This window comes from Clostridium senegalense (assembly GCF_018916625.1).
GTDB classification, from domain to species: Bacteria; Bacillota; Clostridia; order Clostridiales; family Clostridiaceae; genus Clostridium_J; species Clostridium_J senegalense.
Map to the genome: position 1 here is coordinate 57,672 of NZ_JAHLNC010000001.1, position 57,671 is coordinate 115,342.

Consider the following 57,671-nt stretch of genomic DNA (forward strand, 5'->3'; position numbering starts at 1 on the left):
AAACTTTCAAATTCTTCAAAATGAATTACCTAAGGGTAAGTATTACGGACAATGGGGGCTTGACCATACATTTCAAAGTAAAGAAAAAGATATAATGTGGTTTGCTGCCTATTTAAATTCTGATGACTCAATATTTAAAGATAAGATTTTAACAGTAATTTATAACTATGATAATTGCGATATGATGGGCATAACTGATACTATGGAATACACTACTAATGAACTTAACATTATGTACCCTCAAATTAAGGAAACTAACGATTTATTAGATAGTAATTTGAACATTTATAAATTAACGAGTGAGAATTCACCTTTTTCTGAAACACCAATGTATTATACTTTTAATGGAGAAGAAATAGAAGCAAATATGTTAGATTTTTTTCAATATATAGTTTGTATAAGAGATTCTAAAGCAACAGAGCCACTTAATGATGACTATAATTAGTTAGCTTAGGATATAGATACTATATTTTGATGAAGGTTTCTTACTTTATTATTTTAGATTAGAAAATATAGTAGCGTGTTATCATGAAAATGTATTATGTATCTAATCTAGTATTGATACTAGATTAGATAATTTAAAGTTACATTCAAACCAAGATAATGATTGTATACAAAAATCACTAAAAATAAATAATTTCGAAGTAAACATCTCTTTCATACAAGTTTTACACTTTATTTTATTCATTTTTTATCTTTTCAAGTATATATATCTTTTATGATATGTTACCATTATAAATAAATTATTACACATATTACAAATGCATCATTATTCAATTTTTAAATAGCATATTTCACTTTTAGTTCGTGTTGTTTTTGAATTGAGACATAAAAATACCATAAAATTCATTTCTGAATAATACGGTATTTAGAACAATTATTTGATTTTATATTTTAGTCGTTAAATAAGAATCTTGTGAAATATGTTTAAATATAGATTATGTTTATAAGGAAAATTCCAATTGAAAATCTCTTCTGTCACTTTCGTATAGTTCTTTGTTTATTTCTTCCGCCTCTTTACATCCTAATGCAAAGTAAAATGCAATTGTTTCCTCAGCTGAACCAGCACAAATATAAATTTTATCTGCATTCCATTCTCTTGTTACATTTGCAGAAAGCATAAATAGTTTTTTACCTATTCCTTTATTTCTACATTCTAATGTTATAAACAATTGGTCTAACAAAACATAATTATATCTTTCACCAAAAAACTGGCGATTAATTGTTGCAAAGCCTAACAATTTATTATTACTATTAAAAGCACCAATTGCACTTCCCTTATTTAAAATAGTTTCTTTTAAATGGCTGATGTGATATTCATAACCATTCGGCCAGTCACAATCTTGATAATTTATTTCTATCAACTGGCGTTTTCCATCTACTTCTCTCCACGCTTTTCCTATATATTGAGATGGGTTCATTTCATTTATACACTGACACTCTTCCAATGTTAATTTTCTATATATAACACTACTCATAAAGTTACCTCCACATATACCTAATATCCATAATCCTCGTCTTATAATACAATTATAACGTATTTTGTAAATACTGTATCACTTTTGAATAACACAGTATTTATAATTGAATCTTCTATTCTTATATAATAAAAAAATTCATACCTTTATGATACGAATTTTTTAATATAATATTTAAATTGCATTAGTTAAGATTATATTGTAACTTAACTAATATATCTTACATTTGATATAACCAAACCATAATTGGCATTGTTACAATACATACAATAGTCGTAACTACATTTATAACACTAGCATATTCTCCGTTTTTATCATATATTTGAGCCATTTGTGCAACTGATGATGCAGATGGTGTGATTGTTGCAAGAAGGCTAATAAGTAAAATTATCTTACCATTAGGTACTAAACTTCCCATTCCACTATATTTAAGTAAAAGTAAACTTATAAATGGACATACTATCATCTTAAGAAAAGTAATTATGTAAATTCGTTTATAAGCAAATATCTTTCTAAAACTCATATTTGCAATCAGCATTCCCACTACAATCATACAAATAGGGCCAATCATAACACTTACTGACTCCATAGTGTCTGTAATAAAATCTGGAAGTTGCAGCCTAGTAACAAATAATAAAACTCCAAAGAAAATAGTAACCATATTAATATTTAAAAAGATTTTTTTCAAATCTATTTTTTTATCTTCACAAATCACCATTTTTCCATGAGTCCATAAAAGAACTAACTGTACACACATAAATGCACTAGAGTAAATAACCCATTCTTTTCCTAAAACAGCAGTTACAATTGGAATAATCAGATTTCCAGCATTTGAATATATTATAGATACCTTTTCAACTGAATCCAAATGAAATATCTTTTCAAGTATTTTTACTAAAATTAATAATTCAATATGAATCAATACAGCTGCTACAAAAGCAAGAATCAATCCGTTCCGTATACTTTCTGTATATTTAACTTGAAATGCATTAATAATCACACAAGGCATTACCAAATAAAGTGCAACTTTTGAAAGACTTTTACTTTCTTCTGCTTTCAATAAATTTGTTTTCACTAATATAAATCCCATGGCCATAACTAAAAAAAGTTCAGCAATCTGCTTCATTAATAACAAACTAATCAAAATTTCACCTCCACAATTTAACTCTGAACTATTTACTAATCACTTGTTGATTTTCCTATATTTCTTACCAAGTTTCATAATGTATTATTTCTTCAATTGTCTTCCTTGGACGAGCTTTTGGTGTCTCATTCGCATAGCCAAGAGTAATAATTCCAACTACATATTTATCATTAGGTATGTTTAAAATTGGTCTAATTTCATCTTGAGTAAACCATGCAACCCAACAACTTCCTAATCCTAAACTTTCAGCTTCAAGTAGTATGTGCTCTACAGAAATAGACGTATCCCTTATTATTTGCTTAAGTTCTTCTTGTGGACTATTTTCATTTAATACTACATCTATATTTTCTTTTATTCTACAACGTATATCAGCTACACATACAATAAAAACTGGAGCAGATAACATCCATTTTTGTTTGTGAGACACCTGTGCCAATTTTTGCTTAATTAATTCTGATTTTACTATAATGAAATTCCAAGGTTGTGTGTTGCTACCTGATGGAGCAAATCTCGCACTCTCAATTAATTGAATTATCTTCTCATCTTCAACTAATTTATTACTATAATTTCTTATACTTCTACGAGTTTTAATTTCCTTAATCATATTTATACATTCCTCCACTTAAATCCTTGTGTAGTTTGTACACAATTTACATACAATCTTTTTATACTTTACATTTTAATCAATTAATTATAACATATTTTGTAAATGTCATATCATTCAAACTTCAAAGATTATTTAATTCAAAATTTATTTGTATTGCGAACTAAAAAATACCGTATTATTCAAAAGTGAATATACGGTATTTTAATACGTTATCTATTTTTTGCTTAATAATTCCTAATTGATAAAGTGAAATTTGAAAAGCACTTACATTCCAACTAACTTCCTGATGGTGTTTGCCGTTCTTATTGTCAACTTGTTGCTGATGTTTACACTTGCCGTCTTTGACCACCAGTTTGTTTTTTGATAATCTTTTCGACTGAAAGACCAGAATACCACTTTTTTGTAGTCCTTTATCTTTTCTAATTCTTCCTTAGGTTCTCCAATCTCGTTGAATACTTCAGCAAATGTAGCTGGAGGCATAATAAAAATTAGATTATCATAGATGTCTTTATTTTCATTGCCCCACCAGTCAGGTGAATTACGCAAAATGTCCTCAAGTTCTTCTTTTAATATGACAAAAACAGGAATATCCAAACCAAACTGATTTTTTATAACTGTTTCAATCTGGTTTGTAAAGCTCCCTATGTCATCTCCATCACTTGAAAAAATCACATTGCCACTGTTCAGATATGTCTTAACTTCTCTAAACCCAAGTTCCTCAAAGCCATTCTTTAATTTTGCCATTGGAACCTTGTTTTTACCACTTATATTGATACCACGCAAAAATGCAATATATCTTTTCATATTCACTACTTCCCCCACACAAATTATAATTTACTTTTTAAGCTCATTTTAACATTGGAATTTATCTTTTGCTTAAACTTCTTCCCAGACAATAAACACCAACCAGCATTTCTCCCACAGATAACCCCAAAAGTAATCCAGCAAAAAAATCTTTTACATCAGAACCACCAATACTATGAGAAACAGCAAAGAAAGCAATCCCCATTACAATTAGTAAAATCCCATACATAGTATTTTTTTGTTTCTCTAAATCTTGCGTCCTTTTTAACAGATCCATAATCTGCTTCTCATCGTATATGCGTACACTGCTTTCCTCAATTTCTTCTCCGTCCATTAGTTCTGCAACTGTTATTTCAAGTTCTTTGCATAGTTCTTGCACCACACTGTAATCAGGCATACATTTTCCTGTTTCCCATTTTGAAATAGACTTATTTGATACACCTATTTTTTCTCCAAGTTGCTCCTGTGTCATATTGTGTTCTTTTCTCTTTTGTGCAATAAATTTGCCTATAGATAATTGATTCATATTAACACCCCTTTGTTTTTGATACTAAAATCCTACTTACAAAGTATCAAAATGTCTATCCCTTATTATGCGAATATAGGTGGAATCCTTATAACTTCTGATTTTCTAACATCCAATACTCGAAAAAATCTTCAGTTTTTCCTTGTTGATGATGTGCGTCAAATTACTATTTATCTATATGTTTTATACAAATAATTTTTACTTAAGTTTAATATTACAAATTAATTGTATCATACTCTGTAAATGCCATATTATTCAATTTTCAAATAACATATTTAACTTTCAGTTCGTATTGTATTTGTATTGCAATATAAAAATACCGTGAAATTCTCTTTGGAATAATACGGTATTTTAATATATTGCTCATATTACTTTTTAAATTTCTTAACAAATTGGAATTCGTTAGTCAATATGTTTTCGTAACCAATACTTGAATACATTCAATTGCTCTTCTGTATGAAAGTAATGTTCTGCTTCATCTACGACCTCTAATTCACAATGATATTTTTTTGTAAAATAATTAATAGTTTCAAATTCACACAGCTCATCTTTTGCCCCATACATAATATTTGTATCTACATTCCATGTATTAATAGGATGTTGTTTTACATAACAAAAGTAGTCCCAATACAACTTTTGACCAATAGGTGTTTCTATAATCATTTCTTTTTGCAAATGTTCTGGTGTTATATTAAACCATCTCATCATATTTTCTATGATTCTTTCCATATTAACTACTGGTGATAAAAATAATGCCTTTCTTAATATATCATTTTTATATGCTAAAAGACTAAAATAAGCCCCCATACTACATGCAAACAAATTCACTTCTTTCCAATGTTCCTTTGCATAATTCATAATTATAGATAAATCACTAACGCAAAACTGTACTTTGCAAGGAGTGCTCTCATTTTTTCTTTCTCCATGCTCTGGTAAATCAAAGCTCAATACTTGATAACCTTTTTTAAGTGCTTCTTCAGCTAAAATTTGAATCGCAACATCTTCCTTATTTGACATATTTCCATGTACTGCAATAAAAAGTTTCTCACTGTTTTTTCCCCACAAAATTGCAGGAATATTACTAATATTAAATTTATCTTTAAACATATTTCCTCCATAATTTATAGAGGCAAAACCCTCCATAAAAGTTCTTTATTTTTCTTGTTTATCATAATAAACTCCTCCTTTCTCAGTTAATTGTATATAAAGTATGCTAACTGCAAATTCCTATTTATCTGTATCTCTCATACAAATAATTCTCATTTAAAATCTTCCTATTATCATCAATAAATTATAACATATTTTGTAAACACCGTATCATTCAAACTTAAAAAATTATTTAATTCGTAATTTTTTTGAATTGCGAAACAAAAATACCGCAAATTTATTTCTAAATAATGCGATATTTATATCTATTGTTAATTTTTAGGATAATATTATAAACTTATATCTTCATCATTAAATTGAAATTTATCATCTTAATCTTACTTATTCATAGCCCATTTTTTACATTGCTCAATCTTAAGAGATGGATCAAATCCTTTTTCAACTCCCATATTCGAAAGTATATCACAAGGAAAATCAGGGCATTCACCGCAGTGATTATAATTCTTCTCCTCACAGCAATATTTAACCCCACATTCTCCACCCCAAAATGGCTTCTTCATATCTATACATCCACTGCAATTTACATTTTCTTTCCTCTCACAATTATTACAACAAACACCACATCTTGATTCAAACATAATTATGCTCCTTTACTATTTATTTTTATACCAATTATAAAAATCTTTTAGTTCTGCTTTGCGTTCCTGTGATAGCTCCGTTTTCTTAATACCTTGAATTGCACCTTCCATTGCTAACAATCTATTAATACATGCTGAAGCGTCAATTTCTTGTATTTTCAGCCATGCTTGCTCTGAACCAATATTTTTTAATTCATCATAAGTAAATATGCCTACTTTATTCAACTGCCTTTCAACTTCTTTTCCGATATTAGGCAGTTCTGATAATTGTCCCATAATAAAACTTCCTTTCAAATTGTTATTTACTTTTTAATAATTACAGGGTATTCAATGAATACCACATTATTTAATCTTCGAAGAGCTTATTTTATTATCTAATTGGCAATTTAATTATATAGTATTTTATCATCATCTATAGCCAACCATGAAACAAATGTACCATCATCAAAATGCTTTTCATAATACTCATTCAATGTAGGTAATAAATCAAATAACGGTTCAGCATCTTCTTCTTGTAATTGATTTAATCGCATTTCTATGAACTTATAAATATCCTTTTTATCCAATTTTTTATACTTTATTTTACTAATCCCCACTCAAGTATATCTATTTTTTACCACCACTTACCATTATAAATAAACTATTATACATATTGCAAATGCATCATTATTCAATTTTTAAATAGTATATTTCACTTTCAGTTCGTATTGTTTTTGAATTGCGTACTAAAAAATACCGCATATTCACTTTTAAATAATACGGTATTTTAATAAACTTAATATTTAATTTTATCTTCGTAATAATTTAATATTCCGAATTAACTCAACAATAAATTGAAATTTATAGTGCATCAATATATTTCTTTGCCTGTACTAAATCCATAGAAGTAACTTCTCTTAACTTTTTAACAGCTTCAACTTCTTTACCACTGTTTTTCAGATGAACTATATATTCTTTTTCTTCATCAGAAATAAAATATGTAGCTAATTGCTGATTTCCAGTTTCTTTACACAAGTTATCAATCTGTATCTGTTGAGATTTAACTTGTTTCTTTAATTCAGTTATTTTTATATAAAGTAAGATTACACTAATAAACATTAAAGTTAATATCCCATATTCCACAAGTTTTCCCCCCTTAACAATATAATTATGAATTAATTATAACATATTTTGTAAATACCGCATTATTCAATTTTCAAAGAACATATTTAATTCATCTTATAATCAAAATAAGACATAAAAAATACCATAAATTCATCTCTGAATAGTACGGTATATTTATAAATTGTTTAATTGTATATCGGTTTTATCATTTAAGAATATTCAGTACCAAATTTCACTTAACAACTCTAACCCATACCTATTTTTGCTTAAAATTTATTTTTACTATATCTACTTCTAAAAATAATAAAAGCACCAGTAAGTATCAATATAATATTTACCCATTTAAAATTTAATGGAAAGAAGGTAAACAAATAATAATCATCCACATTAAACAATAATTTACATGGTAAATCAGTGTACATAAAGCCATAATATAAAATTGCTAATGAAAACACTATAATACCTGATTTAATATATCTTTTTTTACGCTTTTCAGATAAAATAATAGTTCCTTTTTTAATTTTAATAACTAATACTGCAACTAAGGATAATAGAATCATAGCCAATGTTACTATTGTGTTGAAAACCACTTTGACAATTTGCTTCATTTGAGTATCAATAACCTTTTCTCCAATAACTCTTTCACCCCATTTTTCCATTAAACCGTATGTCAAATAATAGGATTTATCTGAATTTGTAAGTATAACCATTCCATTTCTGCTAACAGGTTCAAAAGCCATTTGTGCGTTCCATCCTGTGAATGTTCCATTATGTTCATAAACAGTTTTGCCATTTTTAAGTTTTCTTGGAATGATTCCTAAAGCATATACTCCTCCTATACTTTGTGTATTTTTCTGTGGCTTAAACATTTCTTTGTTTCCATTATTATAGTAATTCATCAGTTCAACTACAAATTTTGATAAATCTACTGCTGTAGTTGAAACACCGCCTCCTCCGTTCATAACAATAGGTGTTATCTCAATTGGCTTACCTATTCCTGCATAAGGAGTTGCAAACTTTCCATTTGAATTTTCATTTTTATAGCTTGTATTTTTCATATCTAATGGTTTGAATATATTTCTTTCCATATATTCTTCAAAGCTAGAATTTGTGACTTCTTCAATAATAAGCTGACAGATACCAAATCCTACAAACTCTGAATATTCAAATGTTTCACCTGGCTCTCTTTTCAATTTAACATCTCTATTTTTTAAAGCCTGCTCAATTGTGGGTAATGGCTTTTTATAACCACATTCATCACTTCCAGTTACGCCACTTGTATGAGACATAAGTGTTCTCAAAGTTAATTTACTTTCATCAAACTCAGTTTCAGGAAGATGCCATTTAGTTAAATATGTATTTATGGGAACATCTAAATCCAATTTACCCTCATCAACTAATTTCATTATAGCATATGCGGTTATTGTCTTCGAAATAGATGCAATTTTAAACTGAGTTTCATCTGTAACCACAACTTTTCTTTCAATATTTGCATATCCATAATTTCTTACATTGGTAATAACACCGTTTTCTATAATCACAGCAGTTGCACCTTGTGGATTGTACTGATTAATCAATTTATCAATATAATCCTTGTCCTTATTTAATTTTGTTATTATCCCTATAATGCTTAATAACAATAAAATAATCACTATTGCTATTGCTATTGTCTTATTTTTCACTTGTAACATTTTATACATATTTCTGCCTCCAAATTTCTCTTAATTATACTGAATATACCCTTTAATAATATGTTAATTCTTTTTTAATTTATTTTCCCATTATTAACATTACTTTTTTCTTAGCAATATTACTTTTTTGTAACATTAGGGTAATGTGACATTTGTGGCAAAATTATTTGTTATAAATATTCCACTATCATGATCCAATCTTTAAATTTTTTCTCGTTTTATTTGAAATATAACAAAAACACCGCATATTCATTTCTTAAAAATACGGTGTTACAAATAAATTATATGTTTATAAACTGCCTTTTTTATTTTTAATATCTTTTGCTAAAGAATGACCTATAAGTGCTGACATGCATCCCATTATGCCACCACCTAATATTCCTATTATAATCATAAAATTGGACTTACTTGAAAAGTATATTCCAAGAATAAACATAAGAAAACCAATTAAAAATAATATTTTAAATTTCAAAACGTACCTCCATGTTATTATGTATAATATTTCAATTCTAATTAAATAAAATTATAGTATTATAAATTATTAATTAAATTTTAACCTTGTATACCATGTTATTGATATAATATATCCTATTATAGGCGAAATTCCATATCCCATTAAAGGAACTGGAAAATTACCAAAAAATGTAGAAATTATAATGATAATAAAGTATAAACCAATGCATACTGATGGTAATTTTAACTTTTCAGGTGGAAATAATATAAAAGGGGTTGGTAATATTACTAATGACACAATTCCTAATAAAAACCACACTTGTCCCATATTAGCTACTAAATTTAAAATTTCTTCAACATATGATACTGGCGAAAGACTATCTAAATGTATCCATGATAAAACAACTAATATAAAAAGCCCCAATGAAATTATTGTAGAAAAAATTCTTTTATCACCATTCTTATATAGCATAAAAATCATAGGAATAGCAAAACCAGATAACTGTGAAGCATCAGGTTGAATAAAAAGTACTATAGATATAAAAATTGTTATAATTGCTACTTTCCACCAACTATTATTTTTTAATAATTTCCATAATGACAATATTATTATAGGCATCACTATCATAGCTATATTTAATCTTATTGGCCCTATAGATATCCACCTATGAACTCCCATCATACCTTCTCCTATAAAAGTTAAAAGTAAAAGTATTAATGGAATTAACTTAAAAATATCTTTAATATTTTTATTTCTACATATATTAATGTTCCTTGACAATAGATAATATGAAATTAGCCCCATTATAACCAATCCTATAATATTTTGTATTATAACAAAATTTGAAATTCTATTATAATACATTGCTATTGTCCCAATAACAATAGCAGGTGCTGTTATTATTATTGGAATAAAATTAAATAATTTCAACTTTTTCATTTTAATCTCCTTAAGATATAATAGTTTAATCATAAAAAATTATATCATGAGATTAATCTTGAATCACTAACATATTTGAACTACTAGTTTTCGCTTTGATAATCATTTTTTAATTCTAAATTAATCATAATATTGATAATTTAATCTTTTAATTACTTTTTTAACTTTGACCATTCATATGCTTTTCTGTCTATATCTTTTATAAATTGATTTTTTCCATTACAATAACTATCAATATCATGCTTAAATTTAATCGCTAACTCTTTTTTTAATTCTCCATACATTTTTGCTTCTTCTGGATGAGCTATCATATAATCTCTAAAATTCAAATGTTTTTCTATTTCTAAATTACCTGTCTCAAAAACATGTATATGATGTGTTCTATGATATACACCTTTCAAGAAAAATCTACGTTCACTTATTCCATATTCCCCTTTTGATACGTACCCTAACTTACTCAACTCATTATTATACTTATCTATATTGTTAATATCTTTTACTTCAAGTAAAACATCTATTACTGGCTTTGCAAAAATACCAGGAATTGAAGTACTTCCAATATGATGAATTTTTATTATTTCTTCCTTCATAATATCCTCTATTAATTTTGACTCTTTCATAAATTCCTTTTTCCAACTAGAATTATATTTAACAACTTCTATTTCCCTAACCTGATTCTGTTCATCCATATTAAATCCCCCATTTTTTAATATTCTTTCTGTCACTTAATTAAACTTGTTTTTTCTCTCAAATTATTTATATACAACTTCAAACTCTTCAAATACAACTATCCTGTCTTCTGTAAATTCCATTTCTAAATTTTTTAATTCTCTTGTAAAAAAATCTATATGCACTTTTCTCCAATAGTTTAAAGATTTATCACCTTCCCCTTCTATTGCAGCAAGTTCTTTACCTACATCTTTAAAAGGAAGAATTGTAACCTTTTTATTTCTTATTAAACATTTAGCAACTCCATCCCAATCTGTTATAATACTATACTCTCCCACTTCAGGAAGTTCCTCATTTTCCAGCTTATATAAATCATATAGAGAAGTTGTCCCTCTTTTAATTCCTTCTCTAGTTAAAGCCGCTAAGTTATTGGCACTTTCTTCATTATCACAAAAATACCATGCCGTATATTCTTTATTAGTATTTATAAAATTTTCACCTATAGATATTAAATATTTTTCCCACATATCTTTAACAGATTTATCTTTTACCATGTTTCATTACTCTCCTTAAATTTTTTAATTATTAATTCATGTCCTATAATTTAAATGGAATTTAATTAAAGTATTCAGACTTTAAAATACTATAATATAATGTAGTGACTTCTTTATTATCTAATAATTTTAACTTCTCATCTTTTTGAAATCTATATGTAAATCCACATTTTTCATTAACTCTTTTAGAATTATAGTTAAAACTAAAATGTCCGCACCAAATTATATCTAGTTTCAATTCGTTAAAACCATAATCAATTAAGGAATTCACCGCCTCTGGAACAATTCCTTTTCCCCAATATTTAGGATTAAGAACATACCCTATTTCCCTTTGTTTTAAATGAATAGATTTATCATCAGGTTTTGTATTATGAAGTCCTATCCCACCAATAACCTTATTTTCTGATTTTAAAACTATAGCATATGTTTCATTATCTTCCATGAACATTTTTATTATCTTTTTGCTCTCTTCCTCATTTTTATGTGGTGGCCAACCAGCATTAGGGCCTACAAGTTCACTTTGGGCATATTCATATAAGTCTATACTGTCACTTTCTTTCCATTTCCTTAACATTAATCTATCTGTAACTAATATTTTCATAACAAATTCCTCCAAAATTATTTATATTGATAAAATTATCATAAATGTCTTAAATATTACCATAAAATAAAAATCAGTTTTAACTTTAATACTGCAATACTCAATTTTTAATATGCATTATTTTTTCTTTCTATAAAATCAAGAATGGGTTTAAGATTTTCTTTTTCAGTCCAATCATGTTCAGAGCCAATCGCTTGCATTAATGCCTCTTCCCATGGTTCATAATCTTTAGGATCCTTTTTTGAAACAACTTTTTTTAACATATTGCATAAAAGCTTGTCCTTAAAAGACATTCTTTCTTCGTTCCAAGCACCTCTGCAATAGACTATTTGAATGCTCTCCATATCATCTTTAAAATTATGTTCCTTCAAAAGTTTCACAGAATCATCGTTATATGGAGATGCTCCAACTGCAAATACAATAATTTTTTTATTCCTTAGCTTTTCATAATTCTTTTTTAGAAAAGCTATTCCAGATATCCCCATTCCGTAAATGCCACCACCTAAAATTATTGTATCGTATTCTTTAATCTTATCTATGTTAGCCTTTTTAGTTTCTATTAAATCACATGCTAATTCCTCACTTAACCACTGTGCATATCTTTTAGTAGCACCATATTTTGATTGATACATTACTATTATATTAGGCATCTATTCCATCTCCTCATAATTTATATAAATAATGCATTCTTAATTTTTAAACTATATATCAATTTTACATATCTTCATATACTGGTTCTCCTTCAATAAAAGAAGAAACTAAATTAAACTTTTCAAAATAAATACACATCTTCTCACATGCAAATTTTTCAGTAGAATAATGAGTTCCACCTAAAACATTAATACCATTTTCTTGCTCAAGCCTGTGAACTTCCGAGTGTTTTTCGTTCTTTACTGAAATACCTGTGATAAGAACTTTAACATCATTTTCAATCATTTCATAAACAGTATCTTTATTATTACCACCACCTGCTACAATAGCTACCTTGCCATCTTTTATATTATTATCTCCATACATATAGAGACTTGTATTATGTCCTAGTGCTTTTGAAAACTTAGCATGCAATTCTTCCATACTTTTACACTTAGTTTTGCCAATTACACCACTTAAAGCTCCACAATAAACTTTAAATGGTTTTTCAACTTCTATATCTAAAACATCTGCTAAAGTCTTGCTTGTTGAATATTCACTGAAATTATCTAAGGGTACATGTAAATTATATATAGATATTCTATTTTTCCTAAACTTTTCTAATAATTCTTTATTCATCTGATAAAATGGTTTTACCCTTTTTATATCCCAAATAGATGGATGGTGTAAAAACAACATAGCGTCCGTTGTGCCGTCATCAATAATTTTCTGCATAACTTCTTTAGTTGGAAATACTGCAGTATAAACTTTATTGATTTCATCTGCAAAATCACACACTAATCCCATACTTCTTTCTTTAAAATTTGTTGAAAGATAATCTTTAACCTCGTCCATATATTTTCCCCAATCATCTTTTAACTCTTTAAATATAAAATCTTTCTCTAAATGATTATATATTTCAATAGCCTTCATAAAATCCACTCCTTAACTTTAATACTTAAAAACACCGTAAAATTCAAATTTTAAAATCCAAAAGTAGTTTCCTTTACATTTGGTAAAACACTATAAATAGACTTTCCTATTCTTTCTTCAAAATATTTTTGTATATCAAATGTTACTTTCCATTTTTCAAGTGTAAATTCATTAAATCCATATCTCATAACAACATCCATCATCCTTTTTTCTAATAAACAAAATCCTGATGGTAATGCTAAAGCATCACATAATTGAATTAATTTATCATATGCTGTAAATTCAATATTTTCTAAATACTCTTTAATAAATTCACGTTCTTTAGCAGTGCAATCTTTCTTTCCACATATACCATCAATGTTTTTACATAAATACCCATGTGTCATACATACTCTTGCTAATAAATCATATCCTTTTTCCATAGCAAATTTATAACCATCTAAACTATGCTTCTCATTAGTTACACCATATCTTCTACCTATATCATGCAACATTCCAAGTATCAATGCTACATTAGAATCTAATTCATTATCTTCTTTTGCAATTAATTCTGCAGCTCTACCTACATATAAAGAATGTTCTACCCATGGTCCAGGATTTAATTTACTCCCTTCTTCTAATATTATTTTTGCTTCTTCTAAAGTTGGAACGCCCTCTACAATGTAACTTTGCAAATTACTCATCCCCTTAATAATAATTTTTTATAATCATATATAATTTATATTCTCATTTACTCTAATAATCTTACTTTTATTACATTATACGTCTAAAATTTAGACTTTTTTGCAGAATATTGTATGTTATTTGTAACACTTATATAAATATTTTAGAATTTGTTCATACTCCATTAATTTTTTGTGTTTTTTCCATAGAGTTCCAAGTTGACTCTTAAAGTTATCCATTCCAAAACTTGGATACCTAAAATAGTGAGACATGCTCCGAATCAATTAAAATTCAACACTGCATCTTGTATAAAAATGTTTTAAAGTTATTCAATAAATTTAAATTGGAGCTTGTTTCGCTATATAACCCCTTATATTACACTTAAATTACCTATATCTTTTTAAATATATAAAAAAAGATAACTTTCCTTTATAAAAATTATCTAATAAATAATATTTTATTACTTGTTCCATATCTGAACTTAATTTAAATAATAGTTTTATCTTGAAGCTATTTTATATTATGTTTGAAATATTCTATAAATTTTCTTCTGAATAGTGCCATATTTCATTTTTTATTTTTTCAATAATATATAATCATAATAAGCCGATGTATATTTTTCACCATCTACTGCTCTTTGAATTACTCGCATCTCTTTATAGATAATCTCAAATTTGCTAAAGTATTTTTCGATTTCATTATCCTTGTAATGGCAATACAGCGTTATATCATCATTTTCACTATGTATAAACTGCCCTTCACCTACTTGTTCACCCTTACCAAATGAATCGCATTCTTCACTTAAAAAATTCACATAACACAATCCTCCATTTTTTAATACTCGATAAAATTCAGATAATGCAACTAGAAATTCTTCTTTTCTTATATGAACAGATGTATTATATGAAAATAAGAAACTAAAAAATTCATTGTTAAATGGGAGTTTTTTCATATCGCCCTGTATAATATTTAAGTCTATATCATGATTAGTAGAGAATATATATGCCTTTTCTAATTGTTCTTCAGATATTTCAATTCCATAAGTTTTATATCCAAACTCATGAAATAGAGAAAGTGGCGGATTACTTCCACCAGCACCACAATCAAGAATAATTTTTTCATTAGGATTGTTGTTACAATATTTCAAAAAATTATATAATGGAAGAGCATTTATAAGATTATTCATATTTCATTTTCTCCTTTTTTGGATATCGTTGCTCTGTTAATAAAATAATACCTTCACTTTTCATATTATTTATATTGTCCTATCTTTAGGTTAGATAATATCCTGTTCTTTACTTAAATAATCCTGTTTTGTTAATTCAACAATATCATTTGAAACCCTTTTAAACCCAACTTTCTTAAACACTTTTTCTGCAGTTATCCTGGAACTTGGAAAATCATCAAAGACCTTGTCTGCTCCTAATTTATTAAATGCAACCTTAATTAATAATCTTAATGCTTGTTCACTAAATCCTTTTCCTCTATGCTGCGCTTCAATTATTATATTAATACAATAAGAATTTTTTTTACTAACATATCGTAGGGCAACCTCACCAACAGGTATATTTTCATCACTACTGATTATATACGCATAATATTTTTCTGGTATATTATTTACCCATCGAGAAAACCAATCTTCCCAATGATTTTCTTTAAATTCTATACATCCTGTTTCATCATTCTCTCTGTATCCTATATTGTAAGACATGGTTTCTTTATCTGCTAAAAGTTTTCTTCTATAATCTAATTCTTCAAATTTAGGTGTTTTTAACTGTACTTTATTACTTTCCATCTTTATTCCCCCATATTAATTATGCTCATTGCTAGACATACCTAAATCATATCTATAAATAATTCCCTTTTCCCCATCTGGATGTTTATATTTTAAAAAGCCTAATTTTTCAAATACATTTCTTGACTTTAAATTATTTATATAGACTTCTGCAATCAATGAATTTGCATTAATTTTATTTCTAGAGTAATTTATAAACCCAAAAGTAATTTCCTTGGCATATCCTTTATCCCAATGTACTCTGCGTAATCTGAATCCAATTTCAAATTCTTCATGTTTATCTTTTTCAACTATAAATGCCATACCTACTTTTGATATTTCATTTTTACTCTCTACACAAAACGCTCCTGTTAAAGCGAACCTTGAATATTCTTCTATCCAATTTCTAAGTACATCTTGACAATCTTCATAAGACATAGAATACCAACCATTAAACTTTATACATTCTGGATCATTATTAATGTTATAAATTAAATCAATATCTTCATTATTAAACTTCTTACAACAAGCCTTTCAGTTTCAAATACCATTTAATTCCTCGTTAAAATTGGTATGAAAATTTATTCATATAATGGTTTTACTAATTCATTATATGATGAACTCCCATCAAGTATATTCTTATATGTGCTTATCCAATAAGGTATTAATCCTGCTCTATGAGCTACTGCTTGTGATGCAATATTAGATGATGAAGCACAGTATATCGGTAAAACGTTTTTGCTTAATATTTTATGCATTAAATGATTTACAAGTACAGTTGCTAAACCATCTGTTCTGTAATTGCTCTTAACATCTATGCCCATTTCCCACATATTACTATATTCATTCGATGCCCCAGCAAGCCCTATAATTTCTCCATCTTTCATAGCAAAAAACACAATTGCAGTAGATGTACTTCCATCTTCGTCAAATTCTAATGAATTAGTAAATCCTTTAATTTCTCTTAACTTATTTATCTCATTTCCTTCTAAATAGAAATATTCATATTGTGGTAGTAAATCACATAATTTCAGCTTTTTAATATCGGGAATATAATAAATTGATTGCCCATATATTAAAGGACATTCAAATATCTCATCTCTTGATTTTCCAACCAATAAAGTTTTCACATTATCCATAATTTCATAAGAAGCTGAAACAATAATTGCTTTTTCAATGTTTGTAATTTCTAAAAAAGGATTTTGTTGAAATTCATTTAATCTAATTGGTTTATGAAAAACTACTCCATCATGCTCAAAGATTTCTTGTTCGCAATTTAAGTATTTTCCAAGATTCTCTTTTACGATTTTTTTAATTTGCATCTTATTCATTTATCTCATCTCCAATTTCTATTTACAGGATATACTTTTCCTGTATTAAATTTATCTCTTACCTGATTTAATAAATGCTATTAATTTATCCGCATCATCAAAATCATCATAATCTCCATTTATACCTTGCCTATGATATACAATACCATTCTTTTCGTTTCGTTCTAAGCAATCAAGAAGTTCTTCTACTCCATATCTTTGTATAAATATAGTGAATCCATATGGTTTTATCTTATTTAATAATCCTTTATGACATTTTTCTTTACATAAATAACAAGCCTCTAACCCTTTTTCTATAGAGCACTTACGATTTTCACACCATTCTTTATCTGGGCATTTCCCCGAACTGCAACCAGAGCATTTCGAATTTTCTGAACACAAGCAACAAGCAAGCCCACACCGTGCAATTCCTAATTCTCTTTTCATTTTTTATCCCCTCTTTCGAATTGTTATTTGTCTTTTTAAAGAGTATAACATATTTTGTAAATAAAATATTATTCAATTCTCAAAAATATATTCTATTTTTACTTCATTTTATTTTTTAAGACAACAAAAATACCGCAAATTCATTTCTGAATACTGCGATATTTATATATAATATTTTATACTTTTAAGTTCATTAACAAATTAGAATTTGTCCGGAAGTCTTATATCAAGAAAATTCCCATTCAATAATACACCCCTCTCAGCGAAGAGTCATTCACATTATCAGCATATTTACATAAACATAATATTTGCCTAATACGCACAAATTACTAATTAAGCATTGCTTTATCAATAAATTCACCAACACTATTTGTCATATTAAATGGTTCATATTCTTTCCACATCTCTAAGTTAGATAATAATACAACCTGTTTCTCTTTTCCATCTAATTTATAATTCAATAAATCATCTATCATATCAACTTCTTTAGAATCATCTGATCCATATACCACGGATCCTACAGAATTAAAATTCTTAACTAATATATAATACATTTCTTCAACTCCTCCTTAAAATCATCTTCATTTTGAATTATCCCTTTATCGTATAAATCCTTTAACTTAATCCCTATCATATTGTCTTTATATTTATAAACATATTTATGTAACCACATATTAAAGATATAATCTCTTTCTGTAAAAAACTGTACTTCAATTGGATAATGAAAATTACTCTTCTTATAGTAAATATGATATCCTCTATATCCATCATCATTTTTCTTGCCATTTGACATATCTACATGTCTTATATTTTCATCTCTTAAATCAATATCGTAATTGAGACATATAATTCTAATGCCTAATATATCATTAAAGCATGTTCCAATTTCCTTAGTAGGATAATATCTATCATACTTCAATTTTATAGACTGTAGTGATTTTATTCGGTAAGTATATTGGTCTAGTAACCTTCTTCTTTTCTTTAAAAACAATCTATAGTCATTAAGTTCGTCCATTAAGAGATCTTTATCTACTTTCCTAAGCGTGTTCTTTAAGTTTTTTCCTAGTTTAGTTTCATAACTTATTGCATCTAAAGTCCTAATTAACTTTTTAGTATCCACGTTATTTCCCCTCTACAAATAAATAATACAAATTGATATCATTTCTATACTTCATTATAACATAAGGCAATAATACTTTTAATATTATTGCCTTAATTTTTTGATATTAATAAACAACTCACCGATAACTTATTATTTATCTGCATGTCTCATATAAATAATTTTTACTTTATCTTATTATTATGAATCAATTATAACATATATTGTAAACACCGTATCATTCAATTTTCAAAGAACATTATTCATATTTCTAACTTTAGTAATTACGTCACAATATAATTAAATTGTGACATAAAAAATACCGCATATTCACCTTAGAATAGTACGGTATTTTATAGAATAACCCTAAATTAATTTAATCTACTCTACAAATTGAAATTTATATGGTAGTTTAATTAATATTCTATAATTTTTGTATTTATGTTTTATTATCTTATACTAACTCCTTCATTTTTTCTTTGTATATTTCAACAGTTTCATGATAATCCATTAAAATACCATCTTCTTTGACAAAATTTTTAAAACCAATTGTTTCTCCTTTTAATCGTGGAAATAGGGAGAAGTGCAAGTGATTTCTTTTACCGTCACACAGTGTACACATATATACTTTTTCTGCCCCTATAATTTCTTTATGCAACTTTATAATTGCATTTGATATTTTTAATATATGAGTACCCAATTCAAGTGGCATTTCTGAAATATCCTCATAGTGTTCCTTCGCTACTATAGTTGTTTGACCAGTTGCTCGTGGAAATTTTTCGAATTGACATCTCACCTTATCATCTTCGTAAATAATCAACCCTTCTCCTGGGAATATCTCGTCTGTTTCAAAATTATAGCACCCAAAACATATGCCTTGCTCTTGTAATTCTTTTATTCTGTTAGACCTTTGTTTTAATTGCATTTTTTCGCTTTCTGATAATGCTTTAATATACAAATAAATCCCTCCATTGCCCTTTATTATTGTAATATAATAAGTCATGAAATATTTAATTAACTTGCTTTCAAATTCTATTTTATATATTTATCATATAGATAATTTTTACATACTATTATTTAAATTTTTTTCATTATTACTTTTTAACATTATAATTTTGGAGTTTTTAAACCTAACTTTACGCCTATGTTTAAAACCTTATATAAAATGAAAGAAAAAATTAGTTAGTTATTAAGGTAATGCTATACTTGTTCATATCTTCATTTTCCTCTTCATCAAAAATAGTTCCTAAAAATTTTCCATTATTCTTTTCTATAATTTTCTTTGAAGCTATATTGTCTATATTACAAGTTAAAATTACTTCTTCTAGCCCTATCTTTATAGACCTCTCCAATGCTAGTTTTAAAATTTGAAAACCATAACCTTTATTTCTATAATTTGGTGATATATCATAACCTATATGCCCAGCACATTCCACCTCTTCATGTCTAATTCTCACTACTCCTACAACTTCTTTTTTATCAATTAACCAAAATGTTGAAGTTATAACCTCTCCTTCAGATAGATTATTTCCTTTGGAATAATCGTCCAAGTCATTTAAATAATCTTGGAAATTTTCTAATGCTTTTTTATATTTATTAAAATAATGTTCATCATTTATCTTTCTATAAGCTAAAGCATAATTTTCAAAACTCTTTTGATAATTTTTATTAGGCTGAACTAAAAATAAATCTTTCATAGACCGTCCTCCATTTTATGTTGTATTTATATTTAATTATAATTTACATTCATAACATCTATATTTGTCAATAATTTTAAATCCTAATTCTTTTGCTGAATCTAATTCAATTTCACTATCCTCATCAATGAAATAAACAATATCATTGATATCAGTATATTTTTTATAAATGTTTTTAATCATTACGTTAATCAGATCACTTTCAATTCTTTTTTCTTTAACTCTTGCATCAATAAATAAACCAATTACCTCTGCCTCAATTTTAAGATCTCTAACAAAAATACTTCCCATAATAGTCCCATTTTCCATATATACAAAAATATTAAAGTCGTCAAAGCTTTCCTTAATATGCTCACTATTCCAATACATATCTTTTGCATACTTATCATGAAATTTAGCATATTCTTCAAATTGATTACTTTGTAATAAATTTATTGTTTTTTCAATATTGCAAATTTTATAATTTTCTTTGTATAATCTTGTATCAATACTAGATTCAATACATTTAAAATTTCTACTTTCTAAATATTTGATTGCCTCTTTATTATCAAATGTGATACCTATAAGTAAATTATATCCTTTAAACTCATTCTTAAGATAATTTATTATTTCATCAGCAGTAATATTATAATTATCTTTTATTAAAAACATATTGGTTTGTACATACATCTCTTCTTCTATCCAAAAAAAACTACAAACCCCCATAAGCATATTCTCTTTATAACAAGCGATTATTTTTCGTGTATCTGAATTAATTGCCTTTTCAATGCCACTTTGTAAATCCTCTTTACTTTTACGTCTTGGATAACTATTTTTTTTATTATCCTGACACAAACTCCATGCAAAATCTAGAATTTCACTAAAATCATTAACCGTTCTTATCATTTTTATTTCTACCCCCTACATCTTTTTAATGTACAACAAATTATTTCATTATTCGAATGTAACAATATGTTCAATAGTATCACCAATATTTAATAATTTTTCTGCAAAAAAACCTGGGTAAGCTACATAGTCTTTTAGATTTTTAATAGGTAACCAATGCATATACTCTCGAACTCCTTGTGTATAACTATTACTGTTTAATTCTTGCGTTCCTCTAGGCTTCATAAGAAAATAAAATGCAATTTCATGACACCTTACCCCATCTAACGTTCCAGTTCCATCAAAAAAGTTTTCATGTATAAATACTAATTTCTCAACCTCATATGCTACACCAGTTTCTTCAAGTACTTCTCGTTTAACGGCATCTTCTGCTTTTTCTCCTAAATGAACTCCTCCACCAATGGAATAATAATAATTTTCTAATTGGTTTTTAGCAAAAAGAACACATCCATTTTCCACAATAATTGCTGCTGCTCTATATCTAAACCACCCATTTTCTCCCGTAAATCCACAATCCATATTAAACCTCCACCTATTGAAATATATTTATAATATATAATTTTTTAGAACTGCAATTTAATTAACATGAAAATTATACCATATATTCTATATATTTTTACATAATTAGAAAAAACAGAATAAATTTAAAACACCATAAAATTTATTTCTAAATAATACGGTGTTTTATCCTTAATTAAACTTATACTATATGATTATTTTCTTTCAATACTATTAATAATATTTAAAATATCACTTGTAGAGTAAGCCACAAAATCTGGCTTAACATCCCAATTTTTTGTACTATGTCCACTATATCTTGCCGCAATACATATTACCTTAACATCCTCTTTATTTAACTTATAATAATTCTCAGCATTTTTCCCAAATATAGTATCTTCTTGATGATCTCCTATGTAGACTATTACACTTTTATTTGATGATAGATTAAGATTATCTAGACATTTTAAAAAACCACTTGGATTAGGTTTTTGCTCATTATATGAAATATCATCATACCCTATAATTGATTGAAAATATTCTCCAACACCAAATTCCCTTAAAGTATTGTAAATATTTTTAGAGCAATTTTGTGAACAAATTCCATGTTTAATATGCCCCAATGTTTTTATTACATCACTTAATCCTTCAAACATATTAGGTAATGTAGTATCTTTCAATTGATAGGGACTCCATAGCTTCCCTGCTTCATTTACTTGCTCATCGTTTAGTCCATAACAATTTTTATATAATTCTTTCCAATTTTTATATTTATAATTTGCTTTTTGATAATTTTCAATAGAAACTAATGCCTCTGGGATATTATCATATACATCTGGAATAAAATTTTTTAGAACCTCCATTGTTACTGCCATATTTTTTCTAGTTGTATCTACTAAGGTTCCATCATAATCCCATAAAACTGCCGAAATTTTCATTATAAATTCTCCTAACACTTATTATTTTCCCAACACTAAAATTCACTACAATTACATACCAATATATATTCTTTCAATTTACATTTTTTATAAACTGTCCATTTTTTCATTTGTAGTATTGATTTTTAATTGCATATTTGCATTTTAATACACTAATTTAGGTATCAAACTCTACATAATATAATACATTTTTATCTATATCATAAATAGCTATTGTTATATTAAACAATACAAAACTATTATAACATATTTTACAAACACCATATTACTATATTTATAACCCTTCACTTATTTAAATTGTCAAAATAAAAATACCGCATATTCATTTTCAAATACTACGGTATTTTTTATATTTTCATTGCAATATATAATATATTTTACTAATCATTAGATTCACGAAAAGCCTTGGTTGTAAAATTAAAACTATGTTGTCTTAGTTTATTATCAAACATTAAATTTTTCTTTTCTGTTTCCTCATAAGGACTTCTAAATGGACTCCTATAATGTATATAATTAAGTATATTTTTTCCAGCCCATACCCTATCTCTCATATTTAACCTGTAAAAAACATACCCTCTTTGATTATCAGAACCAAAAGGATAATTTACAGCGCCAGCAATTGCTTTAAACTGATTTTCATTTCCAAACCAATCACTTTCTGAAATTATCTCGTTCTTTAATCTAGGTATAGTTGCTGAATAGTTTGTCCCATTTTTTTCGTATAATAATTTTCCATTTATAAGTTCCAATTTTTCTGTTCCAGTAATTTTAAATCCATCATGCCAATATGCATTTCCACCTACCCATTGAAAATATTCAATGCCATACATGCTATCATCTTTTAACTCAACATAAATAATTGTTGACTTCAAATTAATTTTCCCTGGTTCTTGAATAGTTTTGTAAACGTTACGTTTTTCCTTAACAGTTTTCTCTTTTGAATCAAACATCAACATCTTACTATAAACATCTACATATGTAACATCCTTTAACATGTCAACTTCACTATCTGATATGTCTTTAATAATCTCCTCTGGAAATCCCATATTTACAAGCATATCACGTGTTTGTGAAGTCTTTGGAAAAGTAAATTCTTCCGAATTTAATCTAATATGATTAGAAACTAAACTACACAATATAAATATAAAAATACACCCTATTATATACTTTAAAACATGATTTTTACTCTTAAGTCTTACATCATTATCTAAATTTTCAAACTTAACTTTTTCTAATTCCTTACATACCTTATAAAGTAAAATAAAGTTGTAAAAATAAAATAAGATTACTGGAATAGATATAAACCTCAACTTTCCCAACTCTGTAATGGCAAAAACTAAAATAGAAACTCTCCAAATAATCATACGTAATATAGGATCTTTACGTGGTCTTATGTGTCCTTTTTCAAAAACTTTTTTTAATCCTTCTCGAAATACAATAAGAAAACTTACGTGAAAAACAGTTAAAGCAATTATCATAATAGTATTATTTCTAAAATTAACACTTAATGGTGTATTTCCATATATTAAACTTAAGATATTAGCTAACATATTTATTATAGAAAAGATCCATGCGTTATTAAGTTCTCTATTTTCCTTACGCAAGTCATAAAATCCAATATACAAAAGCCCTGCTCCAATTATAGGTAAAATATACTGTAACCCTCTAAAATTCAAAGTCATCATAGTAAATATAAATCCCCATGTAATATCCTTTATTGGATTATGCCAAGGATTACTAGGTTCTTTTAGTTGAAAATTAGCATTACCCATTTATATTCACCTCCTTTTTAAGTTTATTTAATCCCTTATAATTTTTTAAAGGGAAGATAAGCTTTAAAATACAAATGCCACTTTATCGTTATGTCTTATAAATGAGATTAAGTTAAATATTTCAACCATATTGTAACATGTTTTCAAATAACATACTATTAAGTTTTAATAACTACATTTCCTATTATTTTTTATAATCGAAAATTATAGATAGGTCTAATAGTAAATTTATTTTTTTTAAAACTACCAGATTCTATTCTTATATTTTTAAAATATCATATAAAAAAATATCGCAAATTCATTTCTTTTGAATGATGCGATATATATTATTAATTTTCATGATTATATTAAAACATTTAAAGTATAAATCTTTATCATTATCTATAAATAGTATTCTCGTATATCTTTTATATATCTAATTGTTCATTTCTAAAAAGAATTTTATATAACTAACACATTCTATAAAAGCAAACAACTTGTTGTTTAACCTTGAAGTCCATTGGCTTGACGTTCCATGTTTTCTACAACAACATCATGAATATCACCTAATGATGCACAATACTCAAGTACCTTCCATGGCGTATTAGTGTGAAAATGAATTTTAATCAGCTCATCATCTCCAACAGCAATCAAACAATCACCATTAATATTGCTTGTAATATATTTGCTAATTGTATCCTCGGAAAGATTGTGCCCTTCTATTAATAATTGAGTATCAAATTTGTATTCAATCATACTACACTCTCCCTTATCATACCTAATTTATAAAACTAATTTTGCTACCATTTCTCCATCTTCTATTTTGCCTGTTTCTACAAAACCTAAGGATGCATAAAGCGTCCTTGCTACCACATTCTCTGGTTCATAAGAAAGGTAAACTGCTGAAGCTTTTCCATAAGGGAAAGTCCTAATAAGTTCAAGGGCTTTTATCATAGTTTTCTTACCATAACCTTTACTCTGATGATCTTTATCAATCATTAATCTACACACCCAATATGTATTTTTATCATCATTTTCATCTTTTTCATTATATGATAACATTATAAAGCCTACCATTATATCATTGTCATAAATAGCATATGGCATAGGAATACACTCATTATTGGTTAAAACAACATAAGCCTCAGCAAGACTATATATATTACTTGCAACATAATTTTTTTATTCTTCCTTTACCTTTAATTTAATACACTCATCAAAATTATGCTCTGTAATTTTTCTTAACTCTATCATAATTATCCCCCTTAAAACAAAGTATAATATTATTATCCTTATATTATACTTTTAAATTTTCAATTTTTTTGAAGAATAATGTACGCTATTTGCAAAATTTATATAAATATTTTTAATAATGTTCACAGTATATTAATTTAAATTTATTTTTTCTGTACTATAACATATTAAATTAAATAATATAAAAAAGGATGAATTTTATTTGTTTTTTATCAACCTTCCCTTATATTGCATAATTCTTTTAGTGTTATATCTTCCCCATATTTTCAAATAATACAGTATTTAATTTTCAAATGTCATATTATATATATTTCACCTCTTATATGGATTACAACATAAGAATGCCATAAAACTCATTTTTGAATTGCTTATATGATAATCCTCCAATTTTGATTTTCAATCTTATTCAACACTTTTTAATGCTCCAAGCATATCTATTTTTCTCATCATTCTTCCTATTATCGCATTAACTATATAAGCAAATGTAACTGTTAGCAAAATAGCAATTATATATGAACTTATAGAAGTTGCTAGTTGTAAATTTGCTAATGTCATCTTTCTCGTAATAACATTTATTAGTGCATTCCCTAGTGGTATTCCTATAATAATACCGAATACGGTAAATATAATATTTTCCGTTAGTTGTAATTTTTTAATTTCCTTTTCATAAAATCCAAGTACCTTTAATGTTGCAAGACTTCTTATTTGCTCATAAAAACTCATTATACCTAGATTATATAAAACAACCATTGCTAAGATTCCACCTACAATAATAAGGTTGTACACTACTAACGATGTTAGAGATACTTTACTTATAATTCCATCTGTTATGTTCTCTTTTAATTCATATTCAGTAATAAAATCAATATTTTCTATATCTGTTTCTAAATCCTCTATATTACTTGTTTTAACATATACATAATCTGGGGTAAATATTTCTCCATTTTTCTCAAAATAAGTTTTGCCAATATATACTCCATTAATATTACTGTTTATATCTGAAATTTTTACTTTTCTAGTATCTTCTTTTCCATAAAATTTAATGTCTACATAATCTCCTATTTGTAAATTGTAATCTTTAGCTAACGTATCGTTAATTATTATTCCTTCCTTCGGTAAGTTAATATTTTCATCATAAGTGTCTATTAACTTTAAATCGGTAGTATCCTCTGAAACTATCATATTTATAATATCTTGCTTGCCATTTTTCATTATTATAGCTCTTGTATTCATATTATATTGAGCAGTTTCTATTTCTTCTAATTCGTTTACTTTCTCTATATTATACTCTTTCATTTTTGTGTTTAAAGTCATATACATATCATACCTATGCTGATTTTTAATAATATTATTTGTAAAGTTATTAATTGAATCTTTAAGTCCTAAACAAGTTAATACTAGTGCCATACATACTGCAATTCCAACAATACAAGTAAACACTCTTCCTTTGTTTCTGAAAGTATTTTTTATTATATATTTTTTATTAAATCCTAATCTACCCCATATAAATTTAATTCTTTCCATTAATAGCTTTCTTTGTTTTTTAGGTAATTTAGGTCTCATACATCGAGCGGGATTTTCCTTTAATGCCTTTCTTGTAATTATTATAGAGGTACCCATACAAGATATAGCTGTTAGTATAAATGCCTTCATTAAGGCTACCTTATTATAAGTTATTGTGTAATACGGCAAATCATTTAAACCAAATAGAATTTTAAATAAAGGTTTTGTTATTATAATCTTTGATAAAACTCCGCCTATCATAAATCCAAATACAACTACTATAAATGCATACATAAAATAATATAAAAGTATTTTCAAATCCGTATATCCTAAGGCCTTTAGTGTTCCAATTGCTAACCTTGAATTTTCTATTAGTCTACTCATTGTACTAACCATTAGTAAAGCTGCAATAACAAAAAAGATTAATGGTAAACCTTTAGTAATAGGCTTTATTCCATTTATAAATTCTTGCAAATTATTAGTATTAACATTATCTTTAAGACTTACTATATTTATAATTTTGCTATCAAAATTTTCAATTATGTCATTCTTTATTTTTTCATTATCTGCATCACTGTCTAATGTTATAACTATTTGGTTATATTTACTCTTTCCTAATACATTAGAAATTGCTTCTTTATTAATATATGCAAACCCATACTTACTATAGTCTGGTGAAGGCATTATTGGACTTATGTTATGCATACGTTCAGGATTTTTAATCAATGCAGATATTTTAAACTTTATCTCATTTTTCGTCCCTAATATTTTTATACTATATTCATCACCTAGCTTTAAGCCTTGCTTCTTAGCAAATTCTGAGCTTATCATCATTTCTTCATTATTCTCTGGTAATCTTCCTTCTATTATATAAGGCTTGTTTATACTACTATCATTATCTACACCATATAATGATAGCTTTATATTCTCATTATTATTTTCACTAGCTTCAAATACTAATCTACTTTCAACCTCATTTATTCCATCTATACCTTTTAGATACCTACAATCATTTTCATCAAAACCATTACCTGTTATCCAATAATCGGCAACATTTTGTTCGTTAAAATAATTATCAACAATTAAACTTCCATTATAAGTTATCCCATCTAAACCTACATAAACCATAACTGCTATAATAATAATTATAATTACAGAAATAAGCCTTGAGGTTACATCAATTAAATCTTTTAAAAAATTTTTCCAAATCATTTCTACCACTCCACTTCTTCCACTGCAAGTGGATTATGATTTACTTCATATTTTTCAACTTTTCCATTTTTCATTCGTATTACTACATCCGCAGTTGATGCTAATGCACTATTGTGGGTAACAACTATCACTGTCTTCTTACTTTTTTTACATATATCATATAATAAACCTAATACTGATTTACCTGTTTTATAATCTAATGCTCCTGTAGGTTCATCACAAAGTAAAATATCTGGATTTTTAGCTAATGCTCTAGCTATGGCAACACGCTGTTGTTCTCCACCTGATAATTGAGATGGATAATTATATAATCTATCCTTTAAACCAACTAACTCAAGGACTTCAACTGCATCTAATGGATTTTTACATATTTGACTTGCAAGCTGAACATTTTCAAGTACATTTAAATTAGGCATTAAATTATAAAATTGAAATACAAATCCAATTTTTTCTCTTCTATACTTTGTAAGCTTTAAGTTATTGAATTTAGATATGTCCATCCCATGAACTATAACCTCACCGCTAGATGGTGTATCCATACCACCTAAAATATTTAGAACTGTTGATTTTCCTGCACCACTTGACCCTAAAATAATAGTGTACTTTCCATTTTCTATTTGAAAGTTTATTTCATCTATAGCCCTAATATTTGTTTCTCCCATCTCATACTCTTTAATCACATCTTTAACACTTATAGCAATATCCTTATTCATTAAACATCATCTCCTCACTAGTTTATAGCTAGAGTTTATCATTACAATTTAAATACAACTAGAACACATTATGAACATAAGTGGGTTAACCAACATTATTTATAATAGTGTTGGTTAAAATAATATTTACCTTGTTTTTTTTACTCAAAATGCTTTATTATTTATTTAGTAATTCATAATTTAAATTAGTAGAAAGGAGAAGCTATCTTTTATGTGTAGCTTTTATATATGAAAAATAATAATGTAGATAAACGATCAGTAAAAACTAAAAAACGATTAGAAGATATTCTCTTTAATTTATTAAAAGTAAAGGATATTAACAAAATAACAGTAAAAGAAATAACAACATTAGCTGATATTAATAGAAGTACTTTTTACGATCACTATTCTGATATTTATGATTTGTTAGAAAGTGTACAAAATAAAATCCTTTATGATATCAATGCAATTAATAAAAATATTACTATTAATAGCTTTAATAATAGTGATTTAAATCAACTTTCTATACTTCTAAAATACATAAAAGATAATAAGGAAGTTTTTAAAATATTATTAAATGGACATGGTAATATGCAATTTATGGCAAGCTTTAGAAGAATTATAACTGAAAAATTTTTAAAAGATGTTATAGGAAAAAGCACTCATATAAATAAGGAGCACTATAACTTAATATCTTCATTTTACATTTCTGGTTGCATAGGCTTAATCCAAAATTGGGTTAAAAATGATACAAAAATTCCAATTGAGAAATTAAAAGAAATAATGAATGTTTTAATTGTGAATTCTATTTCATCATTACAAATAAATTAAAATATGTATTTTTTTTATGTTTTAAAGTAAATAGCTGTAATACTTTTTTATAAAATATTACAGCTATCTCATTATTTGTTTTGTATTCGTACTTATTCTAACGTATAAATTCCTCTATAAACTTTTATCACTCTATATCTCTCATTTACTTCACTTTACCTTATTGTTATAAATTACTTATAACATATTTTGTAAATATTTTGATTGTCCAATTTTCAAGCAACATTATTCTTATATATCTAAATATTTACATCTCAATATCACAAAATTTTTCTAAGCAATTTGTTAAATATGAAATCATTCCTCGAACTTCATCAATATTATAATAATTTTTCTCTAGTAACTGATATGCTCCGCAAATATTTCCTAGATAGTGCCATAACAAATAAAATCTCATTTTTTCCTGATTTAGATCATCCCTCTGTAAATAGCAGTAGTTTTCACCAAATCTCATTTGTAGAAAACTGTATTCTATTTCAGCATCAAAAAACTTCGCACCCTCAATATCAATTAAATAAGTATCATTCTTTATAAGGAAAATTAAATTCTTTCATTAACTTAGTTCCTATATTTCTTTATTTATATTGACCTCTTATTTAAATTGCCACGTAAAATACCGCAAAATTCAATTCATGAATAATGCGGTGTTTATATAAATTATTTTTTAGTAATTTTTATTAAAATTTCTTTTTAACATATATTCTACAGTAACGAATACAGCAACTAATATTAAACATTCAGCTTCTAGTAAAGTAACACTTGTATTATAAATATTAGATTTATTTAATATTAGCGATATCATAGTAAATAGTAATGTACCTACTCCTGAAATACTCCATATTAAACCATACTTTCTATTAACTGAATCTAATTTGTTTGTATTCTTACACAAATGTTCTTTCTCTCTGTCTAAAAATCCATTAAAAACCATTGCTATAGGTATAATTAAATGTAATGTTTTATCTATTTTTTTATATGAATTACATTTAAATAAAATTCCTATGAAAATCATTAATACAGGAATAATTATATTGCAAATTAACATCAATATATTCATACTAAAACCTCCACGTATCTTATAATAATATAACTGTTGTTAGTTCCACTTTTTATGCAGGTATTATTCATAAGTAATAAAATAAAGTTATTTCATAATATCTATATTTTACCATATTATTGTAAGTTTTGTAGTGTATTATAGAAATTTATTTATATCAATCAATTCATTATGAATAATAACTACATATTTACCAAAAATCGTATCATTTATAACCAATTAATTTCTGGATAAACCATATATGAAAGAAGATTTTCAAACAATTTTTTTCACCGCATTATTCAATTTTTTTTAAAACATTATTCGTATTTTTAGATTTAAAAATTAATTCGTAATATAACAAAAGGATGTAAAAATACCGCATATTCATTTGAATAATACGGTATTCTAAGTAATTTAATATTTAATTTATTCTTCGTAATATTTTTAAAATTAGTTCCTTAAAGTTGCCTTAATCTATCTTACAAATTGAAATTTCTTAATCAAATAATGTTTTCCACTCATCTGTATGATATGCATCAAAACACATTTTAATTTGTTCCTCATTATTCTTCTCTGTTGCAAGTTCTGGTAAATTATCCACTTCGAAATAACCATATTCTGTTGTTTCAATATTCTCTTCAAACTGTCCACCAATTACAGAACATTGTACAAATACTTTGCAAATACCGTATGCATAGACAGGAAGATTGTGCTTTGCTCTATCCTGAATTGCAATAATTCTGTCTGCAACCACATCCAAGCCTGATTCTTCTTTTACCTCTTTTACTGTATTTTCGCCAACTGACACATTTACATCACACCAACCACCTGGAAGTGACCATTTTCCATCATTCTCTCGAACAAGAAGAATCTTTCCATTTTCAAAAATAGATGCACGAGTTTCAAGTTTCGGTGTCTGGTATCCACTTTCATTACAAAAAATGCTTTTCACCATTCCTAAAGAAATATCCGACATATTAGATACAATTTCTGCTGATATTTCTCTAATACGTTCATATCGTTCCTTATCATAAACATCTTTACCATATGCAAGACCTGCTTGTGCAAGACTTTGTAATTCTATCGCCCACTGTAACCATTGCTCATTTTTATCCATAATTCTCCCCTTCAAAACTCCTATTTATTGAACACAATATTATAATTATTATAAACAAATTATAACATATTTTGTAAACAGTATATTATTTACTCTTTAAATATTTCATTTCCTTTTCCCCTCTTAAATACAATTTCATAGTATTTACCTTACAGAAAAATACTTATTAAGCTCTCCTAAAATACCATGCTATTTAATTTCAAAAATCATAGTTCATTAATTAGTTGGTCAAATTTTTGAATTACGAAACAAAAAATACCGCATATTCATTTTTAAATAATACGGTATCTGCTTTATACTTTATTTTCATAATATATTAATATTATCTATTACTAAACTGAATTTCATATAATTTTATTTGCTTTCTAATGATACTAAAGAGCCATCTATTTCTTCTGCAACTCGGTCACCTTCTAAGAATTTTTCTTCTTGCATTTTTTGCTTAGTGACACTATATTGTTTTTCTATCTCATTTTTATCACTAACATAAATCACTAAATCTGTTGAATCGTTCACAGTTTTGATTTTTTTTATTATCATCATATTTTCAGAAAGACGTTTATCTTTTAATTGGCCTATTACCATGCCGATACACATACCGATTGGAAGTCCGAAACACATTCCAAGCGCCATATTATCAGGGAAAATAATCATTCCAAATATTAAACCACCTGAAACACCGAAACACATTCCAATGCTCATATATAATGTCATATATTTTTCTACTGTGTTTTTTTTGTCTTTATTGTTCATAGTTGCCTCCCAAACTTCCAATTTTTATATATTATCTTATATATAGTTAATTCACACTTTATAACTATAATAATGTACTCATTGTATATTTTTTAAATGCGTAATATTTAATTTTAAAAGAATAAATTTTAATACTTATTTCGCTTTATAATCAAAATGTGAAATAAATTTAGTTAAGCTTAATAAATCTATATCCATTCACAAATATTAATTTTTACATTATTTAGCGCTTAAACCTCCCATAATTTGAAATCTTTCAAAATGTTTTCCTCATAAAATTGTTTTGTAAAGCGCCTCCTAGATTTTCAACTCAGATTCAATCATTGTGCTATCCTCTAAATCATATAGATATTCACATAATGGACTTGATTTTAATGATTCAATACCTTTCCACCCATTTTTCAAAGCAATTTCATAATATTTTTTAGCTTCTTCCTTATTGTTAATTTTCCAATAAGCACATGCTGCATTGTAAAATTGCCAAACAACTCCATAATTATTTTCAAATGCTTTTTTGTAAAATTCAGCTGAAAGCTTGTAATTTACTTTTCGCTTAAGATAATAATTGCCATTTATTAAATAATTAGCATATAAATTATACCATCCAAAGTATACTTTAATATCCCTTTTCTGCTCAAAGCCAACTTTTTCAGCCAATTTATAGGATGGAATATTATTATCCCAGCAGTGCCAACCTACATTTTTTATATTGTTACCTTTACAATAATTTAAAGCTGCAATAACCACTTGTGTGCAATACCCTTTTTTTCTATAATCTTTTTCTGTTTCTACTCCTAGTTCACATCTATCTTCAACTACACAGTCAGTTATACATCTACTTACAATTCCACCATCAATTATATATACACAACCAAATCCATTTTTTAAAAAATTATCAATGGAAGACCAGTTTTCAATTATGGTTTCTCTTATATCATCAATTTCTTTTAAATTATTATCCAACAACATTTCTCTATCAATTTTTTTTACATTCTCCGATACTTCCACAATATCAAATTCACCTATCTCTAGTTCTAAATATCTTCTATCATCCTCTATTGGATATAATGAATTGAATATATCTTTAAATGAGTTCTCCCATTCATTTGAAGAATAAAAAACCATATAATCTACATCACTTTTTTCTAGTGCTTTTTTAAAAATATCATATTTCAATACATTATTTAACTCACAATTAAAGGCATTATCCTTAGCATCTCCTGTAAAATACATGCCCTCTTATTTTTCTGTTGCGAAACTATTCTCTTAGTACTAATGTCTTTATTAAAATACCCTCCAAAATTTTCTTCAAAATGATTATTCCAACCTAGCTTTTTTATATAAATAACAATATATATTTTGATATTCAAATTGCTCTGCAGTTTCTACTTCTGATTATACTTATATTATAATTTTAAATTTTCAGTTTTTTTGAAGAATACTGTACCTTATTTGCAACATTTATATAAATATTTTTAACAATGTTCACAGTATATTAATTTAAATTTACTTTTTCTGTACTATAGTATATTAAATTAAATAATATAAAAAAGGATATCTTTTATTTGTTTTTTATCAATTCGACATCTTATATGTATTTCAAAGTAAAAATACCCCAAAATTCAATTCACGAATAATGCGGTATTGGGATAAATTGTTTGTTTTTCCAATTGAATATTAGTCTTATCCCCTTACTCTGATGGAATATATACTTACCTTTAATAAATGCTAAATTTTCCATTTTGAAAAACTGTAATCCCCCAATAAGCAACCAAAATAGTAATTAAATTAATTAGTGGTAATAGACTAAATATAAATGCTCTTTTATATAATTTTAATTTAAGTAAATATATTGATATTATTATTGATATTAATATAATCACTGGAGCTGAAAAATTAGATATGAAAAGTATCCATGTATAAAAACTCTCATTTGAACCTGGAGCATCAAACATCATTGGAGAAACCATTGCTATTAATATGCTAAAAGGAAGTAGCAAGCATAGTATAATATTAATAATTCTTGTTATAATTTTAAAGATTTCATCTTCTTTTGAGTTCATAGATCCTTTACCGCCTTAAATTATTGTATATTTTGCCATTATCAAACATATCTATAATTTTAACACCACATTATTCAACTTTCAATGAGCATAGTTTGAATTTTTATATCATATAATAATTAGAGCATGCCGCAAAATACCGCAAATTCACCTATGAATACTGCAGTATTTTAATATATTATTTATATTTACTTTTTAAGTTTCTTAACAAATTGGAATTTATATTATATTTGTAAAAGTTCTTTTTGTTTCTTTTTACTGAATTTAGATAGAACTAGTTGATAAGACTTGTCTAATATGTCTTTTAATAATTCATCTGGTACATTTCCATTAAATTTAACCGAATTCCAATGTACTTTATTCATATAATATCCTGGTATAATATCCTCATATTGTTGTCTAAGAAAATCCCCTTCTGTTGGCTCCAATTTTAAAGTTATATAATAAGGTTCATCATTTTTATCTAAACAAATTGCCGCAAACATTTTATCTCCTAAGGAATAACGTATCCAATTCCAATCTTTCTGCAAGTCTTTAGACACACCACTTTTTTTACCAAATATTCATCTATCCATTGATATTTCATATAGTATCTTTGTCACTCCATTCTTTACATTGTTTAATGCGTTTTCCATTATCCCCTTGTTCCTTATCATATGCAAATTTATTAAGTAGTTCACATGTAAACTTCTCACAAGTTCCACAGTGTTCATTTCCTTTTGACTCGCAACATGATTTTACAGAACATTTTTCTCCCCAAAATGGTTTTTGAATATTAGCACATCCACCGCACCCCATTTGCTCTCTGTACTCACAGTCACTACACAATATTCCACATCTAGATTCTATTTTGTTAATTCCATTTTTAATCATGATATCCTCCCTATAAAATTCTATTTATCTCTGTCTCTCATACAAATAATTTTTACTTAAGATTATTTTATTATCATGAATCAATTATAACATATTTTGTAAATACCTTGTTTGTTCAATTTTTAAACAACATTTTGCTTCATATTTTATTTGAATTACGACGTAAAAACACTGTAAAATTCAAATTTGAATAATACAGTGTTTTAATAAATCGTTCGTCTTTTAGTTGTTACGTTAAATAAGAATGGTGCGAATTAGTTCAACTTTATACTTCAATCATTTTGGATTATTTTCTACTGCTGCTACTGCTTCAATTTCTACCAATTGATTTGTATATCCTAATACTGTAACTCCAAATAAGGTGCTTGGAACATCATGATTACCAAATTCTTTTCTTATTGCTTCCCATGCAGTTACCAAATCTGACTGATTTTGAGATGCTACAAGAACTCTGGTATATACAACGTCTTCTAAAGTGGCCCCACCGTCCCTCAGTGCTTCCTTCAAATTCTCTACACAAAGTTTTGCCTGAAGCTCATAATCACTCAAATTGGGTACTTCTCCCTCTCTATTAATGGGACATGCCCCCGCTAAAAATAATAAGTCCATTCCTGAAGGTATACGCCCAACGTAAGCATAATCTACTAGAGCTAAATTTGTAGAATGAATTAATGATATTTTTTTATTCATTTTGACTCTCTCCTTTTGTTCTAATATCTAGGACAAAAATTACAAATTCATTTTTTAAATGAATTTTATGTTCAATATCATTTTAAAGCTTCTATATTTTTTAAGAAAGATAATAATCACTTCTATATCATCTTTTATACAAAAGCTACCACACATTACAAGAGTGGTAGCTTTAGCTTACTTATCCTTTTTATATACAATCTTCTTAATACTACTATCTGAAAGGAAGAATTCCTCAGCCAGATTGCTAATTGATTTCCCACCTATATATTGGTTTAATATCTTTTCATTTCTAGCTTTTATATAATCTCGACTTTTAGATTTTTCACCCCATCTTTTTCTCTTTTCAGGAAGGGAAGGGATGTATATATATTCACCTTGAATATACTTTTGAATTTCTTTAATTAAATCATCTGGTAATATTCTATCAATTCTTACATATCTCATAAAGCTCACTTCCTTAAATTTATTATTTAATTAAGGAAACAAAGCCTGTATATGTATGAATTTATTTATGAAAAGCGACTAAATATCTATCTCTGTGCAAATTGTCGCCCAAACTCATACCTACAGACTTTGCACAGAGTATTTTAAGCATTTTTCTATCCATGAAATTAATATTCATGATATCACACTCCCTATTTATATTAAATCAATTATATTCTTTATTAAGAAGATATGCAATTTTTTACTATTTCAATTTAACTAATGGTAATTATATCATATTTACACTGTCTTATATGGTTTTTTTAATTTAAATATGCAGTTAATCTAAAAATCTAAAACCATAATTATTTCATTTTCATCTACTTCACCTGTATGGTAGAATCCAAGTTTTGTATAGAGGTTTTTTGCTGCTTTTTTTATAATTAAAATTATTCAAATAACTCATTTATAATTGGTATAACATTAATTATTGTATCTTCATAAGGATGAATTTTTCTATATACTCTTTTGGAATATATATTTCTATTCTTACTTCTTTAAAATTCATGTCAGTATTCTTCTTTTTCTAATTGTACAAGTAATTTAATCTAACTTATTTATCAATTATTACATTATAAAATATCTTTCTTTTAATTATTGCTACAGTATGTAATAATAAAAAATTTAAATAAGCTATTCATTGAAAATTGATTTAGAAACTCTTATAGATTTTTGTTTAATTTTTTTGACCTAATCCAAGGACGGATTAGCCGGTGCATCAGACAAGGACGTCGCTTCTCCGGGTAGTCATAAAAATCAGATAAAAATATATTTAGAGTTTCTTTGAAAATTTCACAGATTAGCATTTTATATTTTTTCATTATTATTTTTTAACACTATAATTTTAAAATTTTTAGGCTTTTCTAAGTATTATATGATTATAAAATGCAATATTAAGATAATCTTTTATATCTGCTACTTTCATTTCAAGTTTGTACATTTTTTCTTGCCAATCCTGTCTATACTTTACATCATTATTTTGTTGTAATCCCCAAAATGTTCTAACTCCAAGTATTTTTTCAATACTAATATCCTTATCCCCTATCCACTGCTTGATGTCATTTATATCATAATAATTTACTTCTCCAAAATTCATAACTTTAACTCTTCCACCATCTAGTAAATATATCGCTTCATCTAAACTATTTTCAAAAACAGCTTTTTGCATTATCCTACCTACATGATTATGCTTTACTATGGATATTATCCCATTAGGTTTAAGAACTCGATAGAATTCTTTAAATATATCTTTTCTCTCCTTTGCATATTCAAAAACATTATGACATACTATAACATCAAAAGATTCATCTTTCTGCTGTTTTAAAATTTCTATATCTCCAACTATTTGTTCATATATATTTTCATCTATTCTCATTTTTATCATATCTTTATTAGGTTCTATGGCAACTACCTCATTGTCTTTTGCTAAGTGACTTGCTGTAACGCCTAACCCACTACCAAAATCAAGAATTTTTATACCATTTTTTATAGGTATTTGCTCCCATACAATTCTATAAAATAACAACCACCATGGTTCTTTTAAATTTTCAGCATATGTTTTTAAATCATTCTTTATCATACTTCACCTTAACCTCCTTTGTATTTAAATTTAGTATCCTTGTTCTTGTATCATACTTTGATATATATATAGGTTCTCCATCACTATCAATACAATATGAAATAGGTATTGATATTCCACAATTTCTATATGAACCATCTGCATGACTTGTTCCTAATACTATAGTTTTATATGTTCTTGCAATTTTTTTAGCTTCATTTATCCATAACTCAAATTGATCATCACTAAACATTCCTACACCAATTGGGTGGGCAATAAAATTAATTTTTGAAGTTACTTTTTTAAAATCTCTAACCCCTTTCAAAATTTCCATACATAAAATATATCCAATAGTTATGCCATTATGATTAACTACTAATGGATTACATAATTCTTCATTAACATTTGAAGATGTTTTTGATCTTTCTAAAATTTTCTCACCATAATTACTTATTATTACTGCTCTATCTTTATTATCTTTTCTGTAAGATGTAATAATTGTTGTATTATATTCTCTTGCAATATTACAAGCATTTTCTAAAGCCTTTTCATCAAATAAATATCCTTCTGGATATAAAACCACATCTATTTCTTTATTTTTTTCTATTTCTTCTTTAATTTGTTTAACTCCTCTTTCATGTAATGGTTGTCCTATTAAAATTCTCATATACATTACCTCCACATACCAACACTATTTTTGGGTATTATGCTTGTTATATCATAGTATTTTTTCATATAATCTAAACCAGTTCAATCCATAGTTTCCAAGCCCCAAATCAACTGTATCAATATATTTAAAACCACATTTCTCATACAATCTTATAGCAGGCATATTATTTTCGTAAACATCTAATCGAATTGACTTTACCTTTGACTTAATACTATGTTCAATTGAGAAATCGATTAATGCTTTACCTACACCACATTTTAAAAAATTGGGATGTACTACAAATGTATATATAACAAAAACATCTGAATAATCAGATTCAAAATTCCACTTAGCTTTATAATATGCAGGCTCAGGTTCATGACTTAAAATAAGTGATCCAACTATTTTGCCATTATTTTTTGCTACATAAAGATTACAATTTTTAATTCCATCAATTGCATTTTGACAAGTAGGATATATACCCTTTCTCCATCCAGGGTAATTTATTTCCTTTTCTAAATAATCATTTAAATCATTATAAAGCTTTTCTAATTCATCAATATCACTTGTTTTTCCTAATTCAATAATAATATCCATATGTGTATTTCTCCAATCTCTAAAAGTATAAATATAGGGTTATAAGATGAAGTTTATTCATTTATCAAATGTGAAAATTTAAAATTGCTAATTAACAGCTTATTTTAGTTAAGAGTTATTGAAAATATCTACTATTATTTATTTTTTATAAAGTTTTTATTATTAAAATTATACGTCTAATTTTTAGTATTTTTTGAAGAATATTGTATATTATTTATAACATTTATATAAATATTTTTAACATTGTTCATAGTATTTTAATTTTCAACTTCTTTTTCTATACTCTCTCATATTAAATTAAATAATAGTTTAAATTACTTATATTTAATTTCCTTATCTAGCTTTTATATTTTTAATTACTGTAATAATTTTTTTTATTTATTTGATTATTTTTTGAATAAAGTATTAAAGCAAATCATAACTATTATAAAGAAACACAATCAACTATAAAAAATTATATATTACTTTAGATATAATTTTTATTCAACCATATTACTGGAGGTTTGTTTATGAATAGTGACAGTTTTTATAGAGATACATTTGTACTAACTATTTCAAATCTTGCTATGGCGGTTATAAGATTTATTTTTTCTATAGTTCTCTCGGACAAGCTTGGTGCAGAAGGAGTAGGACTTTATGGACTTATAATGCCTATTTATGATTTGTTTTGTTGTTTAGTTTGCGGTGGGCTTGTTGCTGCCGTTTCTAAAGAAGTTTCATCATATTATGGAACTAATTCTTATAAAAATATGAATAAAAGTGTTAGATATACATTATCTTTCATATTAGTTTGGGCAATATTTGTAACCATCATAATGTTTGCTTTGGCACCTTTTTTTAGTAAATATATTATAAAAGATATCAGAACTCTATATTCCTTATGGGTTTTATGCCCTGCACTGATATTTATAGCTCTATCATCAGTTTTAAAAGGCTATTTTTTTGGAGTTATGGAGGTTAACACTCCAGCAATAATAGATATTGTAGAAAAAGCATTAAGACTTTTTGTAACACTATCTTTAATAGACTTATTGCTTCTTAAAGATATTTCAAAAACAGTAACAGCTACATACTCGTCTTTTGCTATTGGAGAATTTGTAAGTTTTGTTTTATTATATATTTTCTTTAAGAAAAGTTGTAAAAAATTCGATTATTCTTTAGGACAAGATAAATATGTAGAAAATGGTGCTCAGCTCCTTTTCAATTGTCTAGTTGTTGCGTTTCCTTTAGCTGTCAATGGGTTTCTTACCACTGCTATAAGTAGTGTATCTACTTTGCTTATACCAGGAAGGCTTGTAACAGCAGGAATGACTCATACCTTGGCGCTAGAAGCTATAGGTAAGTTTTGTGGAATGACACTTAATATAATATTTTTTCCTATTGTAATAGTAATTTCTATGGCTACTATTCTAGTCCCTGACATATCTAAAAATATTACAAAAGGTAATTATTCTGCTGTAGAATGTAGAGTGAATGAAGTAATAAAGATGTGCTTTATATTAGGAGTTTCAATAATGCTTGTTTGCTTAGTAATACCCACAAATCTTGGTATGCTTTTTTATAAACGTAACGATTTAGATGCTTTCATTAAAGCTGCAGCGTTTTCAGTTCCATTTTTGTATGGTTCATCCTGTACTTATGGTATCTTAAATGGTCTAGGTAAACAAAAGGCTATTCTTATAAATTCTTTAATTACAGCTGTTGTAGAACTTATTTTAATGTATATTTTGATGGCTATACCATCTATAAATATATTTGGCTTTGCTATAGCTATATTTGTATCTTCTTTATTAGGTCTTATATTAAATATTCTAGAAATAAATAAATCTGTTCATTTATCAATTAGCATATATAAATTTTTTATAATTTGTTTTTTAACTTTAATAACAGCATTTCTTCTTAGAATTTTCAATGCTATTATTCCTAATGTTAATTTCATCATTAAAAATATCTTCTTAATTTTTATAGGTAGTGGATTATTTTTCTCGTCTATATTTATAATAAGAAAAAACTCTGATTCTTGTAAAAATCTATGAAAATAACCACTCAGAAAATGAGTGGTTATTTTATACTTGATTATGTTTTAAAATACTGTTGAAAATACATCAATAATTAAAGGAAGCCATTCGACCTCACTTAATTCAAATTACAAGAACAGTTATGGTATTTATAACAAACTTCTATATTTTCTATAATAAAAATAACTATCACTTTCCATGTTAGGTTGCTTATGCTCAATAGGTGTTCGTTTTTCAAATAATTCGAAACCACATTTTTTTGCAAGATTGCAAGAAGGTGTATTTGCACAATCAATAGTCAAAATAAGATACTTTATCTCTGACATACTAAAACACCAATTGACTAAAGCATTTACTGCTTCTTCTGTGTATCCTTTTCTCTGATATTTTTCTGACATAAAATAGGCTACTTCAACTTCATTCAATGTATCTTCCAATCCCATGCCAACCATTCCTATCATCTCATCTGTGTCAGGTAATGCGATTACATATCTTTTGTTTTCATAGATATTTGTTGAATTTTTTTTACTTTGGTGCCAATCAATGTATTCAAAATAAGATTGTGGTGAATCACTATCTTCTGCCCAATCAGGCATAAAACGAAGAATATTCTTTTCTCTAACAATCTTATAAAGATTTTCTGCATCTTTCCTTTCAAAATCTCGAATTATTACATGATTTGTTTCTATTCTCATATTATTCTTATCCCCATAATATACAAACAATTATTTTCTTAAATGATAACATTCACCATATTAACAATCAACCTATTAAATTTTTCTGAGCCAAAACGAATTATTTAAGCAAAGTTGTTTTTTATAAACACATGTCAAATCGTAATATCTTTATATTTATATCCATTTACTCCATATCCCCTTTTTCTACCACCAATACTCTACTACATTTATTATCTTCTGATATCCATAAATTCACACTTTTTTCTTCTTTCTTTATTAGATTTTTGAATTCATCCATGGTAATTTTATTATATATGAATGTTGATTTTTGAATATTTCCATTAGGTGAATACTTATATTTTCTTAACTGAAGAAATAATTTAGTATTGTTATCTATTATATATTTATCTTCATTACTTTGAACTTTATAATTATCATCATAAAATCTTCTTGATTTGTCTATTAGGATACTATCATTATCCACATCTATACACACCGTTTGTATATCAGCACTATACGCATCTACACCTTCTAATATTTCCTGATTAATAACTTCTACTTGTGCTGGAAGAATATTAGGTTGGTATAAATATAATGATAATAAACCACATAAACCAAATACACTTAAAAACGAAAATGTAGCTATTCTCATCTTTATTTTTATATCAATTCTTTTCAATATTTTAAAATAAATAAACATACCTATAATACCGCCAAAAGTATTTAATACTACATCATCTATATCACTTGCACCTAATCCTATAATATATTGAAGAAATTCAAATAATAAGCTTACTCCAAAACATATAAATACAGTCTTTTTTTTATTTATATTTTTAAATAATGCTGGCAACAATATTCCTAATGGAATAAATAGTGCAAAATTACCAGCCACATTTTTCAAAGCTACATCTATAGTCACATCTTCAGTAAAATAACTTTCAATAAAAGCAAAGGGCTTTAAATTTAATGAGCGTAACTCACTAGTAAACCCATATTTAAATAATACAATTTTTAATAATGCCAAAATATATACTATAGCAATTACCCATACTCCAAATGATATAAATTTTTTAATAATGGATACATTATTTATTTGTTTTTTTAATTTTAAATTCATTATTATTCCTCCTTACTTATATAAAAAATACACATCTTATTTTTATACCTACATGATATCAAAATAAGATGTGTATTTTTTTCATTATTTAGTAAAGTTTTCTTATGTTTTTCTTCTTAAAATCATACGATTTTCTTACAATAAACTTGGAAGATAAATCTCAAATCTAATTTCTTCTTCTTCACTATATGCACTTATTGTTCCTTTATGAGCCTCAATAATTTTTTTTGCTATTGCAAGACCTAACCCTGCACCTCCTGTTTTAGTTCCACGAGAACTATCTAATCGATAAAATTGGTCAAATATTAGATTTAATCTTTCTTTAGGAATAACATTTCCTTTATTACTAAAACACATATATATTCCATCAGATTTTTTTTCTACTATAATTTTTATTAAACCATTTTCAAAACTATAATTAATAGCATTTCTAATTAAATTATCAAAAACCCTTTCAATTTTATTAACATCACATTTAAACTCAATATTAGAAGTAATCTGCAAATCACATCTAAGATTTTTCGTTGCTAACATTGGCTTAAATTCATAAACAATCTGTTCAATCATTCGTGTTAAATTAATATTACTTAATTCAAGAGTTAAATTACTTAAATTAAATCTTGTAATATCAAAAAATTCGTTAATTAATTCTTCTAATCGCTCAGCCTTTTCTAAAGATATGTTTAAGTATTTTTTTCGAAGTTCATCAGACATATGTTCTTCATCATTTAATAAGTTTAAGTAACCAATAACAGATGTAAGAGGAGTCTTTAAATCATGAGCAAGATACACTATTAAATGATTTTTTTGCTTTTCTGATTCTTTTGCTAATTGTGCATTTAGAATAGTTTTCTGCTTTATCTGATTCATTTGTTCTTCTACTTCTTTCAATTCATCTGGAAAATGTATTGAATTATCATCATTTAATATAAGTTGTTTACTTGCATCCATCATAATCTCTATATGACCTAATGATTTTTTCCAATAATACAAAATAACAAATATAATATCTATTAGCCAAACGAATATAACTAAGCAAGGTAAATAATACTTAATCATCTGTGCTAATATATATACTGTTTCATCCCCATAAAAAGTAAATTGATGATATGTAATAAACATTAATATTAGTATAACTCCTAAAGCTATACTAGATAATAGTATGGTAATAAAAATTTTTGCTAACACTATATTTTTTAAACTTTTATTAGTCAATTGTTTTTCTTTATTCAATGGTATAGCCAACTCCCCATACTGTTTTAATAAATTTAGGTTTTCTTGATGGCTCATTCATTTTTTCACGAAGTCTTGCCACATGAGCCATTACTGTATTATTATTGTCTAAATACTTTTCTTTCCACACCGATTCAAAAAGTTCTTCTGACGAGACTACTCGTCCTTTATTTTCACATAAATACCATAAAATCGAAAACTCAATTGGTGTCAGTGTTATTGTTTTTCCATATAAGCTACATTTATGGTTATCATTATTAATTATCAATCCATGAAAATCATATTCACTTTTCTCACATTCAAATTTATCCTCTGAATTTCTTTTATTATATTTTTTATATCGTCTTAACTGACTTTTAACTCTTGCCAATAGTTCCAATGGATTAAATGGTTTAGTTAAATAATCATCAGCCCCTAAAGTTAATCCTGTTATCTTATCAATATCCTCAATTTTTGCAGTTAACATAATTATAGGGAAAAAATACTTTTCTCTTATTATCTTGCATATCTTAAATCCATCAATATCTGGAAGCATAACATCTAAAATTGCAAGGTCAAAATCCACCTTATCTAAAGATCTTAAAGCTTCCTTTCCTGTATAAAATTTATATACATTATAATTGTCATTTTGCAGATAAACTTCTACTAAATCTGCAATTGACTGTTCATCATCTACTAATAAAACATTCAAGTTTTTAGTACTCCTTTCATTTTTCAACTAATCAAATTTAAATTTCACTTACTACGTTATTGTATTTATTATACATTAATACCATTTATTTTTCTATATTGTAACCATATACTCTATTTATAACTTTTTAACTTTTAATAATGCTATTTTTCAATTTTATCTTCATTTTAATAACAAGTATTTTTCTCATTATTAACCAGTAAGTTTTAATCCATGAAGATGCTTTCCAAGTCTTTCATTTTTTCTTAATACCCTTTACTAAGAAAATTGCACATAAAAAAAGGGAGCCATCGCTCCTCTGTTAGTTAGTTTTGCAACAGTCCCTTTAATAATCCTTATTTGATAAAACTATCTTACATACTTTAATAATTTTTGTGGTATAAGATTTTTAATTTTATTTGGTAATATATTTATTTCTTTTTTAGATACACCGCCTAATAACACTATTGCAACACTATATACTATAATAGCTACAGCTATAGCTACTAACATTGCTATAACATTAAATATATATCCATTAGATATTAATCCTAAAACTTTAATAATTCCATTATAAGTAAAATACGTTGCTATTCCCATAAAAGCTGATGCTATTATAGGTCTTATGGTTGGAACTATGCATCTAACTCTAACTCTTAACACTCTATTTATAAGCCATTGATTAAGTATAAACATTATTGCAAATGATACTGTACTACTTATTATAGCTCCATATACGTTAATTCTAGGAATTGAAACAACAAAATAATTTACTATTATTTTACCAACCATACCTATTGCACAAAATATAGTTGCTGCCTTTACCCTATCAAGACCTTGAAGTATAGAAGTTTGAAGATATACTATTCCCATTATTACTAGTACAAAAGAACCATAAATTAGAAATGATGATATTTCTTGATCTAATTTAAGTGTACGTAATATTGGCTTACTTAAAACTGCAAGTCCTACTGCTGAAGGTATTGAAAATAAATACATAATTTTCATAGTAGAATTTATGCTAGTTTTTACAGATTTTCTGTCTTTAACTGCATTGTATGTAGCTATCAGCGGCACAGCAGCTACAGACATAGAGCTTAATAAGCCTAATGGTACATTTATAAGCGTTGTATATTGACCATAAAATCCCCATAAAACATCTTTTTGCTTTTCTGTATAACCCAATACGTCAACCAATGTTCCTTGTACCATTTTTACATCTATCATTCCGCCTAATTGTTGTATAGCAATAGCTATAGTTATTGGTATTACATAACATAAAATTTTTCTTAAAATTTCTTTGTTACTATCTCTTTTTATTTCTTTCTCTATTTTAATATGTGCTAAACCCTCATAACCTCTACGATTATAGTAATTTAGAAAGTATACTAGTGCTAAAAGTGCGCCAAGAGTAGTTCCTACTGTACCTCCTGCAACACCTAATTCTAGTGAAAAACCTATTAAAATATATGCAAAAAGTAAGCTAAACACTACATTAGCTACCTGCTCCATAACTTGAGAAACTCCAGTTGGAACCATATTACCAACGCCTTGAAAATATCCTTTATAAGTACTTAATACAGTAGTAAAAAGCATCGTTGGTGCAATTGCCATAAGTGCATATGTAGATCTTTCAGCATTCATCCCTCTTGTTATTGGTCCTGCAAATACAATTAAAATAGTTGTTGATAAAACTCCAATTCCAATTGCAAGCAATCTAGATATTTTAAAAGCTTTAATTGCATCATGTTTATTACCAACTGATGCATATTCAGCAATTATCTTTGATATTGCTACTGGAAGACCTGCATTAGCAATCATATATATATATGCATATATTACATAACAAGATTGATATATTCCCATTCCGTCTTGACCTAATATAGCTCTTAAAAATGGCAAATATAAAATAGACATAATTTTTGTCATAAACATACATATACTTAATATAGCCATGCCCTTAGCTGCAGATTTAGTATCAAAATTCGAATTGCTACCCATGAAATTTTCCTCCACTAAAACTTAAATACGTCTGTCTTTATTTTCTTTAAAATAGGTGGAAGTGATTCCGCTATAGTTTTATTTTTTAAATATGTTAACTTGTCTCCTGTATCTTTAAATATTACTTTATAAGCATATAAAAATTGATAATCTAATCCATACCTATTAACAAAGAAACTATTAAGCTTTTTCTCGCCATACTTAGTATCTCCAACTATTGGATTGCCTAAAAATGCTAAGTGAGATCTTAATTGATGACTTCTACCTGTTAATAATTCTAACTCCACTAAAGAAAATATTCCACAACTTTGAATTACTTTTACTTTCATAGCTATTTTTTTAGTGTTTGGTTTATATTCTTCATAAACTTTAGATATATTATTATCTTCATTTTTAGATATATACGCTTCGTAGTAACCTTCTTTTATTTTCCCTTTAATAAGAGCCATATAATATTTTTCTACTTTTCTTTCTCTTATCATTTCATTCATTTCTTTTAATGAAGAAAAGTTTTTACCATATATAACAATACCTGATGTATTTCTATCTAATCTGTTACAAGGTGCTGGTGTAAATGTAATTTCCTTTTCTGGTTCATAATCTCCTTTATCATAAAGATAAGATAAAACATAATCCGTAAGTGTTGATTCTCCATTTTTTTTATCACTATGTACTAAAACTCCTGGCCATTTTTCAACCATCAATATATTTTCATCTTCATATGTGATTTTTAGTTTATTATCAATTCTCTCAAAATTACTTTTTTTCTTTTGGGAAGCTTCTGTCTTTATTTCTCTAATTTCAACTACATCTCCATCTTGAAGAGAATACTTTTCTTTAACTTTTTTTCCATTTACTTTAATATCACCTTTTCTAAAAGATTTGTAAATAGCACTTAATGGTACATCTTTTAAAAGCTTTCTTGCAAATTTATCACATCTTTGCCCAGCTTCATTCGGTCCAATGTTTATTATCATATATCTTCCTCCTAAAAATTGTATACGGTAAATTTTTATATAAGGCATATCAAAAGAAATAAGAGACCAAAGATTCAAAGCATATTTGACCTCTTATTTCTTTAATTATACCTAAAATTAAAATGTTAATTTCATATATTCATTAATTATTTAAATAATTTATTATCATATTTAAATTAGTAGCTACTCCTATTTTAAGACATCTCTCGTCTATATCAAATAGACTACTATGGGCTGGATGTATTATACCTTCTTTCTCATTTCTACATCCCAACCAATAAAACATAGCTGGAACTTTTTGTGAAAAATATGAGAAACTTTCAACACCTAGTGTAGGTTCTAAAACTTCTTTTACATTATCATTTCCTAAAATCTCTCTAGAGGATTTACTAAATAACTTGTACATGCCATTATCATTTATAACACAAGGATATCCATCTATTAATGTTATTTCACATTTTCCGCCTTTTATACTCACTATTCCTTCTATAACTTCCTTAAATCTTTTAGTTATATAGTCTCTATCTTCCATATTAACAGTTCGTATCATACCTTCAATTATAACTTCATCAGCAATAGCATTTTGAGCCATACCTCCATTTATCTTACCAACAGTTATAACTGCTGGAGAAGTTGGGGACATTTCCCTGCTAACTAAAGTTTGAAGCATTAATATAACCTCACTAGCTATAACAATTGCATCAATTCCTCTATGTGGACTGGCTCCATGGGCACCTTTACCAACGATTTTCACTTTAAATGGATTTGAAGCTGCATAAACAGTATTATTTTTCACACCTATCATTCCACAGGGAATCTCCTCATTAACATGAAGCCCCATTATGGCGTCTACCTTAGGGTTTAATAATACACCATCTTCTATCATAAATCTTGAACCTCCAGATGTTTCCTCTGCTGGTTCAAAAATAATTTTTATATTTCCTTTTAAATTTTCCTTCATATTGTTAAGTGCTTTTGCAGTACCTAATGCTATAGTCATATGTGCATCATGCCCACATGCATGCATTTTGTTCTCATTTTGAGATTTATAAACAACGTTCTTTTTATCGATTATTGATAGTGCATCCATGTCCGCTCTTATAGCTATAGTTTTTCCATCTTTATGACCTTTTATAATTGCAACAATTCCACCTTTTCCAATATCCTTAAAATCTATTTTTTCTTTTTGTAAAAAGCTTTTTATTTTTGCTGTAGTTTTAGGAAGGTCAAAATCTAGCTCTGGACTTTTATGAAACTCTCTTCTTAGAGATATTAATTCATTTTCAAATTCCGTTACAATATTTAAAAAGTCCATAAAAACACCTCTTTTCATAAAAAAATAATAGACTCTTGAGTCTATTATTCATAAATAAATATTTAAACTTACTACTGATTATATAACATAATTTCAAATACTTCAAGAAATAGCTAAATCATCAAGTTTTGAATAAATTAAGAGCAGAATAAAATTCCGCTCTTAATTTCCATATTTAGATGAATATTCATTTAATAAGTTTTCTTTTAACTCCCAAAGATTTTTTGATAAATCAACATAATATGCATGTGGATTCTGAATTCTTAAAACCTCTGACCAAAGCTTGTTTCTCTCAACTCTAGCATATTCTCTTATCTCCATAACAGAAGGGCTAGTATATACTTGTTTACCTTTTTCAAAAACTTGAACCATTAAATCTTTAATATAATAGTCCTTAATTCTTTTTCTTTTCCATGTAAATGTAGGATGGAAAATTTCTAACGGCTCATTTATATCTATAACCTCATCATGAGTGCAAATTAAATCGGCAATAGCCTTGTCTGTATATTTGTCAAAGATTCTATAAGTTCTTTTAAAACTTGGATTTGTTATTTTCTCTATATTTTCACTTATTTTTATTTTAGGTACTATCTTTCCATCTTCTTCTATACCTACAAGCTTATAAACACCACCAAAAACTGGTTCACTTTTAGCTGTTATAAGTCTTTCACCTACACCGAAACTATCAATTGGTGCTCCATTTTCAATAACAGAATTTATTATAAACTCATCTAAAGAATTTGATACAGTGATTTTAACATCCTCATATCCTGCGTCATCTAACATTTTTCTAACTTCTTTTGTAAGATATGTTATGTCCCCACTATCTATTCTAACTGCTTTTGGTCTTTTTCCTAATGGTTTTAAAACCTCATTAAATACTTTAATTGCATTTGGAACACCAGATTTCAACACGTTATATGTATCGACCAAAAGAACTGTATTATCTGGATAAGTATTAGCCCACGCTTTAAATGCTTCATATTCATTTTTGAATAATTGAATCCAAGAATGCGCCATAGTTCCTATAGCTGGAACTTTAAACATTTCTTCTGCTATTGTACATGCTGTAGAATTGCATCCACCTATTATAGCAGCTCTAGCTCCATATATAGCACCATCATATCCTTGAGCCCTTCTTGAACCAAACTCCATAACTGGTCTACCCTTTGCAGCTTCACATATTCTAGCTGCTTTAGTTGCAATTAATGTTTGATGGTTTATAGTAAGTAAAAGCATAGTTTCTATAAATTGTGCTTGCATTACAGGACCTCTCACTGTAACAAGGGGTTCTCCTGGAAAAACTGGTGTTCCTTCTGGAATTGCCCAAACATCACACTCAAACTTGAAATCTTCTAAATATTTTAAAAATTCTTCATTGAATATATCCTTTTCCCTAAGGTAATCTATATCATCTTTTGTAAAGTTTAAACCTTTAAGAAAATCTATTGCTTGTTCTACTCCAGCCATTATGCAGTATCCACCACCATCTGGAATTCTTCTAAAATACATATCAAAATAAGCAACAACATCCTGGACATTATTTTTTAAGTATCCATTCATCATTGTTAACTCGTAAAAATCTACAAGCATAGTCAAATTTCTTTGATTTTTAACATTAAAGCCTTCTGAAGTATTCATTTCTTCTCCCCTTACTGTTTTGTAAATTATGTGTTATATTATAACATATTACTATTATACAATCTATATAATAGTATTTTACAAATAAAATTTGTAACTATTTGTCTTTTATAATTATATTTGTTCTAATATTTACTAAATTTACTAATAAGTATACGATAAATTTTATAAAATGACCATAGGTTTTTTATAAAATTTATTATAAATATAAAAAACTATAAATTAAAATTGTTTTTAATAATAACATCAGATAATAATCTTAAAACTCTAATTATACTTTTATATGAAATGAAAAATTTAAAGTAATTCATATTATCAAAGAGTATTGGCTTATTATTTTTTAATATGTAAAAAATTAATTTTGACTAAATAAGGAGCTGCTTTTTTGTGTATAAAGAATATAAAAATCTCGATAATGAAAAATTACAAGCTATATTAAGTGATGAAACTAATACTTTAGTAAGTGCAGGCCCTGGCAGCGGGAAAACTACCGTTATAGTCTATAAAGTATATCATCTTATTAAATACAAAAATATAAATCCTAAAAATATAATAATATTGACTTTTACTAAAGCCGCTGCCAACAATATGAAAGATAGATATAAAGAACTTGCTAAAAGTGAGCATACCCCATTTTTCGGGACTTTCCATGGTCTGTTTTATAAAATACTAACCCATTATTATGGTGAAATTAAAATAATGGATTCAAGTGAAAGTTTTAAATTAATAAAAAGCTTCCTTTCTTCATATATGGATGAAATTAGTGATGACAAAGTAAAGGAATACTTAAATGCTATATCTATTTTTAAAAGTAGTGGGCTTAATTTGTTCGAATTTGAAACAAAACTTGATAAAGATATTTTCAAAAATGCTTATGAAATATATGAAAGTTATAAAAAAGAAAAAGGACTATGTGATTTTGATGACTTACAAATAATGTGCAAACAACTTTTTATAAAAAATCCAAGGCTTTTAAATGGTTATTCAAATATGTTTAAATATATATTAGTAGATGAATTTCAAGATTGTGATGAACTTCAAATTGAAATATTAAAAATGCTTAATAAAGATAATTTTGTATTTGCTGTTGGCGATGAAGATCAATGCATTTACTCTTTTAGAGGTTCTAAACCTAAATATATGATTACCTTTGAAGAAAACTTTAAAGACTCGAAAATATTATATCTTCAAACAAATTATAGATGTGCTAAAAATATAGTTTCTCTTTCCAATGATTTAATTAAACATAATAAATCAAGACGAGCTAAAACAATTATTCCAAATAAGAAAATTGACGGAGACATTAGGGTTCTAAATGTAGAAAATGATACTAAACAAGGACTATATATAGCCAATCACATAGAAAAAACTGTACTTTCTTCTAATTATAATTATTCTGACTTCGCACTATTATACAGGACAAATCTTGAAAGTAGAAGAATTATAGATACTTTCATTAAGCGTTCTATACCATTTAAATTAATGGACAAGGATTTTAACTTTTTTAATCATTTTATCTGTAAGGATATTCTTTCATATTTAAAACTTAGCTTAGATATGAAAAATAAAGATGCGTTTATTTCAATAATAAATAAACCGTTTAGATATATAAGCAAAAATGCTATAGAAAAAATTAAAAGTTCTAAAATAGACATAGATTGCTTTGAAACTCTAAAAGAATTTGATAACATTCGTAGTTTTCAAATTAAAAATATAGATGAACTAAAATTAGATATACATAATCTAAATAAAATGTCTCTTGGAAGTGCAATTTCTTTTATTATAAACTCTTTAGGCTATTATGACTATTTAAGAGAATATACTTCAAGATTCAAAATAGATATAACAGATTTTGATAGTATTTTAGATGAATTTCAATCTATAGCCACTGAACATAGAACAATAGTAGCATTATTATCCTATATAGAAGAATATAATGACTTTTTACACTCCAATAAAAACAATAGTGACGGTGTTATTTTAAGTACAATCCATAGTGTTAAAGGAATGGAATTTAAAAATATTTTTATAATAAATGCAGTAGAGGGGTACATCCCCCATGAAAGTAATATTGAGGATAATTTAGAGGAGGAACGTAGACTTATGTATGTTGCAATAACTAGAGCTATTGATAACTTATATATTTTAATTCCTTCTTCAATTCAAAATAAAACTTATAAGATATCTCCTTTTATAAAAGAATGTAATTATAAATTAAAACTACCTTTTGATGTAAATGATACTGTAATTCATAGTAATAATAACAAAGGAATAGTTACTTATATTGATGAGGATATAATAGAAATTAAATTTACAGACCAATGTAAAAGATTTGATTTAAAAACATTGATAAACTATGATCTTTTAAGAAAATCACCTAATTAAAAACTATATAATATATTTTCAAAGCATTATATTACCATAAAATAATTATAATAAACTGTTTCTAAAGAAATAAGCAAATTATAATCATTAGTTAATAATATAATGCTTTTATTATTGAATAAATTCCTCTTAATTTGCAAAACATATTGTCGTTATTATATTTTAAGGGGTGACTATTTTGAAGATAACTTCTAATTTAAAAGAAAATATTCAAAACATTACTTCTGTATTAAAAGTTAAAGAAAGTTTTGATATAATTGAAAGAATTTTAGATGTTCAAGATAAAAAAATCTATTTATATTTTGTAGATGGATTCGTTAAAGACGAAAATTTAGAGTTCCTTATACGTTCTTTATTATTTATGAATAAGGAAAATTTTTCAAAATTTGAAACTTCCAAAGATTTTATACAAAAGATGATATCCTCTATGGAGGTTAGTGAGGAAGATGATATATCCAAATTATCTACAGCTGTTTTATCTGGTCAAACGGCTATGATAGTAGAAGGTTTCCCAACAGCAATTCTTTTAGATTTACGTACATATCCTGCAAGAGGACCTCAAGAACCTGAAAAAGAACAAGTACTACGTGGTTCTAGAGATGGCTTTGTTGAAACAGTAGTTTTTAACACTGCTCTTGTTAGACGTAGAATCAGAGATTCTAGATTAGTTTTTAAAATGTTTTCTATAGGTGAAATGACTAAAACTGATGTAGCTATTGGTTATATTGATGGGGTTGTTGACAAGAAAACCCTAGATATAGTAACCACTCAATTAAAAAACATAAAAGTTGATGCTTTAACTGTAGGAGATCAAACATTAGTTGAGTGCATTGCAGGAAAAAACTGGTTTAGCCCATTTCCTAAAATTAGATATACAGAGAGACCTGATGTTGCCTCTGCTCATGTTATGGAAGGTAAAATAGTACTTTTTGTAGATAACAGTCCATCTGCTATGATTTTACCTACAAGCTTTTTTGATTTTATTGAAGATATAGATGATTATTACTTCCCTTTAATTACAGGAAACTATTTAAGGCTTATTAGGAATCTTATTCTAATATTTACAGTATTCATAACACCACTATATATTTATATAGTTCAAAATCCTGGTGTCTTACCAGAAAGCTTGAAGTTTCTACTCCCTAGCGATGTATATCCAGTTCCATTGGTACTTCAATTTATACTACTAGAACTTTCTGTAGACGGATTGAAACTTGCTTCTTTAAATACTCCTAGCTCTCTTGGAATGTCCCTTTCAGTAATTGGAGCATTAATACTTGGTGAATACGCTGTTAATTCAGGTTGGTTTATATCGGAAGCTATATTATATATGGCTATTGTCGCTCTGGCCAGTTTTACCCAACCTAGTATAGAAATGGGTTTTGCCGTAAAATTTTTAAGAATTCTAATTTTGATTCTTACAGGATTATTTAATCTTTGGGGTTTTGGAATTGGACTTATATTATCACTGGTACTTTTAGCTTCAACTAAAACATTAACTGGTGAACCTTATCTTTACCCATTGTTCCCATTTAATTGGAATGCCCTTAAAAACCTTATATTTAGAACCAGTGTGTCTTCTAAACAAAAAATCAATAAAAAAAATGTTGTATAGGATATTAAAATTATTCAATTATCCGGTGGGAAATTTAAGGCAATCTTATACTGATAATTGATAACTTATTTTAATTAATTATATAAATTTATAAAATAAATCATATTATTAAGATTAAAGAAAACTCCACCCCAGTTTCATCCTTAATATTAACTAACTATAATTATATTTATTTTTATAACCTTATAACAAATATTTAATAAATAAACTTAAATATAATCTTATATCCCTATATAATAAAAATGTTTTAAGACGATATATTCATCTTAAAACATTTTTATTATTAAAGTATATTTAATTTATTTTACGTTTATTTTTCAACTTTGTTTCACTAATGAATTTTAATGCTAAATTCTCTAAATTTATAGCATCATCTAAAGGATTATGTTGAACACCATCAAAATTTATATTATATGTTTTTAACCCATTTATTAATGAAATACAATTTTTTGATTTCATATAAACACAAAACTCTTCTTGAAAATCTACATAATTATCACTCATAATATTAATTATATTTATCTTATTCCCATTATTTTCATTATCTCTTTTTAAAGTTTGCATATCAACAGATCCCCAGCTTACAAAAATAGTTTTATTTTTTCCTACCCATTTATCAAACTTAATCATAATATCATTAAACTTTTTAGCTGTATCTATGCCTGGTTGCTGTATCTTTGTAAGTTCTATAATTTTTTCATTTAGTTTTACATTAAATAAGGGTTTTATTAAGGAATAAAAGCAATCTGTACATCCATTGTTAATGTTATATTTAACTGCACCTATAGCTATAGTTTCACTTAAGTTTTTTTCTCCTATAAGACCATAATTCATTTCTAAATCAAAAAATACAATATTTTCATAGTCATCTATTAAATCACTTAAGCTTTTTAAAATGACTTTCTTATTAACTTTTTTAAAATTCTTTTCTAAAAAATTGTTTACAAAGGAGTTGCTGTATTTATGATATCTTATTTTACAATTTTCATTTTTTTCTAAGAACCTAGAAATATTTTTATTCTTACAATCATTTAAAGATTTTACTATTTCTCTATTTCTAGCCCATATTTCAATTTCTTCTTTTAAATCTATTTTATTATCCATATATAAATAATTCAAAAGTTTTAATATAGATTCTATAATTTTTATGGAACTTTCTCTAATACTATTACTCTTAAATTTTTCATTTTTATTTAAAATAACTTTATCTTCTTTAATTATTATTATTTTAGATGTAACAATTTTATTTATCTTATTATACTTCTCACTATAATAACATTTAACCTTTTCTCTTTTGTCCATTTTTATTCACCATTACCTACTTGTAAAGTTTTAAATTTTATTATACATTTTAAAATTATATCAGCATTTTAATAATATGTAAATTTTCCTATCCTAAATAAGATTTTATCATAAAAAAATACATCAAAATAATTAATATATAATTATTTTGATGTATCTTATTATCTCTTTTTATAATAGCTTTCTTAAAGAAAATAAATTTTATTATTTATATAGGGAAACAAGCTCTTTTCAAGTTCTTAAAAATATTTTTATACAAAATTTAATATTAAATTTAGCTATTTACAAGCTTCAATCATTTATTTAAATATTTCAATTTTAAGTTTAGTAGTTTAAAAATGAAATCCTATATAACAAAATAAGCTTGAATTTTAATTATTCCTAAATTATAAAAAAGCTTTATTCTAAATACATTCTAGAATTTATAATATATTCCTAATATAAAATAACATTTAACAT

At 26.4% G+C, this 57,671-nt stretch carries 60 protein-coding genes and 2 pseudogenes (1 of these 62 only partly in view); 5 read left to right on the plus strand and 57 right to left on the minus strand.

Annotation, left to right across the window (positions count from 1 at the left end; genetic code table 11):
• Nucleotides 1–445, plus strand: partial view of an erythromycin esterase family protein gene (locus tag KQI36_RS00300; RefSeq protein ID WP_216449152.1) — the 3' end only. It extends 857 nt beyond the left edge of the window; 445 of the gene's 1,302 nt are visible here — the last part of the coding sequence; its start codon lies off the left edge, out of view; it ends in the stop codon at nucleotides 443–445.
• A 499-nt stretch (nucleotides 446–944) separates the two neighbouring features.
• Here the strand turns inward: KQI36_RS00300 and KQI36_RS00305 are convergent, their stop codons facing one another.
• From KQI36_RS00305 to KQI36_RS00480, 36 genes and pseudogenes are all read right to left on the minus strand, one after another.
• On the minus strand, nucleotides 945–1,478 hold the full coding sequence (locus KQI36_RS00305; RefSeq protein WP_216449153.1) for a GNAT family N-acetyltransferase: 534 nt from the start codon (nucleotides 1,476–1,478) through the stop codon (nucleotides 945–947).
• Between the two features lie 220 nt (nucleotides 1,479–1,698).
• Entirely contained in the window at nucleotides 1,699–2,622 is a 924-nt protein-coding gene (locus KQI36_RS00310) for an AEC family transporter (RefSeq protein ID WP_216449154.1), read from the minus strand.
• A gap of 64 nt (nucleotides 2,623–2,686) precedes the next feature.
• Nucleotides 2,687–3,226, minus strand: coding sequence for a nitroreductase family protein (locus KQI36_RS00315; RefSeq protein ID WP_216449155.1), 540 nt, complete (start codon nucleotides 3,224–3,226; stop codon nucleotides 2,687–2,689).
• Nucleotides 3,227–3,493: 267 nt separating this feature from the next.
• The gene (locus tag KQI36_RS00320) at nucleotides 3,494–4,033 is read right to left on the minus strand and encodes a DUF1697 domain-containing protein (RefSeq protein ID WP_216449912.1); all 540 of its coding nucleotides are present in this window, start codon (nucleotides 4,031–4,033) and stop codon (nucleotides 3,494–3,496) included.
• 61 nt (nucleotides 4,034–4,094) lie between these two features.
• Nucleotides 4,095–4,559, minus strand: coding sequence for a helix-turn-helix domain-containing protein (locus KQI36_RS00325; RefSeq protein ID WP_216449156.1), 465 nt, complete (start codon nucleotides 4,557–4,559; stop codon nucleotides 4,095–4,097).
• A gap of 402 nt (nucleotides 4,560–4,961) precedes the next feature.
• Complete coding sequence (locus tag KQI36_RS00330; protein ID WP_216449157.1) at nucleotides 4,962–5,666, minus strand: alpha/beta hydrolase; 705 nt, start codon at nucleotides 5,664–5,666, stop codon at nucleotides 4,962–4,964.
• A 377-nt stretch (nucleotides 5,667–6,043) separates the two neighbouring features.
• Nucleotides 6,044–6,304 (minus strand): DUF3795 domain-containing protein, encoded by a 261-nt coding sequence (locus KQI36_RS00335; protein ID WP_216449158.1) that lies wholly within the window; start codon nucleotides 6,302–6,304, stop codon nucleotides 6,044–6,046.
• A gap of 15 nt (nucleotides 6,305–6,319) precedes the next feature.
• On the minus strand, nucleotides 6,320–6,580 hold the full coding sequence (locus tag KQI36_RS00340) for a TfoX/Sxy family protein (RefSeq protein WP_216449159.1): 261 nt from the start codon (nucleotides 6,578–6,580) through the stop codon (nucleotides 6,320–6,322).
• 110 nt (nucleotides 6,581–6,690) lie between these two features.
• Entirely contained in the window at nucleotides 6,691–6,870 is a 180-nt protein-coding gene (locus KQI36_RS00345; RefSeq protein ID WP_216449160.1) for a hypothetical protein, read from the minus strand.
• A gap of 274 nt (nucleotides 6,871–7,144) precedes the next feature.
• Nucleotides 7,145–7,426 (minus strand): 50S ribosomal protein L7/L12, encoded by a 282-nt coding sequence (locus KQI36_RS00350; protein WP_216449161.1) that lies wholly within the window; start codon nucleotides 7,424–7,426, stop codon nucleotides 7,145–7,147.
• A gap of 248 nt (nucleotides 7,427–7,674) precedes the next feature.
• Nucleotides 7,675–9,108 carry a serine hydrolase domain-containing protein gene (locus KQI36_RS00355; RefSeq protein WP_216449162.1) on the minus strand — a complete coding sequence of 478 codons (1,434 nt, stop codon included), beginning with the start codon at nucleotides 9,106–9,108 and terminating at the stop codon, nucleotides 7,675–7,677.
• A gap of 280 nt (nucleotides 9,109–9,388) precedes the next feature.
• Nucleotides 9,389–9,571: a hypothetical protein gene (locus KQI36_RS00360; RefSeq protein ID WP_216449163.1), complete on the minus strand. Its 183-nt coding sequence runs from the start codon at nucleotides 9,569–9,571 to the stop codon at nucleotides 9,389–9,391.
• Between the two features lie 69 nt (nucleotides 9,572–9,640).
• A complete protein-coding gene (locus KQI36_RS00365) occupies nucleotides 9,641–10,492 on the minus strand; it encodes a cell division protein (RefSeq protein ID WP_216449164.1) in 852 nt (283 codons plus the stop codon).
• 152 nt (nucleotides 10,493–10,644) lie between these two features.
• Nucleotides 10,645–11,181 (minus strand): GrpB family protein, encoded by a 537-nt coding sequence (locus KQI36_RS00370; protein WP_216449165.1) that lies wholly within the window; start codon nucleotides 11,179–11,181, stop codon nucleotides 10,645–10,647.
• A gap of 63 nt (nucleotides 11,182–11,244) precedes the next feature.
• Entirely contained in the window at nucleotides 11,245–11,715 is a 471-nt protein-coding gene (locus KQI36_RS00375; protein WP_216449166.1) for an ASCH domain-containing protein, read from the minus strand.
• Between the two features lie 61 nt (nucleotides 11,716–11,776).
• Nucleotides 11,777–12,316, minus strand: coding sequence for a GNAT family N-acetyltransferase (locus KQI36_RS00380; protein ID WP_216449167.1), 540 nt, complete (start codon nucleotides 12,314–12,316; stop codon nucleotides 11,777–11,779).
• Nucleotides 12,317–12,423: 107 nt separating this feature from the next.
• The gene (locus KQI36_RS00385; RefSeq protein ID WP_216449168.1) at nucleotides 12,424–12,966 is read right to left on the minus strand and encodes a flavodoxin domain-containing protein; all 543 of its coding nucleotides are present in this window, start codon (nucleotides 12,964–12,966) and stop codon (nucleotides 12,424–12,426) included.
• Between the two features lie 64 nt (nucleotides 12,967–13,030).
• On the minus strand, nucleotides 13,031–13,879 hold the full coding sequence (locus tag KQI36_RS00390) for a Nif3-like dinuclear metal center hexameric protein (RefSeq protein WP_216449169.1): 849 nt from the start codon (nucleotides 13,877–13,879) through the stop codon (nucleotides 13,031–13,033).
• Nucleotides 13,880–13,929: 50 nt separating this feature from the next.
• Entirely contained in the window at nucleotides 13,930–14,553 is a 624-nt protein-coding gene (locus tag KQI36_RS00395; protein WP_216449170.1) for an HD domain-containing protein, read from the minus strand.
• Between the two features lie 563 nt (nucleotides 14,554–15,116).
• Nucleotides 15,117–15,728, minus strand: a complete 612-nt coding sequence (locus KQI36_RS00400; RefSeq protein ID WP_216449171.1) for a class I SAM-dependent methyltransferase — start codon at nucleotides 15,726–15,728, stop codon at nucleotides 15,117–15,119.
• Nucleotides 15,729–15,818: 90 nt separating this feature from the next.
• Nucleotides 15,819–16,337 (minus strand): GNAT family N-acetyltransferase, encoded by a 519-nt coding sequence (locus KQI36_RS00405; protein WP_216449172.1) that lies wholly within the window; start codon nucleotides 16,335–16,337, stop codon nucleotides 15,819–15,821.
• A 15-nt stretch (nucleotides 16,338–16,352) separates the two neighbouring features.
• Nucleotides 16,353–16,823 (minus strand): annotated as a pseudogene (locus KQI36_RS00410) (GNAT family N-acetyltransferase); the annotation flags it as partial.
• A gap of 74 nt (nucleotides 16,824–16,897) precedes the next feature.
• Nucleotides 16,898–17,647, minus strand: coding sequence for a GNAT family N-acetyltransferase (locus tag KQI36_RS00415; RefSeq protein WP_216449173.1), 750 nt, complete (start codon nucleotides 17,645–17,647; stop codon nucleotides 16,898–16,900).
• A gap of 51 nt (nucleotides 17,648–17,698) precedes the next feature.
• Entirely contained in the window at nucleotides 17,699–18,073 is a 375-nt protein-coding gene (locus KQI36_RS00420; RefSeq protein ID WP_061997145.1) for a hypothetical protein, read from the minus strand.
• A gap of 329 nt (nucleotides 18,074–18,402) precedes the next feature.
• Nucleotides 18,403–18,627: a DUF6718 family protein gene (locus KQI36_RS00425; protein WP_216449174.1), complete on the minus strand. Its 225-nt coding sequence runs from the start codon at nucleotides 18,625–18,627 to the stop codon at nucleotides 18,403–18,405.
• Entirely contained in the window at nucleotides 18,612–19,193 is a 582-nt protein-coding gene (locus KQI36_RS00430) for a nucleotidyltransferase family protein (protein ID WP_216449175.1), read from the minus strand. Before KQI36_RS00430 ends, KQI36_RS00425 begins: the two co-directional genes overlap by 16 nt.
• Before the next feature lie 433 nt (nucleotides 19,194–19,626).
• Nucleotides 19,627–20,130 (minus strand): HIT family protein, encoded by a 504-nt coding sequence (locus KQI36_RS00435; RefSeq protein WP_010291908.1) that lies wholly within the window; start codon nucleotides 20,128–20,130, stop codon nucleotides 19,627–19,629.
• 220 nt (nucleotides 20,131–20,350) lie between these two features.
• Nucleotides 20,351–20,869 (minus strand): GNAT family N-acetyltransferase, encoded by a 519-nt coding sequence (locus KQI36_RS00440; protein WP_216449176.1) that lies wholly within the window; start codon nucleotides 20,867–20,869, stop codon nucleotides 20,351–20,353.
• Between the two features lie 36 nt (nucleotides 20,870–20,905).
• A complete protein-coding gene (locus KQI36_RS00445) occupies nucleotides 20,906–21,754 on the minus strand; it encodes a hypothetical protein (RefSeq protein ID WP_216449177.1) in 849 nt (282 codons plus the stop codon).
• Between the two features lie 48 nt (nucleotides 21,755–21,802).
• Entirely contained in the window at nucleotides 21,803–22,273 is a 471-nt protein-coding gene (locus KQI36_RS00450) for an NUDIX hydrolase (RefSeq protein ID WP_216449178.1), read from the minus strand.
• A 194-nt stretch (nucleotides 22,274–22,467) separates the two neighbouring features.
• Complete coding sequence (locus KQI36_RS00455; protein ID WP_216449179.1) at nucleotides 22,468–23,190, minus strand: HAD family hydrolase; 723 nt, start codon at nucleotides 23,188–23,190, stop codon at nucleotides 22,468–22,470.
• Nucleotides 23,191–23,570: 380 nt separating this feature from the next.
• Nucleotides 23,571–24,962: a hypothetical protein gene (locus KQI36_RS00460; RefSeq protein ID WP_216449180.1), complete on the minus strand. Its 1,392-nt coding sequence runs from the start codon at nucleotides 24,960–24,962 to the stop codon at nucleotides 23,571–23,573.
• 483 nt (nucleotides 24,963–25,445) lie between these two features.
• Nucleotides 25,446–25,697, minus strand: a complete 252-nt coding sequence (locus KQI36_RS00465; protein ID WP_216449181.1) for a kinase to dihydroxyacetone kinase — start codon at nucleotides 25,695–25,697, stop codon at nucleotides 25,446–25,448.
• A gap of 27 nt (nucleotides 25,698–25,724) precedes the next feature.
• A complete protein-coding gene (locus tag KQI36_RS00470) occupies nucleotides 25,725–26,048 on the minus strand; it encodes a GNAT family N-acetyltransferase (RefSeq protein WP_244991439.1) in 324 nt (107 codons plus the stop codon).
• Nucleotides 26,049–26,597: 549 nt separating this feature from the next.
• Nucleotides 26,598–28,910 (minus strand): ABC transporter permease, encoded by a 2,313-nt coding sequence (locus KQI36_RS00475; protein ID WP_216449182.1) that lies wholly within the window; start codon nucleotides 28,908–28,910, stop codon nucleotides 26,598–26,600.
• Nucleotides 28,911–28,912: 2 nt separating this feature from the next.
• Nucleotides 28,913–29,623, minus strand: coding sequence for an ABC transporter ATP-binding protein (locus KQI36_RS00480; protein WP_010291936.1), 711 nt, complete (start codon nucleotides 29,621–29,623; stop codon nucleotides 28,913–28,915).
• A 228-nt stretch (nucleotides 29,624–29,851) separates the two neighbouring features.
• Here KQI36_RS00480 and KQI36_RS00485 point away from each other — a divergent pair, with 228 nt between their 5' ends.
• On the plus strand, nucleotides 29,852–30,433 hold the full coding sequence (locus KQI36_RS00485) for a TetR/AcrR family transcriptional regulator (RefSeq protein ID WP_216449183.1): 582 nt from the start codon (nucleotides 29,852–29,854) through the stop codon (nucleotides 30,431–30,433).
• Between the two features lie 664 nt (nucleotides 30,434–31,097).
• Here KQI36_RS00485 and KQI36_RS00490 read toward each other — a convergent pair.
• From KQI36_RS00490 to KQI36_RS00545, 12 genes and pseudogenes are all read right to left on the minus strand, one after another.
• Complete coding sequence (locus KQI36_RS00490; protein WP_216449184.1) at nucleotides 31,098–31,490, minus strand: hypothetical protein; 393 nt, start codon at nucleotides 31,488–31,490, stop codon at nucleotides 31,098–31,100.
• Nucleotides 31,491–31,968: 478 nt separating this feature from the next.
• Nucleotides 31,969–32,589: an NUDIX hydrolase N-terminal domain-containing protein gene (locus KQI36_RS00495; protein WP_216449185.1), complete on the minus strand. Its 621-nt coding sequence runs from the start codon at nucleotides 32,587–32,589 to the stop codon at nucleotides 31,969–31,971.
• Between the two features lie 354 nt (nucleotides 32,590–32,943).
• Nucleotides 32,944–33,342 carry a hypothetical protein gene (locus KQI36_RS00500; protein ID WP_216449186.1) on the minus strand — a complete coding sequence of 133 codons (399 nt, stop codon included), beginning with the start codon at nucleotides 33,340–33,342 and terminating at the stop codon, nucleotides 32,944–32,946.
• A gap of 297 nt (nucleotides 33,343–33,639) precedes the next feature.
• On the minus strand, nucleotides 33,640–34,575 hold the full coding sequence (locus tag KQI36_RS00505) for a GNAT family N-acetyltransferase (protein ID WP_216449187.1): 936 nt from the start codon (nucleotides 34,573–34,575) through the stop codon (nucleotides 33,640–33,642).
• Between the two features lie 485 nt (nucleotides 34,576–35,060).
• Nucleotides 35,061–35,405, minus strand: coding sequence for a hypothetical protein (locus KQI36_RS00510; RefSeq protein ID WP_216449188.1), 345 nt, complete (start codon nucleotides 35,403–35,405; stop codon nucleotides 35,061–35,063).
• Between the two features lie 224 nt (nucleotides 35,406–35,629).
• Nucleotides 35,630–35,991, minus strand: a pseudogene (locus tag KQI36_RS00515) (MmcQ/YjbR family DNA-binding protein).
• Nucleotides 35,988–36,278 carry a DUF3795 domain-containing protein gene (locus tag KQI36_RS00520; protein WP_010291955.1) on the minus strand — a complete coding sequence of 97 codons (291 nt, stop codon included), beginning with the start codon at nucleotides 36,276–36,278 and terminating at the stop codon, nucleotides 35,988–35,990. Before KQI36_RS00520 ends, KQI36_RS00515 begins: the two are co-directional and overlap by 4 nt.
• A 276-nt stretch (nucleotides 36,279–36,554) precedes the next feature.
• The gene (locus KQI36_RS00525; RefSeq protein WP_216449189.1) at nucleotides 36,555–36,968 is read right to left on the minus strand and encodes a RidA family protein; all 414 of its coding nucleotides are present in this window, start codon (nucleotides 36,966–36,968) and stop codon (nucleotides 36,555–36,557) included.
• Between the two features lie 177 nt (nucleotides 36,969–37,145).
• On the minus strand, nucleotides 37,146–37,415 hold the full coding sequence (locus KQI36_RS00530; RefSeq protein WP_216449190.1) for a CD3324 family protein: 270 nt from the start codon (nucleotides 37,413–37,415) through the stop codon (nucleotides 37,146–37,148).
• An 892-nt stretch (nucleotides 37,416–38,307) separates the two neighbouring features.
• Nucleotides 38,308–39,033 (minus strand): class I SAM-dependent methyltransferase, encoded by a 726-nt coding sequence (locus KQI36_RS00535; protein ID WP_216449191.1) that lies wholly within the window; start codon nucleotides 39,031–39,033, stop codon nucleotides 38,308–38,310.
• Nucleotides 39,020–39,679 (minus strand): hypothetical protein, encoded by a 660-nt coding sequence (locus KQI36_RS00540; RefSeq protein WP_216449192.1) that lies wholly within the window; start codon nucleotides 39,677–39,679, stop codon nucleotides 39,020–39,022. Before KQI36_RS00540 ends, KQI36_RS00535 begins: the two co-directional genes overlap by 14 nt.
• A 51-nt stretch (nucleotides 39,680–39,730) precedes the next feature.
• Nucleotides 39,731–40,258: a GNAT family N-acetyltransferase gene (locus KQI36_RS00545; protein ID WP_216449193.1), complete on the minus strand. Its 528-nt coding sequence runs from the start codon at nucleotides 40,256–40,258 to the stop codon at nucleotides 39,731–39,733.
• A 509-nt stretch (nucleotides 40,259–40,767) separates the two neighbouring features.
• On the opposite strand from KQI36_RS00545, the gene spoVB reads away from it, so the two are divergent.
• Nucleotides 40,768–42,294, plus strand: a complete 1,527-nt coding sequence (spoVB, locus tag KQI36_RS00550) for a stage V sporulation protein B (RefSeq protein ID WP_216449194.1) — start codon at nucleotides 40,768–40,770, stop codon at nucleotides 42,292–42,294.
• Nucleotides 42,295–42,425: 131 nt separating this feature from the next.
• Here spoVB and KQI36_RS00555 read toward each other — a convergent pair whose 3' ends face one another.
• The 8 genes from KQI36_RS00555 to KQI36_RS00590 all read right to left on the minus strand — a co-directional run bounded on the left by KQI36_RS00555 (nucleotide 42,426) and on the right by KQI36_RS00590 (nucleotide 51,910).
• A complete protein-coding gene (locus KQI36_RS00555; RefSeq protein ID WP_216449195.1) occupies nucleotides 42,426–42,971 on the minus strand; it encodes a GNAT family N-acetyltransferase in 546 nt (181 codons plus the stop codon).
• 166 nt (nucleotides 42,972–43,137) lie between these two features.
• On the minus strand, nucleotides 43,138–44,073 hold the full coding sequence (locus KQI36_RS00560) for a VanZ family protein (RefSeq protein ID WP_216449196.1): 936 nt from the start codon (nucleotides 44,071–44,073) through the stop codon (nucleotides 43,138–43,140).
• A 135-nt stretch (nucleotides 44,074–44,208) separates the two neighbouring features.
• Nucleotides 44,209–45,318: a sensor histidine kinase gene (locus KQI36_RS00565; RefSeq protein WP_244991442.1), complete on the minus strand. Its 1,110-nt coding sequence runs from the start codon at nucleotides 45,316–45,318 to the stop codon at nucleotides 44,209–44,211.
• Nucleotides 45,299–46,024, minus strand: coding sequence for a VanR-ABDEGLN family response regulator transcription factor (vanR, locus tag KQI36_RS00570; RefSeq protein ID WP_425321717.1), 726 nt, complete (start codon nucleotides 46,022–46,024; stop codon nucleotides 45,299–45,301). Before vanR ends, KQI36_RS00565 begins: the two co-directional genes overlap by 20 nt.
• A gap of 321 nt (nucleotides 46,025–46,345) precedes the next feature.
• Nucleotides 46,346–47,977 carry a putative polysaccharide biosynthesis protein gene (locus KQI36_RS00575; RefSeq protein ID WP_216449198.1) on the minus strand — a complete coding sequence of 544 codons (1,632 nt, stop codon included), beginning with the start codon at nucleotides 47,975–47,977 and terminating at the stop codon, nucleotides 46,346–46,348.
• A 14-nt stretch (nucleotides 47,978–47,991) separates the two neighbouring features.
• On the minus strand, nucleotides 47,992–48,954 hold the full coding sequence (locus KQI36_RS00580; RefSeq protein WP_216449199.1) for an RluA family pseudouridine synthase: 963 nt from the start codon (nucleotides 48,952–48,954) through the stop codon (nucleotides 47,992–47,994).
• Between the two features lie 142 nt (nucleotides 48,955–49,096).
• On the minus strand, nucleotides 49,097–50,269 hold the full coding sequence (locus KQI36_RS00585) for a M20 metallopeptidase family protein (protein ID WP_216449200.1): 1,173 nt from the start codon (nucleotides 50,267–50,269) through the stop codon (nucleotides 49,097–49,099).
• Nucleotides 50,270–50,431: 162 nt separating this feature from the next.
• Complete coding sequence (locus KQI36_RS00590) at nucleotides 50,432–51,910, minus strand: nicotinate phosphoribosyltransferase (protein WP_216449201.1); 1,479 nt, start codon at nucleotides 51,908–51,910, stop codon at nucleotides 50,432–50,434.
• A 387-nt stretch (nucleotides 51,911–52,297) separates the two neighbouring features.
• Between KQI36_RS00590 and KQI36_RS17900 the strand changes: the two genes are divergently transcribed.
• Nucleotides 52,298–54,295, plus strand: a complete 1,998-nt coding sequence (locus tag KQI36_RS17900; protein WP_216449202.1) for an ATP-dependent helicase — start codon at nucleotides 52,298–52,300, stop codon at nucleotides 54,293–54,295.
• A gap of 178 nt (nucleotides 54,296–54,473) precedes the next feature.
• Complete coding sequence (locus KQI36_RS00600; protein WP_216449203.1) at nucleotides 54,474–55,910, plus strand: spore germination protein; 1,437 nt, start codon at nucleotides 54,474–54,476, stop codon at nucleotides 55,908–55,910.
• A 294-nt stretch (nucleotides 55,911–56,204) separates the two neighbouring features.
• Here KQI36_RS00600 and KQI36_RS00605 read toward each other — a convergent pair whose 3' ends face one another.
• The gene (locus tag KQI36_RS00605; protein ID WP_216449204.1) at nucleotides 56,205–57,212 is read right to left on the minus strand and encodes a 3'-5' exonuclease; all 1,008 of its coding nucleotides are present in this window, start codon (nucleotides 57,210–57,212) and stop codon (nucleotides 56,205–56,207) included.
• Nucleotides 57,213–57,671: the final 459 nt, after the last annotated feature.

Coding starts and splice junctions, on each gene's coding strand:
- KQI36_RS00305 (WP_216449153.1), bottom strand. CDS start 1,478: ATGAGTAGTGTTATATATAGAAAATTAACATTGGAAGAGTGTCAGTGT.
- KQI36_RS00315 (WP_216449155.1), bottom strand. CDS start 3,226: ATGATTAAGGAAATTAAAACTCGTAGAAGTATAAGAAATTATAGTAAT.
- KQI36_RS00320 (WP_216449912.1), bottom strand. CDS start 4,033: ATGAAAAGATATATTGCATTTTTGCGTGGTATCAATATAAGTGGTAAA.
- KQI36_RS00325 (WP_216449156.1), bottom strand. CDS start 4,559: ATGAATCAATTATCTATAGGCAAATTTATTGCACAAAAGAGAAAAGAA.
- KQI36_RS00330 (WP_216449157.1), bottom strand. CDS start 5,666: ATGTTTAAAGATAAATTTAATATTAGTAATATTCCTGCAATTTTGTGG.
- KQI36_RS00335 (WP_216449158.1), bottom strand. CDS start 6,304: ATGTTTGAATCAAGATGTGGTGTTTGTTGTAATAATTGTGAGAGGAAA.
- KQI36_RS00340 (WP_216449159.1), bottom strand. CDS start 6,580: ATGGGACAATTATCAGAACTGCCTAATATCGGAAAAGAAGTTGAAAGG.
- KQI36_RS00355 (WP_216449162.1), bottom strand. CDS start 9,108: ATGTATAAAATGTTACAAGTGAAAAATAAGACAATAGCAATAGCAATA.
- KQI36_RS00365 (WP_216449164.1), bottom strand. CDS start 10,492: ATGAAAAAGTTGAAATTATTTAATTTTATTCCAATAATAATAACAGCA.
- KQI36_RS00370 (WP_216449165.1), bottom strand. CDS start 11,181: ATGGATGAACAGAATCAGGTTAGGGAAATAGAAGTTGTTAAATATAAT.
- KQI36_RS00375 (WP_216449166.1), bottom strand. CDS start 11,715: ATGGTAAAAGATAAATCTGTTAAAGATATGTGGGAAAAATATTTAATA.
- KQI36_RS00380 (WP_216449167.1), bottom strand. CDS start 12,316: ATGAAAATATTAGTTACAGATAGATTAATGTTAAGGAAATGGAAAGAA.
- KQI36_RS00385 (WP_216449168.1), bottom strand. CDS start 12,966: ATGCCTAATATAATAGTAATGTATCAATCAAAATATGGTGCTACTAAA.
- KQI36_RS00390 (WP_216449169.1), bottom strand. CDS start 13,879: ATGAAGGCTATTGAAATATATAATCATTTAGAGAAAGATTTTATATTT.
- KQI36_RS00400 (WP_216449171.1), bottom strand. CDS start 15,728: ATGAATAATCTTATAAATGCTCTTCCATTATATAATTTTTTGAAATAT.
- KQI36_RS00405 (WP_216449172.1), bottom strand. CDS start 16,337: ATGGAAAGTAATAAAGTACAGTTAAAAACACCTAAATTTGAAGAATTA.
- KQI36_RS00415 (WP_216449173.1), bottom strand. CDS start 17,647: ATGAATAAGATGCAAATTAAAAAAATCGTAAAAGAGAATCTTGGAAAA.
- KQI36_RS00420 (WP_061997145.1), bottom strand. CDS start 18,073: ATGAAAAGAGAATTAGGAATTGCACGGTGTGGGCTTGCTTGTTGCTTG.
- KQI36_RS00425 (WP_216449174.1), bottom strand. CDS start 18,627: ATGTATTATATATTAGTTAAGAATTTTAATTCTGTAGGATCCGTGGTA.
- KQI36_RS00440 (WP_216449176.1), bottom strand. CDS start 20,869: ATGAAAGATTTATTTTTAGTTCAGCCTAATAAAAATTATCAAAAGAGT.
- KQI36_RS00445 (WP_216449177.1), bottom strand. CDS start 21,754: ATGATAAGAACGGTTAATGATTTTAGTGAAATTCTAGATTTTGCATGG.
- KQI36_RS00450 (WP_216449178.1), bottom strand. CDS start 22,273: ATGGATTGTGGATTTACGGGAGAAAATGGGTGGTTTAGATATAGAGCA.
- KQI36_RS00455 (WP_216449179.1), bottom strand. CDS start 23,190: ATGAAAATTTCGGCAGTTTTATGGGATTATGATGGAACCTTAGTAGAT.
- KQI36_RS00460 (WP_216449180.1), bottom strand. CDS start 24,962: ATGGGTAATGCTAATTTTCAACTAAAAGAACCTAGTAATCCTTGGCAT.
- KQI36_RS00465 (WP_216449181.1), bottom strand. CDS start 25,697: ATGATTGAATACAAATTTGATACTCAATTATTAATAGAAGGGCACAAT.
- KQI36_RS00470 (WP_244991439.1), bottom strand. CDS start 26,048: ATGCCATATGCTATTTATGACAATGATATAATGGTAGGCTTTATAATG.
- KQI36_RS00475 (WP_216449182.1), bottom strand. CDS start 28,910: ATGATTTGGAAAAATTTTTTAAAAGATTTAATTGATGTAACCTCAAGG.
- KQI36_RS00480 (WP_010291936.1), bottom strand. CDS start 29,623: ATGAATAAGGATATTGCTATAAGTGTTAAAGATGTGATTAAAGAGTAT.
- KQI36_RS00485 (WP_216449183.1), top strand. CDS start 29,852: ATGAAAAATAATAATGTAGATAAACGATCAGTAAAAACTAAAAAACGA.
- KQI36_RS00490 (WP_216449184.1), bottom strand. CDS start 31,490: ATGAATATATTGATGTTAATTTGCAATATAATTATTCCTGTATTAATG.
- KQI36_RS00495 (WP_216449185.1), bottom strand. CDS start 32,589: ATGGATAAAAATGAGCAATGGTTACAGTGGGCGATAGAATTACAAAGT.
- KQI36_RS00500 (WP_216449186.1), bottom strand. CDS start 33,342: ATGAACAATAAAGACAAAAAAAACACAGTAGAAAAATATATGACATTA.
- KQI36_RS00505 (WP_216449187.1), bottom strand. CDS start 34,575: ATGTATTTTACAGGAGATGCTAAGGATAATGCCTTTAATTGTGAGTTA.
- KQI36_RS00510 (WP_216449188.1), bottom strand. CDS start 35,405: ATGAACTCAAAAGAAGATGAAATCTTTAAAATTATAACAAGAATTATT.
- KQI36_RS00520 (WP_010291955.1), bottom strand. CDS start 36,278: ATGATTAAAAATGGAATTAACAAAATAGAATCTAGATGTGGAATATTG.
- KQI36_RS00525 (WP_216449189.1), bottom strand. CDS start 36,968: ATGAATAAAAAAATATCATTAATTCATTCTACAAATTTAGCTCTAGTA.
- KQI36_RS00530 (WP_216449190.1), bottom strand. CDS start 37,415: ATGAGATATGTAAGAATTGATAGAATATTACCAGATGATTTAATTAAA.
- KQI36_RS00535 (WP_216449191.1), bottom strand. CDS start 39,033: ATGATAAAGAATGATTTAAAAACATATGCTGAAAATTTAAAAGAACCA.
- KQI36_RS00540 (WP_216449192.1), bottom strand. CDS start 39,679: ATGAGAATTTTAATAGGACAACCATTACATGAAAGAGGAGTTAAACAA.
- KQI36_RS00545 (WP_216449193.1), bottom strand. CDS start 40,258: ATGGATATTATTATTGAATTAGGAAAAACAAGTGATATTGATGAATTA.
- spoVB (WP_216449194.1), top strand. CDS start 40,768: ATGAATAGTGACAGTTTTTATAGAGATACATTTGTACTAACTATTTCA.
- KQI36_RS00555 (WP_216449195.1), bottom strand. CDS start 42,971: ATGAGAATAGAAACAAATCATGTAATAATTCGAGATTTTGAAAGGAAA.
- KQI36_RS00560 (WP_216449196.1), bottom strand. CDS start 44,073: ATGAATTTAAAATTAAAAAAACAAATAAATAATGTATCCATTATTAAA.
- KQI36_RS00575 (WP_216449198.1), bottom strand. CDS start 47,977: ATGGGTAGCAATTCGAATTTTGATACTAAATCTGCAGCTAAGGGCATG.
- KQI36_RS00580 (WP_216449199.1), bottom strand. CDS start 48,954: ATGATAATAAACATTGGACCGAATGAAGCTGGGCAAAGATGTGATAAA.
- KQI36_RS00585 (WP_216449200.1), bottom strand. CDS start 50,269: ATGGACTTTTTAAATATTGTAACGGAATTTGAAAATGAATTAATATCT.
- KQI36_RS00590 (WP_216449201.1), bottom strand. CDS start 51,910: ATGAATACTTCAGAAGGCTTTAATGTTAAAAATCAAAGAAATTTGACT.
- KQI36_RS00605 (WP_216449204.1), bottom strand. CDS start 57,212: ATGGACAAAAGAGAAAAGGTTAAATGTTATTATAGTGAGAAGTATAAT.